A 57,671-nucleotide genomic window follows, 5' to 3' on the forward strand; every position below is an offset into this window, starting at 1 on the left:
CCTTATCCCAGTATACTCCATTAATTAGCTACCATCAGGACGGTTTCTAAGACTCGCAGCTAAAGCTGCTATGCTGGACGCTTCGCTCGGTTTCATCCCTCGGTTAAAACACGAGGGCTTTCACCATCGCTATCATGTAAGTCTTAAAGATGTTGGAACTGCACAGGGAAAGCAGGGGTCAGTACTGGCAAGACCCAAGGAGCATATTACCTTTGTCGGCTGGGTAACGCTTACGCCCCACCCAACCTCCAAGAACATTTTGTGTTATGACATACTCCCAAGACCTAGCGAGGTGCGCTAGGCAAGTTTATTTGATACTGTTTTAGTGTGGTGTGTGAATTGAACAGCGACGCAATTAGCGTCAGCTAATGTCCTCTAGAGGTGACTACAACCGTACTGGTGTGATGAGTGAGATCGCGATTTCATTGACAAATATCTCCAAGTGCTATAGGCGCTATAACCGTCCCATCGATAGACTCAAAGAAATAGTACTGCCAGGAAAGAGCCGCGCCCAAGCGTTTTGGGCATTGCGCGATATTAACCTGGAAGTTATCCGAGGGGAGACTCTGGGCATTGTGGGACAGAATGGTTCAGGGAAAAGTACCCTGCTACAGATCATCGCCGGAACGCTGACACCAACGACAGGTGAGGTGTGGGTCAATGGTCGAGTTTCTGCCTTATTGGAGTTAGGGAGTGGGTTCAATCCCGAGTTTACCGGGCGACAGAATGTCTTTTTTAATGGTCAAATTCTGGGATTAAGTCGGGAAGAGATAGAAGCAAAGTTTGATAGCATTGCAGCGTTTGCTGATATCGGTGACTTCCTTGACCAACCGGTCAAAACCTATTCCAGTGGAATGGTGGTTCGCCTCGCCTTTGCCGTGGTAGCGAATATCGATCCCACAATATTAATCGTAGACGAAGCCTTGGCTGTTGGTGATGCCCGATTCCAAGCACGTTGTATGAAACGAATTCGCCAGCTTAAAGAGCAAGGAGTGACCATTCTTTTTGTCTCCCACGATTCAGCCAGCGTTAAAATGCTCTGTAATCGGGTGGCGCTGATGAATTATGGTTCAATCATTGAGGTGGGTACTCCTAAAACAGTCATTGACCATTATATTGCTCTATTGAGTTCAGAGAATACACGAAATAATCAAGAGATTCTTTCACCCAGAAAAAGACTTGAGTTGAATCAGGAAAACCAATCCTATAGAAAGACAGATTGTTTCCAGAAACATAGACATGGCAACCAACTCGCTGTCATCAATGATGTCAATATTTTAAATGCCAATAACCGCCAGGTTAAAACGATTGAAACAGGGTCGTCATTTCAGGTTTTGCTTCGCTTACAGGTCAAAGCTAAGTTATCTGATCTGGTCATAGGTATTTCCATTAGAAATCTGATGGGGTTAGTGATGTATGGAACAAATACCAAATTAATGAACTGCCAATTACCTAAATCAGACATTGGACAGACAGTGAGTGTTCGATTTCAACTCCCTTGTTATCTGCATAAAGGCGTTTACACAGTAACCGTAGGCATCCACTCTGAGGAAGGATTGAGTTATGATTGGATTGATGATTTAGCTGTTTTTGAGGTGGTTAATGGCAATCACTGTGAAGGGGTTGTTGATCTAAACCCGATCATAAAAGTTGATGTAGAGACTAATGACGTTCTTTGTCTAATGTCTTAAAAATTTAGGGTGGTAAGTACCTGGACATGAATTCCGTCTGCTGTACTAAGCAATGTAAAAAAGCTGATCGTTGCCTGTTGCCTGTTGCCTAATCTCAACCTTTAACTTTAATCAAAGTCTGACTACTTATCCAGTTATGATGGAATCCAATAATTCAGCAATTAATGTAGATCAATTGATCAAAAAAATTAGAGAAGAGGTTGCTCATCGTCAGCCTATTTCAGAGAGAAACTTGGAGACAATTAAAGTTGTCTCAGTCAATCAGACTCTAACTCTAAGTCACATAGAGAATTTACTGCATAACGCTCAGTTAAAGTCTCAGATTCGCACCGAATTTCCTAAAAAACTGAACCGTTTCCCCTTTTCCCTAAGCCAACCGTTACAGAAATTGGCGCTAAAGCTGTACTCGTTTCTATTTAAAGAGCAACGGGCGATTAATTTTTCTTTAATTGAAGCCATCAGAGAGTCCCTGACCCTAAACCGAAAACTCATTGATCAAGTCATGGATTTCCAAGGGCAAGTCATGGATCTCCAAGGGCAAGTCATGAATCTCCAAGGGCAAGTGAAGGAAATAAGCGCTTATCTTACTGCAACAGAAAAGCATCTCAATGAACAGTTGCAAGCGATGGATGAACATTATATCAAAAATGATAGCTATCTCAAGAATGACTTAACGCAACAGAAGCGGCTAATTACCTTATTTTTAGAAGCAGCGCGACAGCGTTTACCAGAATCTTTCACTGTAGATCAACTGCAAACGTTGAGCAATGAAGAGCCGCACCAACTCGATGCCTTTTATGTGGCTTTTGAAGACCAATTTCGGGGAAGTCGCGAGGAGATTCGGAATACGTTAAATGTCTACCTACCCGTGATTGAAGATGCCAAACTTGGTACACCAGAATCCCCCATTTTAGATGTGGGGTGCGGCAGGGGTGAGTGGCTAGAATTGCTGCGGGAATCGGGATATTCAGCGCGGGGGATAGATATAAATAGAGTGATGCTAGAACAATGCAATACAATAGGTCTTGAGGTGATAGAAGCAGACGCGATCGCGTATTTACAGAATTTGCCTGATCATAGTTTAGGGGCAGTCACTGGCTTTCATTTGATTGAACACTTACAGTTTGCTGTTCTCATGAAACTATTCGATGAGACGATGCGGGTTTTGCAGCCCGGTGGGTTGATCATTTTTGAAACACCTAACCCCCGCAATCTTTTCGTCGGATCAGGAGATTTTTACCGCGATCCGACTCATGTTAATCCCATCCATCCTGATACAATTGCTTACATCGCCATCTTAAAAGGTTTTATGAATGCCGAGTCCTATTTTTTTGCCGAACAAGACAATGGGTTGCAACTTTTAGCCTCATCAAACGTGAAATTTGATACCTTAGAGAGTTATCTGAGTATTTCTCGTGACTTTGCTTTAATTGGGTACAAGCCATGAGAATTGCGATCGCGACGGTTCAAGTCCCGTTTATTCGTGGCGGTGCCGAGATGTTGGCGGCGGGTTTAGTTGAGGCTATCCGCCAAGCCGGTCACGAAGCGGACGTTATATCCATGCCCTTTCATTTTTATCCGGTGAGGGAAGTCAAACGGAGTATGGAGATATGGAATAGTGAGAATTTTGCCGCGATCAATGGCTATAATATTGATTTAGCGATTTGCTTAAAGTTTCCTACCTTTTATCTGAAACATTCGGATAAAGTGGCTTGGATTATTCACCAACATCGTGCCGTTTATGACTTGTGGGATACTTTTTTTACCCAAGAGTTATCCCATAGTGATGAAGGCAAGGAGTTAAGAGACGAGATTATCCAACGGGATACCCATGCCTTCCAAGGGTTCAAAAAGGTATTTACGATTGCGAAAACGGTTTCTAATCGTCTGCAATATTTTAATAAAATTGACTCAACTGCCCTCTATAATCCGCCCAAACTCGCGAATTATTTTTACACGGCTGCTGCTGAACCCTATATTTTTTTCCCCAGTCGCCTCGAAAATCTCAAGCGACAGGATCTATTGATTAAAGCGATGACCTATGTTAAATCACCAACAGTGGCTTTACTGGCAGGAGAGGGTGGACAAAAACCTAATTTACTGCAAATGATTGAAGCGTTTGACCTACAGCAACGAGTGAAACTCATGGGACGAATTAGCGATGAAGATATGTTAGCATTTTATGCTCACTGCTTAGGTGTATTTTTTGGGGTTCACAATGAAGATTATGGCTATGTTACATTGGAAGCGATGTTGGCGGCAAAGCCAGTCATTACTTGTACCGATTCTGGCGGTTCACTGGAGTTCGTGATCAATCACCAAACTGGGTTAGTCGTTGAACCGGAACCTGAGGCGATCGCGCAGGCGATTGATCAGTTATACTTCAATCAAAAAGCAGCGGCTGAAATGGGAAAAGCTGGATTAGAACGATATCAGTTCCTGAATATATCCTGGGAGAATGTAGTGCAGAATCTTTTATATTAAAAGTTGAGGTTCATTTAATGAATGCTTTATTCAAAATCCTCTCCAAACTCAATCCAATTAAACCAGATAACTCGAACTATATCTATCGCCCCGACGTGATTGCTCTGAGTTTTGCCGCAGGTATGGCATCCCTACAAAAATCTGGATGGAACGTTGTCCCCACAGCAATTGACAATACTTCCCCTGCAAAAGTCCGTAACATTCTCAGACTGGCTCACAAGGCGGGGATGAAGTTTTGTGACTATGAGATTAATTGGGGTAATTATCAAAAATACTTTAATAATGCCGAATACAAAACCCGGTATCCTGACTACTATCGGGGTAATCAAGTTGAAAAATCTCTTGAGCATTATCTTACCCTTACTCTATTAAACGTGAGCGCGGAAGACATATTTATAGATATCGCCAGTGAACAATCTCCCATCCCAGAAATTTATCGCCGACTAACGGGTGCGACGACCTATAGCCAAGACATTATGTACCCACCGGGGATTAAGAGCAATCAAATTGGCGGAGATGCCTGTTCCATGCCTGTACCCAATAATTTTGCCTCCAAGGCGGCTTTAACTTGCTCTCTCGAACATTTTGAAGCTGATGCAGATACTCGCTTATTTGATGAATTATCTCGCGTTCTCAAGCCCGGTGGGAAAGTGTGCGTGGTTCCTTTTTACCTGTATGAACAAGCGGCGACTCAAACAGATCCCACAGTCAGCGCGACGGCAGGTGTCATCTTTGATCCAGACACAACCCTATACTGCGCTCAAGGATGGGGAAACCGACATGGGAGATTTTATAGTCCCGATTCTTTTTACCAACGAATTATCAAGCCAGTCCAAGATCGGTTCAAATTTGAGTTTTACTATCTGCAAAATGCTGCCGATGTCGATCCGTCAGTATATGCCCGCTTTGCCTTCACGGCAACCCGTCTATAGCCGATGAAAATTGCGATTATTGCTCCGAGTCCAGTTCCGTTTACAATTGGGGGTGCGGAAAATCTCTGGTGGGGACTCTTAAATTCGATTAACCAGGACACTCCCTATCAGGCTGAGTTGGTGAAAATACCGAGTCCAGAACGAAATTTCTGGGAGTTGATTGATAGCTACAGGCATTTCTCAAACCTTGACCTGACTCATTTCGATTTGATCATTTCAGGAAAGTACCCGGCTTGGATGGTGCAACATGGCAACCACGTTTGCTATATGTTACATCGGTTGCGCGGATTATATGATACTTATCACTTGACTGGTTGCCCAGAAAACTATGTGACCCCGCATAAAGAGATTAGGGGTCTACAGGAATTCATGGGGCATAATCAAGGGGTAAGAACGGCACTGAACGAATTCTTTGATCGGTTAGACCAGCTACGGCGCTGCCCAGATTTACCCCTAGATACCTTTAAGTTTCCCGGTTCACTCGCACGAGAGATTGTGCATTTTTTGGATGGTATTGCCTTGAAACCCGACGCGATCGCCAAGTATGCTGCCATCTCTCATACTGTAGCCAATCGCGCCAATTACTTTCCCGTTGATAGTTCTGTTCATGTCATCTATCCGCCCTCAAATCTGAAGTTTTTTCACCGAGGCAATAGCGATTACCTCTTCACCGTCAGCCGACTCGATAGACCGAAACGAGTTCGCTTATTAGTGGAGGCAATGCAGTATGTTAAATCTAATATCAACCTGAAAATTGCTGGAACTGGTCCTGATGCGGATAGTCTCAAGCAACTCGCAGGCGATGATCAACGAATTATTTTTCTGGGGTTTGTTAATGACCAACAACTCACAGAGCTGTATGCTGATGCTTTAGCTGTACTGTATGTTCCTTACAACGAAGATTATGGGCTAGTGACGATAGAAGCCATGATGAGTGCTAAACCTGTAATCACCACCACTGATTCCGGGGGTCCGAATGAGTTTGTTCGCAATGAAGAAACTGGCTATTCTGTTCCACCTGATCCTGAGGCGATCGCCCAACGGATTGATTATCTGTGTGAACATTTACAGGAAGCTCAACAGATGGGGCTTATCGGTCGTAAGTTAGTGCAAGATATTACCTGGGAAAATACAGTTGCCAAACTCCTAGGTGACGCGCAGCAATACATCACAACTATAGCCCGAAACGAGCGCAAAAAAATTACAGTTGCTCTTACGTTTCCTGTGTTTCCGCCTCGGGGAGGTGGTCAAATCCGGGTGTTTCATCTGTACCGTTATCTCGCCCGTTGGTTCGATATCGAATTTGTCACGTTTACTCACGCTCATGAAGTCCCGTTTAGAGGTGAAATTGCCCCAGGTGTGTGGGAAATCCGCATTCCCAAGTCAGCTCAACATCAACGGGAAGAGTTAGGGATTGAGCAACAGGTTGGGGTGCCGATTACCGATATCGTGATGCCACAACTCTATCAGTTGACGCCGGCTTATGTTGAGGCGTTAAGAGCGTCTACGGCAACGTCCGATTTTATTGTGGCTTGTCACCCTTATCTGTTGCCAGCGATTCAAGCCGTCAGTAATCAGCCGATTTGGTATGAAGCACAGGATGTGGAAGTGGCGCTAAAACAAAGTGTTCTGCCTGATAATCCTACGGGGCAGAAATTACTTGACGCGACTCGCCAGGTTGAGCAGGAATGCTGTCAGGCAAGTAATTTAATTTGGGTGTGTTGTCAAGAGGATGCTCAATGTTTAAACCGAATTTATGGTGTAGATTCCAGCAAAATTTTGGACGTGCCGAATGGGGTGGATATAGAAATGGTTAATTACGTTTCTATAGAAGAACGCCATTCCTGGAAATCTCAGTTAGGCTTAAAGGCTAATAGTTTTACGGCATTGTTTATGGGGAGCTGGCACAGCCCGAATTTGGCAGCAGTGGGTCATATTTTTCTTATGGCTGAGCAACTCCCTCAGGTGAACTTTCTAATTATTGGTAGCGTGGGTTTGGCGTTTAAGCATCAAAAAAGACCTGCAAATGTTGGCTTTATGGATGTCGTTGATGACGAAACTAAAGCGGTTACCCTAGGTTTGGCTGATGTGGCACTCAACCCCGTCACCTTTGGCTCTGGCACTAATCTGAAAATGCTGGAATACTTTGCCTCTGGTGTTCCGGTGATCTCGACACCCATTGGTGTCAGAGGTTTAGGGGTAGAAGCGGGAAAACACTGTATCGTGGTGGATATTGAGGACTTTGCTGAGGCGATCGCGGATCTAAACGCCGAAAAATTGACAAATAAAGAACTTTGTGTTAAAAATGCCCGACAGTATGTTCAAGAGAATTTTGATTGGCAGGTGATATCCCAGCGATTGTTTAACCGTTTAACTCAGTTGAATTTGGTGTGAGGTGAGGGGTGAAATTGATCAGCTTCAGCACAAAAAAATTATTTCAGTCTGGCATCCTTCATTCGCTCTCAGTCGTTCTCTTTTTTGCGCTCCTTTACACCCTTTTCTTTGCGCCAGTCATCTTCTCAGGGCGATTGCTTGCCCCAGGAGATGGAATTGTTTTTTATGTTCCCGCGTTTTACTCGATCCGCACCTTATGGACGGATCTGATTCTGTCGGGTTTTCCGGTAGCCGCCGATCCCCAGATTCAGACATGGTATCCGATTTCTCTAGTCTTTTCGCTTATTCCTAACTCTTGGAATGCCTTTGTTCTCTCCGCTTATATATTAGCGAGCTGCTTTACTTATGGCTATGTTTACAGCCTCACCCAGTTGCGATTGGCAGCCTTAGTCAGTGGCATTATCTACGGGATGAGTGGCTTTATGATGGCTCATTTGGGTCATACGGTGATCATTCATGGGGCGGCGTGGATGCCCCTGCTGATTTGGACGGCAGACAGGTTGCGCGATCGCATCCGTCCCCTGTGGTTTGTCGTCGGTGCTTTGGCTGTGAGTTGTAGTGTTTTGGCAGGACATCCCCAAATTTCTTTTTATAGCTTGGGTCTGAGTACAATCTATGCCCTTTGCCGCCTAGGCAAAGCACCCGTGGGTCGCTGGAGGTATTATGGAACTTATTTGGCGGTTATTGCCCTAGGCATAAGTCTGACGGCTATTCAACTGATTCCCACAGCCGAGTTGTCAGGACTGGGATTGCGATCGCGGATGACGTTCAATCAGTTTATTAGCTTTTCGTTGCCGATCGAACAAATTCCGCAGTTTCTGTTTCCCTATCTGTTCGGTGGCGGTGGACCCTTCAATTCCTTTTACGATCCCCCTTATTTTGGCGGCTGGAATCTCGCCGAAATGACGGGTTATATGGGATTACTGCCTCTACTCTTGGCGATAGTTGGATTTATCGTACATCGGGATCGACCCATTGCCTGGTTTTGGTTAGGTGCGGGTGCGATCGCCTTCTTACTCGTCTTGGGGAAACCGTTGGCTTATTTGACCTACCATCTGCCTGTCTACAACAAGTTTCGCGCCCCAGCGCGACACCTGATTGAAGTGGCTTTGGCGGTGAGTGTGCTGGCAGGTTTGGGTGTTGCGGCTATTCAAAGAAAAGCTGTTTCCCAACGTTTGAGCTTCAAGATCGTTAAGATCAGCGCTGGCGTTTTCCTAATTACCTTAACCAGTATTGTCATTTTTTCTGGTGCGCTAGAGTCAGAAGCCGTAGCAGCGGGTTCTCAACCCCTGAGTTTTCTGCCCTGGACAAATCCTGCCGTTGGAGTCCCCCTAGTCATTTTTTTGCTGGCAATAACCGTTATTTTCTACTCAATTCACGCCAAACCCTCTCAATGGGGTGTTCTTGCCCTGTTATTGCTAGTGATTGATCTGGGTAGTTTCGGTTGGTTTTATGAGTGGCGGTATGCTGCACCAAGTCAGGATGCCTTAACCCCGACGACTGCTATTGCCCAATACCGAGACATACTAACTCAAAGTCAGCAGCGGATCTTAACGCCCAGAGGAGCAACCGGAAATTTCCATGAAATGCCGCCCAATCTCTCCCGGATTTGGGGAGTTCCCAGCGCTAGCGGTTACGGACCATTGATGTTATCCCGATATAGCGAGTTATTTCCCATGGGAACAACCGGAAATGATTGGGGGCAATGGGCAGGAGCCTCTAACCGTACCTTGGATTTGATGGCTGTGCGCTATATTCTCATCCCTCCTTGGGGATTGACCCCTGTAACCAACAGCCAAGGCATCGGTTGGCATAGCGAGGATATGAGCCTCAGCCTGGGGAAAGATTGTCTGACTAATCCGTCGAACTCGGTTAAATTTTATGTACCCTCTCAGCCTCAAGCAACAGCGATTGGAATTGTCAGTGCAATGGCTTGCTCCCAAGGGTTGCCTAATGATGCACAAGTCTTGCGAATCTCAGTACAGGATGTCACCGGAGAGACTGTAACTCAGACCCTGCGTGCTGGCAGAGATACGGCGGAATGGGCTGATGACTGTAGCGATGTACGACCTCAAGTGCAGCATAAACGAGCGCCCATCTTTAGCAGTGTTCCCCATAAACGACCCTCTTTTCCCGATTGTGAGCGGCACAATTACCTCAGCGTGCTACCCCTAAACCTGATGCATCCGGTTCAGGACATCCAGTTGGAATGGATTGGCGCATCGGGTGCAATTACCCTTCATAAGATGAGTTTGATTAATCAGTCAACCGGGCAATCCTACCCGATTACAGAAGTCTCCAGCGCTTTAGCCAACCCAACTCGGTGGCGGCGGATGCCGGATATTCCAGCTTCTGGAGAAAAACCCTCAAATGCTGGAGGCTACTGGGGCGCTCAGGTTTATGAGAATCGGCGAGCTATGCCTAGAGCCTGGTTAGTTCCAGAGGTTGTCAGCGCCAAGCCTAACCAGATCCTTGAGGCGATTCAATCCTCTCGATTACCGGATGGGCGTCCTTACGAACCAACTCAGGTGGCTTTGGTTGAAGTACCCCTCAACTTTAAAGCCAAAAATCCCGACTTGGCAGCTACTGCCCAAGTTTTGAGTCTATCGAATACCCAAATTGAGGTGCAAACGGATTCCACTTCTCCGGCTTTCCTGGTGTTAAGTGATGTGTATTACCCCGGTTGGAGAGCCACAATTGATGGTAAACCGACGCCTATCTTTCAAACAAACTATGTCCTGCGAGGTGTTCAAGTTCCCGCCGGAAACCATCGGGTTACCTTTGAGTTCAATCCGGTCAGTTTTCATATTGGCTTGGGCGTGAGTAGTGCATCTCTGGTTTTGTTGGGCTATTCAGCATGGAAACTTTCGCGAAGCCAGGAACGACATAACTGATTTAGACTCAATGGCACTGAAAAGCGTGCATTTGGAGATCACCAAAACCCTTACTATACCGTAGGCACTGCCCACCAGCTTTAATCTGCGTTCCCTTCGATTTAGACTTCCTTGATCCAGTTATCAGGGTATATTCAGCAGACTACTATATACTCTGTATTGCAGCCCATGGAGGGATGGCGCGATCGCAAGTCTTCTCCATCAATTAAGTAAGGAGAGAGGAATGAAGTGGACGGGCAAAAACGTTGTCGTGACTGGTGCAGGTGGCTTCATTGGTAGTCATCTATGTGAAGCGTTGCTCGAAGCAGGCGCTCAAGTTACAGCAATCATCCGCTACAACTCGCAAAACAATTGGGGTAATCTGGAACTATTGTCGCCCCAACATCGAGCCGCCCTGAATGTCGTCGCTGGCAATATTGAGGATGGTGATTTTGTCAATCGCCAGGTCAAAAACCAGCACGTTATTTTTCATCTGGCGGCGCTAATCGGGATACCTTATTCCTATATTGCTCCCCGCAGCTATATTCGCACCAATATCGAAGGGACGATGAATGTCCTAGAAGCAGGACGCAACTTCGACCTCGAACGGATTGTTCATACATCAACCTCAGAAACTTACGGTACTGCTAAATATACCCCCATTGACGAAAACCATCCCTTGCAGGGTCAATCTCCCTACTCGGCGTCTAAAATTGGCGCTGATAAAATGGCTGAAAGCTATTACCTATCCTTTGGTCTACCCGTTTCCACGATTCGACCCTTTAATACCTATGGTCCGCGTCAGTCAGCCCGCGCCGTGATTCCCACTATCATCAGTCAAGCCTTAACCCAAAATCAAATCCGTTTAGGATCACTAGACCCAGTACGCGATTTGACTTATGTTAAGGACACAGTGAGGGGATTTATTAACGTGGCGGAATCGCAACAGACGATTGGCAAGGTGACGAATGTTGGTTTTGGTAAAGGGATTACGATTGGAGAATTAGCCAAAACAATTCTTTCCTTGATGGAGAGTGACAAACCCATTGTTCTCGATAACCGTCGAGTGCGTCCCAGTAAAAGCGAAGTATTCAAGCTCATCTGTGACAATACCCAAGCCCGGGAAAGAACGGGTTGGCAACCCCACTATTCACTGGAGGCTGGGTTAAAAGAAGTAATTACCTTTGTCTCAAATAACCAAACTCTTTTTAAATCAGAGCAGTATACGGTGTGAGGTTTAAATCAATGCAGGCTTTAATTCTCGCCGGCGGTCGAGGAACTCGGTTACATCCTTATACTACTGTGCTTCCTAAGCCGCTGATGCCCGTGGGTGACTATCCGATTTTGGAGATTATCTTACGACAACTTAAAGGTGCAGGAATCACGGATGTCATCCTGGCTGTGGGATATTTAAGCCAATTGCTTGAGGCTTTTTTTCAAAAGGGTGAACGTCTGGGCTTGAATATTAGCTATTCATTCGAGGAACGGGCTTTGGGAACTGCCGGTCCAATTGCTTTGGCGATGGATCAGTTAGAGGATGATTTTCTGGTTATGAATGGTGATTTAATGACAACATTAAAGTACCAGAATATCATGGCTTTTCATCAAGATCAGGGTGCAGCAGCCACCATTGGTATCTATCAACGGGATGTGAAGGTCGATTTTGGCGTCCTGGAAACCGATGCTCAAGGAAAGCTAGTGCGTTACGTGGAAAAACCCACCTATCATTTTGATGTCAGTATGGGCGTTAATGTTCTTAAGAAAAATGCCATCCAGCCTTATTTAAAAGTTGGTGAGTATTTAGATATTCCTGACCTAATGCGGAAATTATGTCAAGATGGTCATCCGGTTCATTGCTATCGTGAATCCTGTTACTGGCTGGATATTGGCAGAATGGACGACTATCGAACAGCCACTGAAATCTTTGAATCAAGACAAGCCGAATTTCTGCCTAATTTATGACAAAAGCCCTAATTACAGGTGGGGGTGGGTTTTGCGGACGGCATCTAATTTCTTATCTAGAACGTCAGGGTATAGAAATTTATACCCTTGGCACTCAACCCGCCTCTAAACATCATTACAATTTAACGGATACGGCTGACGTTTGTGCTCTAGCCAAAACCATTCAAGCTGTCCAGCCGAACTATGTGTTTCACTTAGCTGGTGTCGCCCGTTCTAGCAACCCCACGTTATTCTACCAGGTGAATACCGTCTATGGGGCGACACTCTTGCATGCCTTAGAGATTACAGGCTATCAGGATTGTCCTGTCCTGTTAGTGGGGACATCGGCTGAATATGGTTTAGTGAGTCCTGAACAAGTTCCCATTCATGAACAGACGCCAACCTGTCCTTATAGTCACTACGGGATTAGTAAACTTTCCCAAACGTTAATGGGACTTGCCTTATCCAGACAAGGGAGACCCTTAGTTATGGTCAGACCGTTTAATATAATTGGTGCTGGTATGCCTGAGTATCTGTCTATCCAAAGCTTTGTCCAGCAAATTACGGCAATCGCCCAAGGTCAACACCCTTCAATAATCAACGTCGGTAATTTAAGTAGTTCCAGAGATTTTATTGATATCCAAGAGGTGATTAAAATTTACTGGCAATTAATCCGGACACCAACAGCCTATGGACAGGTGATTAATGTTTGCTCGGGACAAGGTATACTCATGAGTGATCTACTGCACAAGCTGATCGAGATAGCTAATATCGATGTAGACATTCAAACCGATCCCGCCCGATTCAAACCTGTTGATGTTCCCGTTCATTATGGTAGCATTGAAAAATTGCAAATGCTGCTGGGTTATGCGCCCCAAACCAAGCTTGAGTCAGTGATACATTCAATCGTTTCGGAGATCAATACCCACCCATGAAAACCTTAACGATTATTAGCCCAGTTTACAACGAAGAAGAGGTGATCAACGATTTCTACACGGAACTTAGGGGGGTGCTAGCTGGATTATCACCGCGTTATGATTCCAAAATTTTATTTGTGGTTGACCGCAGCAGCGATGCGAGTTTTGAAATCTTAAAATCAATCGCTGAACAGGATAAAGCTGTACAGATTCTATTGATGTCGTCTCGGTTTGGTCATCAAATGTCACTCCTAGCCGGAATTGATCATAGTGATTCTGATGTTTTAATTATGCTAGATAGCGACTTACAGCATCCCCCGTCCTTGATTCCCAAAATGTTGATGAAGTATGAACAAGGCTATGATATTGTTTATACAATTCGCCAAGATTCTAAGGATATTAGTATTTTTAAACGCTTGACCTCTAAACTATTCTACAAAATCATCAACAAACTCTCAGACGTCCCCATCAATGAAAGTGCTGCAGATTTTAGATTAATATCTAACCGTGTAGCCAAAACATTTAAACATAAAATTCGAGAAAGAAACCAATTTCTGCGGGGTCTTTTTAGTTGGGTGGGGTTTAGAAGCACAAGTATTTATTTTCAAGTCAGGAAGCGGAGAGCAGGTCGGAGCAAATACTCACTAAACCGGATGATTCAGTTTGGATTAGAGGGAGTTGTTTCCTTTAGCAAAAAACCGCTCAAAGCCGCCATTATTACTGGCTTTATTTTTGCCCTATTTGGCTTTATCTATGCCCTTATATCCGTCGTTCAATATTTTATTTATGCCTCCCTGCCTTCGGGGTGGACAACTCTCGTCTTTTTAGTGTCAATATTTAGTGGAGTACAACTCATTTTTTTAGGTATAATCGGAGAATATATTGGCGCAATCTTTGATGAAGTTAAAGGGAGACCCCACTACATTATTGAAGACAAGGTAAATTTTAATCACGATGAATGAATGTATTGTTTGTGGAACGACGCAGCATGAATCGGTCTATAAAGGTCTGCTAAAATGCCAGCGGTGTGGTCATACGGTTGCTGATTTAAACCTGACTGATGCCGAACTATTTAAACTTTATAGCCGAAATTATTTCTTCGGAGAAGAGTATAGCGATTATGTCGCAGATAAAAAAGTCATGCAGAAGAATTTCAAGTTACGATTGAAAACACTGCAGACATTTCTCAACCCCACGTTTCACCGTAATTTACTGGAAATTGGCTGCGCTTACGGATTTTTCCTGGAGTTTGCCCAGCATGACTTTGATCACGTTCAGGGAATTGATATTACTGAAGAAGGTGTTCGATATGCCCGTGAAACCTTGCACCTTGATGCAATTCAGTCAGATTTGCTCAAGCATGACTTTGGTGAGCAAAAGTTTGATGTTGTCTGTATGTGGGATACAATCGAACATTTAGGTCAACCTCACTTCTATATTGAAAAGATCAGCAAACAGATGAATCCCGGTGGGCTTATCGCCATCACAACCGGTGACATTAGCAGTCTGAATGCCCGAATCAGAAGAAGCAATTGGCGATTAATTCATCCTCCGACTCATCTGCATTACTTTTCGGGCAAAACACTGGAAAAAATGCTCAACAATTATGGGTTTGATGTTGTTTACAATCGATATTGTGGTTTTTATCGGAGTGTGGACAATATTGCCTATAATATTTTTGTGCTGCGGCAAAATAATCCCAAACTGTATCATTGGCTGAAGCGACTCCGATTGACGGATTGGTATTTCTATCTGAACTTGTATGACATTATGTATGTCATTGCTAGGAAACGCTGAACTCAATATGATAAGTAGGTGGACACAATAAAGGCTAACGGTGGAGATCGTCATTCGTCATTTGTCATTTGTCCTTCGTAAGGGTTTGAGGCTTGTTTACAAAACTTAGTACAGTACTGTTTTCTTTTGTCCGACTACTTACATGTACTAGGATCAGACCATTTTTGCACAAAACGTTCAAGTAGGTTAAACCCATGAGATTAAAAAAATATAGAAAAGCAAAGCTTACCAAGAAATTTATTAGATATGCAATTGTTGGCGCAATAGGTACGGCTATCTATTTATTTATTCTAACGTTATTAATCGAATTTTTACGCTATGACCCAGTAATTAGTTCGACTTTGGCCTTTATCATTATTGTGATTATTTCTTATATCTTGAACTATAAGTGGACATTTAGAGCTAAAAGTAGACATCGGATTTCTTTCCCTCGTTACCTGACAGTCTCTTTTATCGGCTTATTATTAAATACGATAATTATGTTTCTAGCGGTGAATGTTTTTTCGATCTGGTATGGACTTGCCCAAGTAATTGCCATAGTTTTAATTCCTATCAGCAATTTTATATTAAACTTTTATTGGTCATTTAAAAGTAAAAATTAGCGGATTTTTGAATTCATGCTAAAAATTGTCATTGATGCCACTCCTGTTCAACCCAATCCTAGTGGAGTTGGTCTTTACGTCTTAAATTTAATTGAATCCCTACTCAAGCTACAAGTCCAGGAAAATTTTCAACTGGGCATTGCTTACCAACCAGGCTTCAAAAATTGGCTGCGTGGCTGTTTCTCCCTTCCCGACTCTCTACAACAAGTTTCTCCTATTTACTTAGTTCCTATACCCGTTCGAGTCTCAAACCTTATCTTATCTCTTCCAGCTAACATTGTTTCCCAGTATTTTGAGAATTGCCTGGGTTCACCCGATATTGTTCAGGGAACCAATTATTCCGTGTATCCCTGTAAAAATAGCCAAAGAATTATTAATATTTATGATTTAAGCTTTATCAAATATCCTGACTATATTGATTCTACAGTTGCCACCTATAAAAAACGAATTAAGAGATACTTACAGTGGACTGACTTAATTCTCACGATTTCCGAAAGCTCTAAACGCGATATTGTGAACTATTTAGGAGTCAATCATCAACAGATTTATGTCACCCCCCTAGCTAGCCGCTATTCATCAGGTTACTTGAAAAACTATCTTAGAAATCAGGTCATGGAATCCATTGACTATGACTTTTCACAACCTTACCTTCTGTTTGTGAGTACCATAGAACCCCGAAAGAATATTCAAACCTTAATTAATGCCTTTAACTTACTAAAACAAACCGTTAAGCTAGAGCATCACTTAGTCTTAATTGGTAGAAAAGGGTGGCATTATCAACCGATATTTTACGCTATTGAAAACTCTCCCTGGAGTCACCATATTCATCATTTGAACTACCTATCAGATGAACAGGTTGCCTTTTTCTACTCTAAAGCCGATGTCTTTGTTTATCCCTCCCACTACGAAGGGTTTGGTCTTCCGGTTCTCGAAGCCATGACCCTTGGTGCTCCTGTGGTTACTTCCAATACCTCCTCTTTACCTGAAGTCGCTGGTGATGCAGCCCTTCTCATTGATCCGAACGACTCCATACAGTTAGCTGAGGCTATTTTAAAAATCATCAGTGACACTCAATTCCGCCAAGAATTAATTCACAAAGGCAAAGCAAGAGCTAAACTATTCTCTTGGGAAAGAACGGCACAAGAAACCCTAAACGCCTATAAATCTATACTCAGTTAATAAATTCTTTAATCCATCATTTAACCTTGTCTTCCCCCCTATTAGTCAACCTTTCCATCCTCTTTGCTCAACCCACTGGCATCGCCACCTATGCTGCCAACCTATTCTCCTACTTAAAACCCCTAGATCCCACCCTACTCATTTCACCTCTCACGTCAAACCACTTCCCCCTCGCCTCTGACTTTCACAGCTACCCTGTTCCCGCCAACCTCAGCCCTGCCCATGGAACAAAAGGACACTTCCGTCGCCTGTTATGGACTCAATTCAAACACCCATTCCCCAGCATCCCGATATCCTCGCGTTGGGGTTCACTAACAGTCCGTAAATATCTAGACAATTAGTGACATAACTGGACATTTTCTATGATATAATCAGGAAATGTCTAGTTTAACTGCCCAAGAAGCGGCTACTCGACTAGGTGTGACGGTCTTGCACGTTGCACCGATGGCAACTCAACGGCTCTCATTCGATCTTCTCGGACGGCTGGCGGTCCGGAGTCGATATGATATTGTTGACTTAATTGGCAATAAATCGGGTAACGAATTAACCGTTGGCGTAGCCGCGAGTATCTAGTCAGAACTGAGGGAGGTAGCCAAAAAGCTATGACGACGATAACTTATTGCAAAGGCTTGCCAACTCCCGCCGATGAACTTAACCCCATCGGTTTCACCGAATTGGAAATGTTTTTAACGTCATTGTCCGATATATTTTATCAAGCAACAGTTGAAACAGTTAACCAGTTATTAAATCAAGAAATCAAGTTTAATCAATCCAGTTGGAATAGTCATATTCAAGAGAAATACGGACTCAGTAAGCGTTATGCTAACGGAGTAATTGCATTAGCTAGAGGAAAAACTTCCTCAGCCAAAGAATGTAGAAAGCGCCAGATAAAGCAATTAGAATCACGAGTTCAGTCAGCGGAATCTTGGGTAGCCAAAGCCACAAAGAAAATTAAGTTGGCTCGGAAGTTCTATGGAAAAAAGAACTGGCAAGCCTCCCAAAAAGGTTGTAATTTCCCCTTGTCGTCAAACCTCAAGACAAGAAAAACTAACTGGCATCATCTGCGTCAAGGTCGGCATCATAAAAAGCGATATATCCACCGACTTCAAAATCAAATTAAACATCTGAAATCGGCGACAATTAGAGTGAAGGTATCCAGAGGGTCAGTATTTATTGTTGGTTCCAAGGATGAAAGTTATGGGAATCAAACTTGTCAATGGTCTGGGGATACGCTCAAATTGAGAGTTCCCGATTGTCTTTTAGCCAAATTTGGGAAATATGTCACATCAAAAATTGGCAGCTTCTCCAGAAAGATTAATAGATTACCCAATAGTGGTGCGAAAACATGGCACTTCTATAGAAAGGATAATCGCTGGGTTATTGCTGTTCAATTCACGCCCGCAGCGGTGGAGAAAGTTAGTCGAGAAATTAAGTATGGTGCCTTGGGTATCGATTTAAATCCTAGTTCTATCGGTTGGGCTTATGTTGATGGTCAAGGAAATTTAAAAGCGCAGGGAACTCTTCCTTTTCAGACGGGTTTACCTAAAGGTAAACAAGATGCTCAACTTGTCGATGTTTGTTTGAAATTGGCAGCTTTAGCCAGGGATTTTAAGATCCCTGTTCTGTGCGAAAACTTAGATTTTTCGAGAAAAAAAGCTCAACTTAGAGAGCGAACGAAAAAATATGCTCGAATGCTTTCTGCCTGGGCATACAGTCGTTTTTATCAGATTTTGTCATCGATTTTATCCAACCGAGGAATAACTCTTGTGTTTGTCAATCCAGCTTACACGAGTTTGATCGGCTGTGTTAAATATAGTCGGATGTATGGACTATCATCTGATGTGGCAGCGGCCCTAGCAATTGCCAGAAGAGGCATGAACTTAAGAGAGAGATTGCCGCGCTCTTTGTCCGCCTATCTCGGAGTGAATCCGAGAAAGCACGTATGGAGCGCTCTATATCAACTTAATAATTTTATTGGTCGATGCCCTGTAGTCAATCGTAGACACGATTACTACGGCGTCTCTAACTGGGAACCGTTGGTTAAGGCTGATATCGAGCAACAATGCCGGGTATCAGCCAAGCGCAAGCGTTAACGGTTATCGACCAAAAGTTACACCGTGGACTTATACCAAGGCAGAATTACTGATGGGTAGGTTTGTCTAGGTTTTTAGAAGCGGTTTGTGGATGAGCCAACCAAGTGGAATGTGATCGCGGCGTGTGATATTTTAGTTATGCCATCGCCTTATGAAAGTCTTTCTATGGTATTGTTAGAAGCCTGGGCAGTCGGTAAGCCAGTTCTCGTTAATGGGGGATGCGATGTTTTAGTGGGACAGTGTAGGAGGCCGCAAGGAGGATTTTGGTATAAGAATAAGGATGAATTTATTGTGGCTGTAGACATGATCCAAAATTCCGTCAGCTCTCAGTTGGGATGACAAGGGCAACGGTTTGTTAAAATGCATTATGTTATGTCAAAGATCGAGCTTGATTATTTAATCATATTTCCCCAAAAGTATCCCTATGTCAGAAATCACGGATAACTCTAGAAATAGTAATTTTTTTGTGATTCTAATTCCGGTGTTTAATGACTGGAATTCTTTAGAGGTATTGCTTATCCATTTAGAGAAAGTTTTTGAAAATGAAACTATTAAAGCTGAAATAATAGCTGTAGATGATGCGTCTAATATAGCTATTCATGAAAATTTTATCAGTTTTAAATTGACAGCAATAAAAAAAATTAGTATTTTAGAGTTAAGGAGAAATGTGGGACATCAGCGAGCAATTGCTATAGGACTAGCATACATAGAAGAGAATATAGCCTGTAAAGCGATTATAATTATGGATGGGGATGGAGAAGATTCCCCACTAGATGTCATTCGGTTAATTAAAAAATGTGAAACAGAACAATATAGAAAAGTAGTTTTTGCTAGACGAAGTAAACGTTCTGAGGGTTTTATATTTAAGTTGTTTTATGTGATTTATAAAAACTTGTATAAATTTTTAACAGGTCAAGAAATTAGGGTAGGAAACTTTAGTATTATACCTCGCAAAATCTTGTGTAGACTTGTCGCTGTATCAGAGATATGGAATCACTACGCTGCAGGCGTTTTAAAAGCAAAAGTTCCTTGCACAGATATTTATAGCCAACGAGGGAAGCGTCTTTCTGGAAAGTCTCAAATGAATTTTGTACAACTTGTAATTCATGGACTCAGTGCTATTTCTGTGTACGCGGATATTGTAGGAATAAGATTATTGTTTATCTCTTGTTTGCTTATAGTCATGAGTTTAATTTTTATTTTGGTAGTTGTGGGCATTAAGTTGCTCACTGAGTTGGCAATTCCGGGTTGGACTTCTTATATTGTAGCCTTGTTGTTTATAGTATTCATGCAAGGGTTTATGCTATCTATGATTTTTGTTTTTGTCGTTTTAACAGGAAGGAATAATCTGGGTTGTATACCAAAAAGAGATTACCGATATTTTGTTTTGGAAGCTAAAGAATTATGAATAATTTTCATTACGTAGGCTCAGAACTTAGATTATTTAGTGAAGCTCAGAATTGGAAGGCTTATTACGCCAGTATTATTAGACAGTATTTAGGTAGTGAGGTATTGGAGGTAGGCGCTGGTATTGGCACTACGACTGAAAGGCTGTGTCAAAGAAATGAAAAACGTTGGATTTGCCTTGAACCTGATCCTGTTCTAGTCAAGATATTGGAGTCCTCACTTCAAAAAAACTCGCTGTTAAGTTGCTGTGAAATTAGAAATGGTATTATATCAGATTTAAGCGCAGATGAACGATTTGATTCAATCCTCTATATTGATGTACTTGAGCATATAAAAGATGACATAAATGAGACTAGACTAGCAGTCAATCACCTGAATAAAGGAGGATTATTAATAATCCTGGTTCCTGCTTATCAATGGCTTTATACTCCTTTTGATTCATCTATAGGTCATTATCGCCGTTACAATAAAAACACGTTATCGAAGACTATTCCATCTTCTCTCAAGGTAGTATATTTAAATTATCTAGACTGTGCTGGCTTACTGGCTTCTATAAGCAATCGTTTAATTCTAAAGAGTAAAATGCCAAATCGAAGGCAAATTTTAGTTTGGGATAGATATATGATTCCAATTTCACGTACACTAGATTCTCTCATTTTACATTCTTTTGGTAAATCAATATTGGGTATTTGGCGTAAACAATGAAGAAAAGTGCATACGTATTAAAAACATCAGCTTTTATTGCCATAACAACTATCATTGGCTTTCTTTTTTCAGTTTTAGTCATTAAAAATTTTTCTGACCCATTGGCAGGAGGTGGAGACTTAGATTATTGGGAATATACGGGTTTTTATCTAAGTGAAAATTTTAGTATATTCCCATTTCCTCATTTAGACTTACTCAATAATCAATCATTCTATCCCTATGGAGTTGAGCAAGTTTTTCAACCTTGGTCACTTGAAAGAGATTTTATATATGCAATATGCTATAAACTTTTTGGCTTAGGTGCATGGCTACAGTTTTACTATCTCGCATCAGTTCTTTTGACAGCAATAGGATCATTTCTTCTTTTAGCAAAAGATTATGGTTTCGTTCGTGCTAGCTGGTTTGGAATTGTCGTTTCTTTTTGTAATTTTTATGCCATTCATAAATATCCAGTTCATCTCAGCTATTCTGTAATTCACTGGATGGTTCTTGGTTTTGTGACTGACTTTATCTTAGTCAAGAAAATTGTATATAAAGAAAATGTTTCCTTAAAATTCGTTTTACTAAAAATCTGTTTTTGTCTTTTAGCATTAGGTCAAGAATTAGGCTATATAACCGGATATACTTTAATGTCTCTAAGTATATGCATGGTGTTTGTTATCTTTATTTTAGGGCATAGACATTACAATAATCCGTCAAGGCTCTTAAAAAAAATTTATTCTCAATTTATGACCTACAAACATGAGCTAATAGAATCTCCTCGTATTCATTTAGCGTTACTCGGATTAATCTTTCTATTATCTTATATATACTTACCTTTAATTATTCAAATTTACAATCAAGCTAAAAGCTTTGATTTTACCGGAATCAATAATGGGGCTTGGTGGACTCATCCGGTGAGATTACTGATTCCTTATTTACCTTGGATAAACCCAGGACAACCTATTTTTACTCAAATCTTAAAGGATTCACCAACAGATTTAGGGTCTGGTAGTACCGGTTGGTTTTTGTTAATATTGGGCATTACAGGTTTATGGCAAGCTCGTAAACAACGGATAATATTTATTCCTTTAGTTATAATTTTTATTTCCTGTATTTTATATCACCCAGTTAACTTCCCCATCTTAAAATTATTTCCTTGGTTTACATTTAACAGAGTGCAAGGTCGCTGTACTGTTCTTTATCCGGTCATTTTAGGTCTTTTAAGTTTGCATATTGACTTTTCTGGATTGAAAAAATGGACAAAAAGCTTGATTTCAATCCTGTTAATATGTCTATCTTGTATGGAAATATATATAGCTTATTCATTTAAATTTAACTATCAACCTTACTCTTTTGACAAAAATTTCTTTAGTTATATGAACCGGGTTAAACAGCAACCTGGAGAAGCTGTACTTGATTGGCCATTTTGTGTAGTGGGAGGTAACGGTGTAGGAGCGGGAGAACTTTGCCCATATTATAAAAATGCCTCTGTTTTTTCCCTAAGAAGATTTCATCAAAAAAAGGTCATGGGTCAGTATTTTGGGCGGTTACATCCTGACCAAATTAAACCCTATCTTGACGCGGGTTGGAATAAATTATTCTTTCCGGATAGTCCCGACATTTTTAAAGCAACTCGTCAAACTCGCTGTTTCAGTTCAAATGAATGGTCTTTTTTTACAGAATTTTATGCAGCCAATGACTTTTCTGGAATTAATTTATATGTAGATTTGTTACCTGAAAACTGTGTGCAAGATTTTTATGAACGTTTTGGTCAACCAATAATAGAAACTCAGATACCTTCGGCTGGTACAGTTAAATTTATTCCCAAAGATATAGCTTTAAAAAATCAAGTCAACTTAGCATTAGGGTCTAAGCTTAAATTTGAACCTTTGTTAGACTTAGTTGAATTTAATTTACTTGAGAGTAGAAACCCATCTGGATTAACTATTACGGGGTTGAGCGAGATTGAGCAAGATCAAAAAAATAATAGATGGCGTTGGGGTCTTGGCCCAGAGACTCGACTAAGCTTTCAACTTTCTACTTCTCAAAAAATTGTATTGACTTTTAGTTTTCATAACCCCATTGATAATCAAGAAGTTTTGCTTGAAATTAATGGACAAGTGATTCGTAATTTTTTAGATATTTCAAAAGATACAGTCAAAAAAGAATTTATAGAGTTTTCTGGCAAAAAAGGAGTTAATAGTATTGTTTTTAAGTACAATGATTGGAACCATAATAATATTTCTTTTGCCCCAAAAGACCAACGCAACATGGCTATTTATTTTACAGAAATTAAATCATTTTCTAATGTGCAGTATAATAAATAATTTAGAGTCTGTTATTGTTTACAACTTTTTGTCTGATTTGTTTTATTTTATATCTAAAATTTTTATTCTCATGAAATTTCAAAATTATAGACATACAGTTTTCCATATTTAGGGTCTGCTGAATAAATCTTATGGTGGGGATCGGGAATAGGGAATAGGGAATGGGCAATAGTTTCAAGCCTCTGTTAAGGTAAGATTTTGTCATCGCGGAGGCTTGCAATCCCAAGATTTTTAAACTAATGGTGTAAAAACCTTGCACTTGTTGGGTGTAAAAATAGCTTGAAACCCTTATTTTGTATGCCTTCCACACTCATGCAGCAAGCCCTATTTAATGTGATTTCAGTTAATAAATTCTTCAATCCGTCATTTAACCTTGTCTTCCCTCCTATTAGTCAACCTTTCCATCCTCTTTGCTCAACCCACTGGTATCGCGACTTATGCTGCCAATTTATTCCCCTACTTAAAACCCCTAAATCCCACCCTACTCATTTCCCCTCTCACGTCAAACCACTTTCCCCTCGCCTCTGACTTTTACAGCTACCCTGTTCCCGCCAACCTCAGCCCCGCCCACGGAACAAAAGGACATTTCCGTCGCCTTTTATGGACTCAATTTCAACTTCCCCGCCTATACCACAGATCAAAATCTCAGTTACTTTTTTCTCCCATTCCCGAAGCGCCCCTCTATACCAATTGTCGCTACGTGGTAATGGTTCATGACCTAATACCACTGCGCTTTCCCAAACGCAACTCTCCCCTCACCCCCTACTTCCGTTACTATATCCCCCAAATCCTCACCCAAGCCCAACATATCCTCTGTAACTCCACCGCCACCGCCACAGACATTACCAACTTTTACCCCATCCCCGCCACCAAAATCACACCCATTCCCCTAGCTTACGACGCCAACCACTTTCGCCCCCTCTGCGCCCCTCTGCGCCAACCTCTGCGCCCCTCTGCATTTCCCAAACATCCCGATGAAGCAACTTCAACTTCAGCTAACGATAACCCCTATTTCCTCTACATCGGACGCCATGACCCTTATAAAAACCTATACCGATTGATCAACGCCTTTGCCACTCTACCCAATAGGGGTGATTATGAACTGTGGATTGCGGGGTCTAGTGATAAACGGTACACCCCTAAACTTCAATCCCAAGCCAACCACCTCGGCTTAAGCCATCACGTCAAATTTCTAGATTATGTTCCCTACAACCAACTCCCCATACTTCTAAATAACGCGATCGCACTCATCTTTCCCAGTCTCTGGGAAGGCTTTGGACTCCCAGTTCTAGAAGCCATGGCGTGTGGGACTCCGGTAATCACCTCCAACCTCTCCGCCCTCCCAGAAGTATCTGGTGATGCAGCTATCCTAGTGAACCCTTACAACACCTCAGAACTCGCTGCCGCGATGCATTCTATCGCTACCGACACCCAACTGCGATCGCGCCTTAGCACCCTCGGACTTCAACGCGCCCATCAATTTAGCTGGGCAAAAACTGGACAGCAAACGGTTGAAGTCCTGCAAAACTATCTTTAAAAAAAAAGAGGGATTTACCCTCTGTTCAAACCCAAAAAATTCTTGGATATATAAACCTGTCCTGACACCGGAATTACTCTTCTGTCGCTGACACAAACTCTTCTTCTTCAATCCCCTCTTCTTGAGATTCAGGATTAACGCCTTCCTGTTGTGCCAGCATTTTCTCCCGATACTTCTGAGCCATTTCTTCTGCCTGATCGTAGACTCGATCCCGATTGTTGATCATATCTCCCGGTTCAGGTTCCAACTGCTTCGTTGACAGCGAAATCCGACCGCGTTCGGCATCCAAGTCAATGATCATCACTTTCAATTCATCATTGACATTAAACACACTATGAGGCGTGTCAATATGATCATGAGAAATTTCCGAAATGTGTAGCAATCCGCTCACACCACCAATATCAATGAACGCACCGTAAGGCTTAATACCCCGTACCGAACCAACGACCACTTCACCGACTTCTAAGCGGTTCATCTTGCGCTCAACCAAAGCGCGACGGTGAGAGAGAACCAGGCGGTTTCGGTCTTCGTCTACCTCTAAGAATTTCAGTGGCAGTTCTTCGCCGACTAAATCTTCTTTCGGTTTGCGAGTGCTAATGTGGGAACCGGGAATAAAACCCCGTAGCCCTTCAATGCGAACTAGCGCCCCACCTCGGTTTGTGGCAAAAACCAAAGAACGAACGGTCGCGTCTTCAGTTTGAAGCTGGCGCACCCGCTCCCAAGCCCGCATATACTCAATGCGGCGAATGGAAAGGGTAAGTTGTCCATCTTCATTCTCGTCAGTCAAAATGAAAAATTCTCGCGTTTCATTTGACTGCAATACTTCTTCGGGAGCGTCAACCCGATTAATTGACATCTCCTGTATGGGAATATAAGCGGCGGTTTTAGCACCAATGTCAATCAGAGCGCCTCTTGGCTCCAGACTGAATACTGTACCTGCGACAATATCACCAGGGCTAAAGTGATAATCATATTTGTCCAGGAGGGCGGCAAAATCGTCGTGAGTGAAGCCAATATCTATTGTATTTGTGTTCTGACTGAGCATGTGCGTTGTGTTTCCTTGTTTAATCTCCGTAATGACTATGCCTCCTGTCGATGTACTCGCACGTCGGTATTGTGCCACCTACACCTACATTGCTTTGTCTCAACCTTATTTTAAAATATTTAATAAAGTCCAGACAGGTAATTATAACTCAATCTGGATCGCCCTGTTGAGATCGAGAAGTATACAAAATTTCATAAAAATCGGCTATACTGAATCATGGTAATGATAAAACCGTTACCTGATCAGGGTTTAGCCCCTTTTATCGTAAAACCTGTTGTTCCTCTGACGCAGGAGTGACTAAGTTAGCTGATGTCTCTGAATCATCCGACTCACTTGGAATAGCGGGTGGTACAGGCGATATTTCTGGGTTATCTAGTTCAGTATTATTTCTGAGATGCTCTAGGGTTTCGATAAAATCGCGAATGCCCTGAAACTTTCGATAAACTGAGGCAAACCGGACATACGCTACTTCACTCTCGTGTCGCAGGTAGCGCAAGACTAACTCACCCACTTCATCACTGGTGACATCCCGCCCATAGTGCTGCTGAACTTCAGCTTCAATCTCATCGACTATCGCTTCTAGGCGTCGTTGGGAAACTCCTGTTTTCTCACAAGCCCGCACCATTCCCCGTAATAACTTAGAACGGTCGAAGGATTCTCGCTTACCATCCCGCTTCAGGACAGTAATCGGCACAAATTCAATCCGCTCATAAGTCGTGAAGCGATGTTTACAAAGCAAACACTCCCGACGACGCCGAACACTTTGTCCTGCTTCTGTTGAACGAGACTCCAAAACGCGGCTGTCGGTGTGCTGACAATAGGGGCATCGCATAATAGCAAGTCTTTTCCGACTGGTTAAATACAGAAAATTGAGCCGATACGAGTCTATCTAATGTCCTCCTGCTCGAATCCCTGTCAGCAAAAGTAATCAGATAGACGTTGACGGCTCAGGGTATCCTAGAGAGCTGATCAAATTCACGATCAATCATAATCATCAGGGAGACGATGGCGCTCTCCAGGATAGAAGACAGCGCCACAGGGATCTACTTTTCAATCCGAGGCGGTTCCCGGAACGCGATCGCAAAAAACAGAACGCCTAGAGCGCCAATCAAAACAAAGATATAAATGAGGCTTTCCATTTCACAACTTACCCAATTATCTGCTGTACTACCAGTTTACCTTGCTCAGTCAACCACAATAGCGAAAGAGGCAAAAGAAAAATTAATTTTTCTTTTGCCCTCCATGATTAGGGTAGAGACGCGCCATGGCGCGTCTCTACGAGTAGGGGTCTGCAATGTTTAGACCGCTTCTTTTTTCCGAGTGGTCTTATCACCCACTTTCTGGAACAGACCGAATTCGACTTGTTCGTCTAGGTCAGGATCAACCCCAGCAAATACATCTCGGAACAGAGTCCGGGAACCATGCCAGATATGACCAAAGAAGAACAACAGAGCAAATACCGCATGACCGAAGGTGAACCAACCCCGTGGGCTTGTACGGAATACCCCGTCGGAGTTTAAGGTTTCACGATCAAATTCAAACGGTTCACCCAATTGAGCTTTACGGGCATACTGCTTAACAGTAGCGGGATCTTCAATGGTTTGACCATCCAAAAGACCGCCGTAGAATGTCGCGGTAACACCAGTTTGCTCAAAGCTATATTTTGATTCAGCCCGTCGGAAGGGGATGTCCGCCCGCACAACACCATTGGCATCAGTTAAGACAACGGGGAAGGTTTCAAAGAAGTTGGGCATACGGCGCACTGTCAATTCCCGACCTTCGCCATCAGTAAATACTGGATGACCTAACCAAGCTTCGGCAATACCATCACCCTTATCCATCGGACCAGTGCGGAACAAACCGCCCTTAGCCGGAGAGTTGCCAATATAGTCGTAGAACGCCAGCTTCTCCGGAATCTGATTCCACGCCTCTGAGGGGCTGGCTCCGTCTGCCATCGCCATTTCCACACGGCGATCAATTTCTTCCTGGAAATAGCCTTGATCCCATTGGTATCGGGTTGGACCAAACAGTTCAATCGGCGTAGCCGCAGAACCGTACCACATTGTACCCGCCACCACGAACGCCGCAAAGAATACAGCGGCAATACTGCTAGAGAGTACTGTTTCGATATTCCCCATCCGCAACGCTTTAAACAGTCGCTCTGGGGGTCGAACCGTTAAGTGAAATAACCCAGCAATAATTCCGACAATACCCGCAGCGATATGATGAGCAACGATACCGCCTGGGTTAAAGGGGTTAAATCCTTCTGGACCCCAGGCTGGGGCTACAGGTTGAACGCTACCCGTTAGACCATAGGGATCAGACACCCACATTCCTGGACCAAACAGTCCAGTCTGGTGAAACGCACCAAAGCCAAAGCAGAGAAGACCAGACAAGAACAGGTGAATGCCAAACATTTTTGGCAAATCCAGCGCCGGTTCACCCGTGCGAGGATCTCTAAACAGTTCTAAGTCCCAGTAAACCCAATGCCAGCAGGCGGCTAAGAACAACAGACCTGCCAGAACAATGTGAGCAGCGGCGACGCCTTCAAATGACCAAAAGCCGACATCTGTCGCTGTTTCGCCACTAATACTCCAACCCCGCCAGGATTCAGTGACCCCTAAACGCGCCATGAACGGCATCACGAACATTCCTTGACGCCACATGGGATTGAGGACTGGATCACTCGGATCAAATGTGGCTAGTTCGTATAGAGCCATCGAACCAGCCCAGCCTGCCACAAGGGCAGTGTGCATCAAATGCACGGCAATCAGACGCCCTGGATCATTCAGGACGACTGTATGTACTCGATACCACGGTAGTCCCATCGACTACGCTCCTCCTAGAGATAGAGTTTCTACTTTGACGCTTCTTTTGCTAAAGATGTTAGAAATTGATCTTACCCGCCTAAAAGCGTGAACTGATGACCTTTTCCGGTTATCCTTCATGTTCTAAACAGCTAGGCGGGTTAGTCTTGACTTTAAAGAAGTGTAACTTTTGTTAGAAACGATTGCAAGCAGGGGGAAAGTTTTGAGTGTTGACCCTTCACGACCTTCGAGGGCATGGCGCGTGATGTTAACTCCCCCATCTCCCTCATCTCCCCCATCTCCCTCATCTCCTTCATCTCCCCCATTCCGAGAGCTACGCGATCGTTTAAATTACCCATCGCTAGTTTCTGAGGAGAGATTCAAAACACTCGGCGCTGTGGTCAATCGCTCAACCACTTGTTCTGCACTCATTAAGCGTTTGAGGACAACTTGACCAATAGTTTTTGCGGATTGGGGTGAAGCATCCGGTGTCGGTTTAACTTCTACCATCAACACCGCATCCTCAACCCGATATAGCCATAACTTTTCCCCCTGTTCCAAGATGCAAAGGTTGAGGCGGATGATTTCGGGTTCCCGTCGCCAAGCATTGATATTCCAAAGTCCTCCAAACTCCCACACTCGTCCCACAGTCCAGCCATCGGATAGAAAAAAGTACTTTACAGACATTTGTATTACATTACACTGTAGAATTTGTGTTCTAGTGCATCATGGCAAAAGTTGTTTTTTTGTTTCAGTCTGTATTGATGATAAGGGAGATGGGGCAGATCAGGCAGGTTAGTTCGATCAGGGGAAATGGGGGAGATAGGCACAGATGGGGGAGATCAGGACGGGTTTGACCAAATTAATAGCCAATCGGGAGTTAGACACAATTAAAGTTAAGCGTGAGGACAAGGGAACAGGTAAAGGAGAACAGGTAACCGGAACAAGAGACTTGTGAAGTTTTACAATTCTTAACTCAGGTAACAAAATTTAAAATTTGTGTCCAGGTACTTGGCTTTCCCATTTTCAAGCATGATTAAATCAGAATAGCTTGGAGGTTGGGCAATGAGTCTGGGTAAATGGATTGGCATACTTGTCTTTATTATTTCACTATTTATTTTGTGGCAGATTCGGCAAATACTGATGCTAATTTTTGCCGCAATTGTCATATCCAATGCCTTGAATATTCTGGTAGAACGATTTCAGCGATCTGGAATGCAGCGATTTTTTGCAGTTCTGCTGTCGCTTTTTCTCCTCCTGTGCATTTTGGTCGGATTTTACTTCCTAATTGTCCCTCCTTTTGCCGAACAATTTTTACAACTGAGTGAGTTAGTTCCTCAGGGTATTGAACAATTAAACGAGTGGATAGAAGCTTTAGAAGCAGATATTTCCTCGGGATTAGTCGATCAGTATATCCCAGACATTAACCAATTGCTGCAACAGCTTCCTCCCTTGATAAATCGGGTATTAGGGGGCGGATTCACGTTTTTCAATAATGCTTTGGGTGTCCTCCTGAATAGTTTGCTTGTTCTGGTATTAACACTGATGCTTCTTGCCGACCCTGACCCTTACCGGAAAAGCTTTGTTCGCCTTTTCCCGTCATTCTATCGGCGTCGAGTTGATCAGATTTTGCAGCGGTGTAATGAATCGTTACGGGGATGGCTAGCCGGTATTCTGTTTAACATGGCAGTCATTGCGTTATTAAGTTTTTTCGGCTTACTGCTGTTGGGAATTCCCCTGGCACTGGCACAAGCTACGTTGGCAGGGATTTTAACATTTATTCCTAATCTTGGACCCGTCGTGAGTGTGATCCCACCTATTGCGATCGCGCTGCTAGATTCGCCCTGGAAAGCCATTGCTGTATTGATTCTATATATTGTGATTCAGCAGGTTGAAAGTAATTTACTCACGCCTTTAGTCATGGCGCAACAGGTATCCCTGCTACCCGCTATAACATTGCTTGCCCAGTTGTTTTTTGTCACCTTCTTTGGATTTTTAGGGTTATTGTTAGCCCTTCCCCTAACAGTAGTGGCTCAGGTTTGGCTCAAGGAGGTTCTCGTCCACGATATTCTTGACGAATGGCGTCATCCGAGTCATAAGGATGCTCAACCTGTGGCAACAACGTTTGCTGTCTCTCCCACTGCTGATATGGTAAGGGATGAGGGAGATGAGGGAGATGAGGGAGATGAGGGAGCTGGGGAAGCTGGGGGAGCTGGGGGAGCTGGGGGAGCTAGGGAAGAGGATGACCAATGAACCATGAACAATCAACAATAAACCATGACCAATGACGAATAACAACTTTTTATCGTGCGAACCCTAGCTGAAATCAATGATAAAATTCACCATCGTCGTGCAGTCGTCTGGACGGTCGAGGAATTAAAAGCGCAAGTCGCCGATATCGGTGTCACCCAGGCGGCTAAGAATGTCGATGTGATTACCACAGGTACATTTGAGCCAATGGAGTCATCGGGCGCGATTATTAATTTAGGTCACACAGACCCCCCGATTAAGATTCGTAAATGCTGGTTAGATGGTGTACCTGCTTATGCTGGCTTTGGTGCGGTGGATTTGTATTTAGGCGCGACTCAAGTTGTGGACTCTACCGATATGGGAGATCTGCCAGAGATCGAGGAATCTAGAGAACGGGGTGGTTCTCATGTCATTGAAGACTTGATTGCCGGTAAACCCGTGCAATTGCGGGCGATTGGACAGATGACTGACTGTTATCCTAGAGCCTCTTGTGATACGACGATTACTCGTGAAACGATTAACCAGTTCTATCTCTACAATCCACGCAATCTCTATCAAAATTTTATCGTCGGCGTCAATGGGGGCGATCGCCTCTTGTACACGTATCTTGGTCCACTCCAGCCCAGATTAGGCAATGCAGTCTACTCCAATCCGGGAGCAATTTCCCCACTCCTGAATGATCCCGAACTGAAAGTGATTGGGATTGGTACGCAAATTTTCTTGGGTGGGGGTATTGGGTACATCGCTTGGGAAGGAACTCAGCATTTTCCCCTCCAGAAACGCTTACCCAATCATACCCCCATTGGTCCAGCCGCTACATTGGCGTTAATTGGAGATGCCAAGCAGATGAATCCCAAGTGGGTACGGGGGTGCTACTTTAAAAATTATGGTCCGTCTCTGATGTTGGGCGTGGGTGTACCCTTACCTGTCTTGAGTGAAGAGGTGGTTCAGCATTGTGCTGTATCGGATCAAGATATTGTCGCCCCAGTGGTTGATTTCTCGATTCCCCGTCGCGTTCGTCCTACCTTCGGATTAGTCAGCTATGCCCAGTTGAAGCAGGGGCGCATTACTATTGACGGCAACTCTGTGCGGACAGCACCTTTGGCAAGTGTATTTCGGTCACGGCAAGTTGCTTTGGAATTAAAGCAATGGATTGAACGGGGCGAGTTTACGCTCACCGAACCCGTGGCATCCATTCCCATGGATCGTTCCTTTCTGCCTCAAGACCGCTGGGGTTCTCAACTGAGTATAGAGTAAGCTAATCCCACAACTTGAGGTCGTGGGATTAGCAGTCATCTGTCATCTGTCATTTGTCCTTTGTTATATTAACACTTTATTGTGAATTCCTCATAGCCGCCCCTAACTACTGCTTCTACTTCATCAGTGAAGCGCAGGATGGGCGGCGGAATCAGGCTCACGTCCTAATCAGGAATCCCGCTTAGGAATTATCTTTACCTGGCTTGTCCTTACGTTGAACGGGTTTGGATAAGGGTTCTGAACGCTTGGGTGAGGTTCTTTTTCCTGTTGTCGAACGATCTTCGCCCGAACCACGACGGGGAAAACTCTTTTTAGGTCTTGACCCTTTGCGTGAACGAAACTTATTTGATCGCCTTTTGGGTGCATGAACAATACCAATATCATTTCCTGCCTCAATCATCAGGGTATTGGTATGCAGTTTGACGTGCAAATCCCAAAAGTGATTAATTACCTTTTCCCCTAGCAATCCCTTGAGCTGAAGCTTGAAAAATTTGGTTTTCTCTGATTCTCTGCGGGGAGACTGCTTGATTTTGACAATAACGTCTTCATTCTCCCGCGACTGGTAGATGACTTGACCCCGAATTGAAAAATAACCTTCTGGTAATTGCTCAGTTGGTTCAGGTTGAGGATGATCTGGAGACGTTTGTGCCTCAGGGGTTGACTCTTCCGGTGGCGAGTCGGTTGATTCTGAAGCCGTTGTTTGATCTTGATTGAGTGTTTCCGGTTCCCAAACACCGACAATTTGGACGTGCAAATTTCCGTCTTGTTGTCTCGTGCGAGGGTAAACTACCCAAAGATGGGATAGAGCTAAATCGAGATGGTTTTTCACCAAACTCATGACCCGACCCAGTAAGACGGCATCAATTAAGGTACCGTCATCTGCTAATAGAGTACCCCTTGTCAATTGCTCTTGAGAGGGCATATATTTTCCCCGAATCAGCCCGATTGCTCGGTACTGCATGGGTTCACTGGGCGGAGGAATGGGTTGTTGTCGTTGGACATCTGATGGCATTGTCCCGGTTGAATCCGTTGTAGTAGATGAGTTAGTCACGTTTTGAGAATTGCCATTGGGTGGGGCTGAGTGTGGCGGTTGCACACTGGATGCTTCTGGCAGATTTTCACCAGAAGACTGGGGTGAGTCGGTAGACCGATTCACAGAAGGACTCATATAACCTCCTAGCGGCGGAGACACATTCCCTTGTGGGAGATTTGGACTGACTGCTTGAATTTTAGTTTGTTCAACATCCTTACTGGAGTGGTGCAATAGCTAGAATGACTCTCCTAGCTATGTTTTCACCGAAAATTAACAAAGTAAGGAAACTCAGTATCAGTCTGCCCATTTTACAAAATGCAGTCATAAGACTGGTACATCCGCAAAGTTTATGGAATCTTTACTCGCAGCAATCTGCACTCTATTCAAATTTTGGCGAGAAAATAGGGGAGTGGTGATAAATCTGAGTAATCCATTACACAATAGTTAAGAGGACAAGAGATGAGTGAATCCTCCATCAATTCCTTACTGGAGAATCTAAAAAACCCTGATGAAAACGTCCGCAAGCAGGCAACCGAAGAACTCTGGCGTATCTGGTTCTATCAAAAGGGCATCTCTGGCATGGAACGGCTAGGGCGGACACAGATTTTATTAGAACGTGGGGAAACAGCCCAAGCTGAAGCACTGCTGACCCAGATTATTAGAGAGCAACCTGATTTTGCTGAAGCTTGGAATCGACGAGCCGTTCTTTACTACCTACTTAAACAGTATCAAAAGTCAAGGGACGATTGTCAGCAGGTTGTCCGACTCAATCCCATTCATTTTGGAGCGCTGCATGGTTTGGGATTGTGTTATATGGCGTTGGGAGATTATCAAGCGGCAATTACAGCCTTTCGCAGGGCGTTGGACATTCAACCCTATTCTTTAATTAATCAAAAGTTTATTCTTGAATGCACGGCGCAGTTGAGTTAGGGGGTATGAGCAGATGGGGAAGATGGGGGAGATGGGGGAGATGGGGATGTGTAGAGACGTAGCATGCTACGTCTCTACAGTGAGTTGAGGTAAATTTGGTGAACATCAATCAACCTAGTCCCTTACAACCAGGTAATTTGCTCCGGGTGATTGCTCCGAGTGGGGCGTTACGAGAGATTGACGCCTTCTATCAGGGAGTAGAAATTTGGCGTCGCCGAGGTTATCGGGTTGAATTACCAACCAATTGGGATGCTAGAGAGGGTTACCTGGCGGGTACAGATGACCAACGACGCCAGCAGTTAGCCACCGCTTGGTATGACCCAGACTGTCGGGGGATTCTTTGTATCCGAGGTGGCTATGGTAGCGCCCGTCTTCTGGAAGATTGGACATGGAGATTGAGCAGGGGAGTAGGGGGAGCTGGGGGAGCTGGGGGAGCTGGGGGAGCTGGGGAAGCTGGGGGAGCTGGGGGAGCTGGGGGAGCTGGGGGAGATAAAATTAGAGCTGATGAGAGTCTTGAGGCAAAATCCCATAGTCCCAAATGGCTGATTGGGTTTTCTGATATTACCTGTCTCCTCTGGAGTCTAGCTGGAGGGGAAATTGGCAGTGTTCATGGTCCAGTCTTAACCACATTAGCCAATGAACCGGAATGGTCGCTGAATCGCTTATTTGACTGTGTAGAAGGACGCCCTCTGTCTCCTTTATCTGGGAAAGGTTGGGGCGGGGGTAAGGTTAAGGGGTGGCTTTTGCCAGGAAATCTGACTGTGGCAACTCATTTACTAGGTACGCCGATTCTACCACCGCTAGATGGGGCAATTCTGGCGTTAGAGGATGTGACAGAAGCGCCTTATCGAATTGACCGCCTGTTGACCCAGTGGCGGATGAGTGGCATTTTACAGAAGGTTAAGGGTATTGCCTTGGGACGGTTTAGCCGCTGTCATCCTCCCCAGAATGTGCCAAGTTGGACGGTTGAAGAGGTGTTACGCGATCGCTTAATGGATCTCGATATTCCCATTGTCTCCGAGTTACCCTTTGGTCACGATGGGGTCAACGCCGCTTTGCCTGTGGGATGCAAGGTGGAACTAGATGGGGATCAGGGAACATTATGTTGGAAAACTTCATAAATAATTCTCAACCAGGAATGGTAAGCTAACAGAGCGCTGAAAACTTTGTATAGGGTAGGTCTAGTATGGCTGGGTTAACCCAGGTTCCTTATTTATTACGAGCCGCTCGTGGTGAAAAATTAGAACGTCCGCCTGTGTGGATGATGCGACAGGCGGGTCGATATATGAAAGCCTATCGGGATTTACGCGATAAGTATCCCAGTTTCCGGGAACGCTCCGAAATTCCCGAAATTGCTATTGAAATTTCTCTCCAACCCTGGAAGGCGTTTCGTCCCGATGGGGTGATTCTGTTTTCTGATATCCTCACGCCTCTACCCGGAGTCGGTATTCCCTTTGATATTGTTGAAAGCAAAGGTCCGATTATAGATCCGCCAATTCGCTCCCAAGCACAAATTGACGGGCTTCATCCCTTAGAGTTAGAAAAATTAACATTTGTCGGGGAGATATTACAAGCGCTGCGCCGGGAAGTCGGGAACGAAGCCGCTGTCTTAGGTTTTGTCGGTGCGCCTTGGACATTAGCTGCTTATGCGATTGAGGGCAAAAGTTCCAAGAATTACTCGATTATTAAAGGGATGGCATTTTCCCAACCCGCCATGCTGCACGAGTTTCTGGGGAAAATAGCTGATGCGATCGCGGTTTATGTGCGCTATCAAATTGATAATGGTGCCCAAGTTGTGCAACTGTTCGATTCCTGGGCGGGTCAACTAAGTCCCCAAGACTACGATACCTTTGCCTTGCCCTATCAGCAGCGTGTGGTTGAGCAAGTAAAAGCCACCCATCCTGATACGCCTCTGATTTTATATATCAGTGGGAGTGCGGGTATCTTAGAGCGCATGGGTAAATCCGGTGTGGATATTATCAGCGTAGACTGGACAGTGGATATGGCAGAAGCGCGACAGCGGTTAGGCTATAAAATGAACGTTCAGGGAAACATGGACCCAGGGGTGCTATTTGGGTCACAGGATTTTATCCGCGATCGCATTTTGGATACAATTCGTAAAGCTGGGAACCGAGGTCATATCTTTAATTTGGGTCATGGTGTTTTACCGGGAACTCCAGAAGATAATGTCAGGTTCTTCTTTGAAACAGCGAAACAGGTTGATCAATTGTTGACTGTTCATGCGTAAGAGATTGGGGAACAGGGGATTGGGCGAAGCATTCGTGTTGGTATGTTGACCGAAAACCGAGACATCGGGACACGAATGCGATAACCCCTACATCTGTTGGACATTGCGCGTCTGTAGGGGCGGGTTTATGGGTTTTCGTGTCGCTATTGATGATAACGTTTATTCAAAACCCGCCCTTTCCAAAGGTAGAGGTAGGATTTCACTATTGTCGTTTTGTCCATCACCCAGATGTGACTCAACGGAATCTAGGGACCAATGTCCCTACTACAAGCCTAATATTTACATAATGTAATATCGGTTGAGTTAGGATCGGATTATCAAGAAATCTCAAATCAAATGACTCCCAAGCGAATCTTTATGACCGGTGCTAGTGGTTGCATCGGTCAATATGTCGCCGAAACCTTAATTCAACAAACAGATCACGAGTTGTATTTGTTGGTTAGAAATCCCGATAAATTAGGATTTGACTACCATGCTCGTCCGGGTATTACGATTTGTCAAGCTGATTTACGGCAGATTGATCAATTTAGCGATTTGCTTAAAACTGTAGATGTAGCAATTTTGGCTGCAACGGCTTGGGGAGGAGTCCAGGAAGTTTTTGATATTAATGTGGTCAAAACCCTGCGATTGCTGGACTTGCTGGACACTCAACGTTGTCAACAAGTTATTTATTTTTCCACTGCTAGCATTCTCAATCAGCAGAACCAATTACTCAAACAAGCCGGTCAACTGGGAACCGACTATATCCGTTCCAAATACGACTGTTTACAGCAACTCTCAAAACTCGCGATCGCGCCTAAAATTACTACAGTGTTTCCCACGTTGGTATTAGGGGGAGATGAGCGCAAACCTTACTCCCATATTTCATCAGGGATTAAGGATGTGGTGAAATGGATGGACTTGATTCGTTGGTTCAAAGCCGATGGGAGTTTCCACTTTATGCACGCCCAGGATATCGCCCAGGTAGTGCTATATCTGGTTGATCATCCTCCTAGTCAGGAATTGACCACTAAAACGGGTGAAGTATTATCAACCAATCGCTTAGTCTTAGGAAATCCACGCCTCACTGTTAACCAGGCGGTAGAAGAAGTCTGTGCGTATTTAGGTAAAAAAATTTATGTTCGCGTCCCCTTATCGATTGGACTAGCGAATCTATTAATTATCTTATTTCGGATTCAGATGGCGGCGTGGGATCGATTTTGCCTCAATTATCGCCATTTTAGTTATCAAAACCCAGTGAATCCCGATACATTCGGTTTACCCACGTACTGTGCCACCCTGAGTGACGTGTTGAAAATCAGTGGTCTTCCGTAGGAGCGCACCGACGTGCATCCGTGTCAACTTAATCAACTTAAGCTCAACCCCTCACCCCCAGCCCCTCTCCCACGCCAGCCCTCACCCCCAGCCCCTCTCCCAAGCTTGGGAGAGGGGAGCAAGAGGGGAGCAAGAGAGTCCGGTTCCCCTTCTCCCATGCAACAAAAGCGAAGCATCCTCTGTCATCCCTCCTCGCAGGGGGGAACGAGGGGGGTTGGGAGAAGGGGTTAGGGGATGAGGGGGAATTTTTGAGCCGTAGATAGACATAGCTGAAAACCTTGCCAGCATTGGTTTTCTACCTTAAGTTGACACTAATGACCGACGTGCGCCCTTTACCAACGTGCGCCCTGCACTGACCTTAAGCCCAAAAAAAGCGATACCTTGATCTAACCCCTCCCTAACCCTCCCCTTGCCAAGGGGAGGGAATTTCAAGGACTTTGGTTTCTCCCCACACCCAACACCCGACACCCGACAAACTGTTCAAAATGTAAATTGTTACCTACTACCTATTCATTGTTCTATACAATGGAATAGAAAGAGATGGAATTAGCAGTATGAACCCCTGCTCTCCATCCAGGTTTCGCAGGCGATACCCCGGTCAACAAACGGTTTCCTAAGCAAATCTCAATAATCTTTCAGGAATCTGTCCGATGGGTGATGTAGATTAATACAGACTTTGACTAAGGTCACTCATCCCCCAAAAGGGTATCGCGTATACTATCTGCTAGAGGAGAAGCCCAGTTATCTAACCTGAGACAGAATTTAAGCCCAAAATGCGGAGAATTCTGTAAAAACGGAAACTGGGGCGATGCGTTAGCAGTAAATCTCAGTAAGGGTTTCCTGGAAAAACAGGTAACCCTTCGCGGTGAGAAAAACGAAAACGCTGTTATCCGGTCATCAAGGGTGGGAATTCTAGTAATAAGTGATGACACACTTCGATCAAGTGTCGTTATCGGTCGTAATCTAAGAGATCACTATGCCAGCCACTCCTTTTGCCGACACTGAATTCGACCACGACCAGCCTACCTACAGCCTGGATTTGCAGGATACCCACAGCGATATGGACAATTCTGTGGATGATTTCGTTGATCCAGATGAAGAGGATATCGACACGACTAGCTTTGCTAAAAGTGCCAACCGCCGTACCACTGATTTGGTGCGGCTATATCTTCAGGAAATCGGTCGGGTTCGTTTATTGAGACGAGATGAAGAAGTTTCCGAAGCGCAAAAAGTTCAGCGCTATATGCGACTATTGGACTTGCGAGCGAAGTTCGCCACACCAGAGGAGCAAGTTATTGAGCATTTCGTTCATTTAATCGAAACCCATGACCGTTTAGCCTCGCAGTTAGGACATCGTCCCTCCTTAGAACGCTGGGCGACCACTGCTGGGGTGGATGTGGCTACCCTGAAGCCAAGTCTAGTAAAGGGGAAACAGCGCTGGGCGGAGTTAGCGGAACTGACGGTTAAGGAACTAGAACAGGTTCAAGCCCAAGGATTGCAGGCGAAAGAACACATGATTAAAGCCAACCTGCGCCTAGTGGTGTCGGTGGCGAAAAAGTATCAAAATCGCGGGTTAGAACTGCTGGATTTGATTCAAGAAGGGACTCTGGGATTAGAACGGGCGGTTGAAAAGTTTGATCCGACGAAGGGGTATCGGTTTAGTACCTATGCCTATTGGTGGATTCGTCAGGGAATTACTCGCGCGATCGCCACTCAAAGCCGGACAATCCGCTTACCCGTCCACATTACCGAAAAGCTGAACAAGATTAAGAAAGCCCAGCGGAAGATTTCTCAGGAACAAGGGCGCACCGCCACCATTGAGGATATCGCCAAAGAGTTGGAAATGGATGCGCCGCAGGTACGGGAAGTGCTGATGCGAGTTCCGCGATCGGTTTCTTTGGAGATTAAAGTTGGTAAGGAGAAGGATACAGAACTAGGAGATTTACTGGAAACTGAGGAAACATCTCCAGAAGACGTATTGATGCGTGAGGCTTTACAGCGGGATTTACAGCAACTCCTGGCTGATTTAACCAGTCGCGAACGGGATGTGATTTGTATGCGGTTTGGTTTAGGCGATGGACATCCCTACTCCTTAGCTGAGATTGGGCGGGCGCTGGAACTGTCTCGCGAACGGGTACGGCAAATTGAGGCGAAGGCGTTGCAGAAATTGCGCCAACCCAAGCGACGGAATCGGGTGCGGGATTATCTGGAAGCGTTGAGTTAGGGGGTTTCCCACACATTGTAGAGACGCGCCATGGCGCGTCTCTAAGATTATTTTCACTCCCTAAAAAATCGTACCCATATACCCCTTGCAATCGCTTCGCGATACCTTCCTTCGGAACAGACTTAGCCAACGCGCTATTTTGGCAATAGACAAGAGATCGACGGAAACCCTCGCCACATCAAAGTTGAGCGCGATTGTACCTAAGTAGGGCGCGTCAAAAATAACGGAAAAGCTTACAGTGAGACAGTTTCAACTTTTGGCGTGGGGGGAACTTCAGCTTAATTTTTTTATGGTATCCTTGGTTAAGGTACGACAATTGTTCTAAAAAGTAAATGGATCACAGAATCGGACGACTGAGACAATTAACTCTCTAGCCGGGATGAAAACCCTAACTTTTCTGCCACGTCGGCTGTCTACGGTGGAGAACTGTTATTGGTATCGCTTTTCATAACCCATAAGAATGTTTTTTGCCAAACTGACATCCTCCAAAGAAAAATCACCCCCCAAAGAAAAATCACCCCCAGGAGATGCACTATGAATTCAACTTCACTATTTTGTCTTGAGAAAGATTACTTAATTGATTTGGTGAACAAGTATCAAGAATCCTACTCTCAAGCGCAGCCATTTCCTCATGTCGTTATTGATGACTTTTTGCCAGAATTTGTTTTAGATGAGATTCTCCAGGAATTTCCTAAACCCGGTTCAATCGATTGGCAAAAATTTGATGTATCGTCTCAAAAAAAACTGGGTTCAAAATCAGAGTTACAGATGGGAGAAGCAACACGCATGCTCTTATATCAACTGAACTCTTCCACGTTTATTAACTTTTTAGAAAAATTAACCAGTATTGAGGGAATTATTCCTGATCCTCACTTTGTGGGTGGGGGTCTGCATCAAATTGAACCCGGAGGGTATCTGAAAATGCATGTCGATTTTAATCGGCATACCCGACTGAACCTAGACCGTCGTTTAAATCTGCTCCTATACTTAAATAAAGATTGGCAGGAAGACTATGGTGGTCATCTCGAACTTTGGGATCGGGAGATGAAGCAGTGCAAAAAGAAAATTCTGCCTATCTTTAATCGGTGTGTTATATTTAACACTACAGACTTCTCCTATCATGGGCATCCTGAGCCATTAACTTGTCCAGAGGGGCAGACGCGCAAGTCATTAGCGCTATACTACTACAGCAACGGGCGACCAGCCGCAGAAATTACTGGTTCAGATCATTCAACCTTGTTTAAAACTCGACCAGGAGAGGATTTTAGGGTAAATACATCATCTGGTATAAATACTGGTATAAATACCTTGATAAAGAAGTTAGTTCCTCCTATTTTGATTGATGCGCGAAATTATCTAAAAAAGAAATCTTAAATGTTGAGACTTTGGATCAAATAAAGTAACGAGGACAGACTAAGTTTTTCACCCGAAACGATAAGGCGGCAATGGTATCATCGGGTTTGGGGTGCGGTGGTTGCTCTAACAGGTAAATGGCTTGAGTGGGTCTTGGGGACGTGTTGGCACGTTGAGCGAGTTCGCGATTAGTTTCCCACAGGATTTCGATAGAGCAAAAGCAAAGATAGAGCAAAAGCCTTGGCTGAGCGTTTATATCAGCTAGCTCAGGATATTGATTTACGCAAAAGGGCGAGTCATATCATGTCATGTCCGGTCAAACACCCCTGAATAAAAACGCCTGTAATCCTTGTTTTTATGGCTTTGCAATTATGGGCAATCGTTAGGACATGATATCAATCAGCCCGTGAGTGTACTGTTGAGGCATTTGATGTACGCGTTAGCGCTCAGCGGATTTTTGATGGGATTAAAACTTATGCTGATGTTTGGCTATAGAACGGTTTCTGATGACTCACCTGCATCCCGTTCTGTTCTAATCCACTTATTCTCAGGCTTCACCAGAAAAGCAAAATACAGGGGAATCTTCCACAAAATATAAAACGGTACAGTCAACAGTGTATGTGCAGGTATATTCTCACGGCAAAACTTAACCCATGCTGCAATAATGGAAACTAAAATCAACAGTCCTTCTAGCCCTACAAAAACTGCTGGTATCCAGGATACTCCCACAACTGCTGCTAGTAACGTTCCCCCCATCACTGCTACCCAAATCATGACTAATAGGGAAAGCGGAGGTACAACTAAATCAAGAGCGATCGCAAACAAGTCAACCCGCCGCTGAATCACAGACTGGGTAAGGAGTCGCGGGACTTGGGTAAGTAAGGTTTGTAAATGACCATGTTCCCATCGGGTGCGCTGGGTTTTGGCGGCTTCCTGCTGCTGGGGGAGACATCCGGTAACTCTAGCGTCTAAACAAAATAGGGGAGAATGTCCGGCTATGGCTAAATCAATGCCAAGCTGCATATCCTCGACTATATTATTACTCGCCAGGGGCGCTTGACTAATAACTGACCAAGGAAACGCCATCCCCGTACCCATCAATAAACAGGGAAATCCTAGGCGATTTAATCCACGGGGACGAACTAAGTTTTTCACCCGCACCGATAGGGCGGAAATGGTATCTTTGGGTGTAGGGTTGGGGGGTTGTTCTAACAGGTAAATGGCTTGGGTGGGTCTTTGGGAAATGTTGGCACGTTGAGCGAGTTTCGCGATCGCGCTTTCATGTACGATACAGTCAGCATCTACGAGTACCACGATATCCGGTGGGTCGGTAGAAAGGTACTTTATACCGTAGTCTAGGGCATATCCCTTACCTTGGTGTTCTGTGTCGTGACGTTCGATTACCTTTGCGCCTAGTTGACGTGCGATCGCGGCGGTGTCATCGGTACAATTATCGGCAATAACTACCAGTCTATCTTGGTCGGTTAGCTGGGGTACTATGGTTTTTAGGGTGGTGCTAATTCCAGAGGCTTCGTTGTGGGCGGGAATTAACACAGTTATGCGGGGAGGGGAGGCTGAGGCGGTTTCTGGTGGTTGACTCGGTGGGAAGAGGGCGGCGAAACACTCGATAAATAGCATCCCGATGGGGACAAGAAGAGAGAGTGCGATCGCGAATAGGACTATTTCCACGATAATAAGCCATGGCGGATTGGTGAACATGACCTGGAAACCTCGCTGTGTCTGGAACTTTGGGGAATAGGGATAGTGCGATCACTAGGACGCTGTTTGGGAAGTTTATTGTTACCTACGTTTTTGTCCTATGTTCTGGGAGAGTTATTCGTGAGCGACGAAATATTTTTACTTAAGATATCGCTTTTCAATAGCATTGAGTTTCAATTTTACACGTTTGTGCCATGGCTTGATCTCTAGCTTTCTCGAAAAATATTCTGCTAAAAACAGAGGCAATCCCTGACGTTTAACTCGGAATTTTACCCGTGCATACCAGTCCTGAAATCTTAGGCTTCTTGCCCTTGCTGGAGTAACCTCTAGAGGTGGCAATCCACTAAGTTCATAACCCCGCTCAACTAGCCTATCTGCAATTCGTGATTCAACCAACTGAATCTCATCCTCAGACAGTTTTCGTCGCCACTGTTGAATTAATTTCGGATCGGGTAAATCAAAAGTAGTGTTCTGAGCGTAACTAAGCATTGCTTCATCGTAAGGAACACCAATAAATTCACTCAGGCGCGTCAGAGTTTTAGTCGGTTCTGAAATAAGGGTTTCATAATTTACCTCAGTTCGCCGTTCACCGGGGATCATATCTTGTAGCTGTGTCCATAATTGTTCAACTTCTATCCAACGCTCTACCCCTGTCCAGACATTACCTGCCCAGCCCATACCGATACAGGAACGAGCAACATCTCTACCATCTCTAACTATATGTATAAAGCGAGCATCTGACCAAATCCGCAGCAATTTATCGAAGTGGCGATGAGCGGTAGCACCGATTAGGGATTTGCGCTCCTGATTCTGTTTCTGGAGTAAAAAGCTATTAACTAGTTGCGGATAGCTTAAACTGCGGTCAATTCTAAAACCAGTGGCTTGAAAGATACGGTGAGTTTCCAACCATTGATAATATTCTTCAAGCTGGGGCCAGCCATCACCATCAGGTATGCGATCGACGGTATACTCAAATTCATTACACCAAGCAATCTGGGGATGATGACTCAGCATGAGTCTCAGAACTGTTGTACCCGAACGCTCCGCACCAACCAGAAAAATGGGTTCAGATACTAAATCTTTTTCTTTCACTATCATTTTATTTTAATCTCGAGTAACAATTAACCCCAACTAATCACCAATTTTTTTCTTAAGCAAATGGGAAAGCCAATGGAACGTTTTTGTTTGGCAGCTTTGAATGACTTGCCACCGATGGATACCCAGCGTTTATCCGATCCCTCCCTACTCCTTTCCAACGGTTCCCTCACTGGCAAGGGGCAAGACTGGATTGAACATAGAATTTATAATACTATCAATTCTATATAAAGTCATGTCTGGGTTGGTTAGCTGGGGTATTATTGTTTTTAGGGTCGTGCTAATTCCAGAAGCTTCGTTGTGGGCGGGAATTAACACGGTTATGCGGGGATGGGAGTCTAGGAGAGCTTCTGGTTGTTGACGCGGTGGGAAGAGGGCGGCGAAACACTCGATAAACAGCATCCCGATGGGGATAAGCAGGGAGAGTGCGATCGCGAATAGGATTATTTCCACGATGATAAGCCATGGTGGATTGGTGAACATGACCCGGAAACCTCGCTGTGTCTGGAACTTTGGGGATTAGGGAGAGTGCGATCGCGACAAACCTATATCTTCTGGTTATTATAGTGCTGGCAGCTTACTCCAGTCGAGTAAAATATACAGTATACTCATCAAACGCTAACGATTATGACGTGTCGGATTTGTTCAGCCGATGTATCGGTACTCCTGGATTTAGGAACCTCACCCCCCGCCAACTCCCTGAAAAAATCGCCAGAACAGGTTCAGGATTCTTATCCCCTGGTTCTAGAGATTTGTGATAACTGTGGCAATGTCCAGTTGCGAGACTGCTTGGATGAAGAAGCCCTCTATAAGGATTATTTTTATGTGACCCCTTCGTCTACATTGCTATCCCGCCATTATGATTTTCTTCAGTCATTCTTATTCAAAAATAATTATTTAACCAGTCATTCCTTTGCGTTAGAGATTGGTAGTAATGTTGGTTTATTTTTAGACCATATTAAACCCAATGTGGCTAAAGTAGTGGGCATTGATCCAGCCCAGGAAATTAGTGAACTGGCTAATCAGAAAGGGATTGAGACGGTTTGTGACTTTTTCAACGAAGCATCATCCGTCAAACTGAAAGACCAATTTGGCAACCCTAATATTATTCTCGCCCGTCACTGCTTTGCCCATAATTGTGACCCCCATCGGATGCTTAAGGGGGTGACGCATTTGCTGGATGATTCTGGCTTGTTTGTAATTGAGAATGCCTACTTGTTGAACACGATAGAGAACAATGAGTTCGACCAGATTTATCATGAACACATGTTCTACTATTCTATCCGCTCGATGAAAGCGCTGTTGGCGATTCATAATATGCATTTGGTGGATATTATCATGTCGCCTATCCATGGGGGGTCGATTGTTTTTGTCGCCAAGAAAGTCAGCGCTGAGGATAAGATTAGTTCAGCGGTAGGGAAGTATACGCTTCAGGAGGATCTCTTACTCACCCCCTCAGCGTTTAAGCATTTTGTCGAGAATACCTGGAGAATTAAGGATACGTTAGGTCGATTGATTAAGGGGTTAAGAGATGGTGGGTGGACGATTTATACTTATGGGGCGACGGCGAAGGGAAATACGTTGTTGAATTTCATCGGATTAACAGATAAAGAGATTAAATATTGTGTGGATAGTACACCAATGAAACAGGGGAAATATTTACCTAAGTCCAATATTAAAGTGATTTCTGAGGAAGAATCTCAGGAGAATCCCCCGGATTATTTCCTGTTAACCGCCTGGAATTATCGCGATGAGATTGTAAATAAGGTGCGTCAGTCTGGGAATTATACGTCTCAGTTTATTGTGCCGATACCTTTTGTGCATATTTTATAAGATTATTGACTCCCGGTACTCATTCTGTATCATGTAACTGTCACTGTTGTCTTCCCTTTGGTAGGTTGGTGGGATGCTCCCTATCAATTAGGTGTTTATGGCACAGGTTGGCTATCTGGGCTAATGGCAGTTACATCTTTATACTCAACCAATTTAGTATGCCGTCCTTTTAGTCGGTTAAGGTGAAACAGAATTTGACCCTGTACTAAGGGGAATTTACCAATCACACAGAATAGTGCAAAAATTCGGGCATCTCTCGAACTTAAACCTTGTTTTTGCATCCAGTAGTCTATGCGATAGATCAGAATTGGATAACCGAGGAATAGCAGTAAACTCAATCCCTGGGTAAACCATGCCATGCTCAAAGCTAGCAGGGGCAGAACTAATCCCCAAAACCAAATACTTCTGCTTTCTTTGAGCCAATGCCGTTCCGGACTGCGACCGTGTAACCAAGATCCCTCAGCATAGGCATGACCACATCGGCGAAAACGGTTCCACCACTGGCTAAACCGTTTAATGTCAGCATCGTGTCGGGTCATTTCAGCATCAATGCGGAGGATTTTCCAGTCCTTCCGCCGCAGTCGCACGCACAGTTCGGGTTCGCCACCGCCGATGAGAGTGGGATTGAATCCTCCCACCTGTTGTAAGGCGTCTGGACGCATCATGGCGTCACCGCCACAGGCTTTGGCTTCACCGATTGGGGTATCCCATTCAATATCGCATAAGCGGTTATAAACCGAGGCGTCGGGGTACAGTTCGCGTCGCCGACCACAGACGACGGCAACATCTGGTCTGGCGTCGAGTTGGGCTTCGGCTTTTTCCAACCATCCCTCGACTAACTCGCAGTCACCATCGATAAATTGGACATATTTAATGTCGGGATAGGTGTTGATTAAATAGAAGAAGCCTTCATTCCGGGAGCGAGGAGACGCCATCGGTTTGGCTGGGTCGAGTTCAAGGACATCGACGCCGAGAGAACGGGCGAATTCTACGCTACCATCAGTTGAAGCCGAATCGACGTAGACGATATGAGCGACTTTGCCAATGACAGAATCTAAGCAGCGACGCAGGCGTTCTCCTTCGTTGCGTCCAATAGCTACTAATCCGATGTTACTCATATTCCGACTCCGATAGTCTCCAATCTACTTACTTATAGCGATAGTTTTGACAGATTAATCAAATTGGATTCGGACAAGCTTGGGAGTTAATAATTTTAGCGGGAATACCGACAGCGGTTTTTCCGGCTGGGATATCGGTGAGAACCACGGCGTTAGCTCCAATATTGACATCATCTCCAATAGAGAGCTTGCCCAGGATTTTTACACCTGCTCCCACGTTAACGCGATTTCCTAGTTGTGGCGCATCCAAGGGGTGTTCCCGATAACGATTTCCCAGGGTTACTCCTTGACGGATCACACAATCGTCACCAATTGTGCAATATCCGTGGATAATGATGGCACCTTGATGTTCTATGATTACGCGACGACCGAGTTTGACGGTGTAGGGTAAATCAATCCCATACACATTCCGGACATGGCGGTATAAGGCTCGGTAAAGGATGCTAAACGGCGCTCGCAGCAGTTTGGGTTCGATGGTCATGCGCCAGACGCCAAAGCGATAAATGGCGACAGCCCGAAATCCCGGTTTTGTCCAATCTTGTTTGTGGGCAATCCAATCTTCTTTGATTTGTTGCCAAAGTCCTAGAGGTTTGGTTTCGACTTCCTGGCTACTGGATAGGGCGTCGGGCTGCGTCTCCATTGTAGTTCTGTTTAGGTCTGCGAGTTTTTCCACGTTTAAAGTTAAGTAAGGACTATCACACCAGTGGAGTCATCGAATCAGGATGCTGAAAAGGTTCAAAATGTCAAATTTTCTACATGTAAATGCTAATATAAGCGATTAAATTCTCCGTTTTCTATACAAACCGATGTTCTGCTAAAACGTCTCTACTGACCTTATTCTTTTTTGTTTTGTCACCGTTAACCTGGGTTATGCTGACCAACACTTTAGGGTTGATTTGTGGGCAGGTTTCGTTGCCTATATACACTATTGCGGATGAAATCATTAAGCATATAGGGTGGATCTTTGTCCGGTTTCCGTTGAATGATGCGGCGCATACGCCATAAGGAAAAACCAACGATCCAGAGAGTATCGGCTAATAGGGTGTAAGGTAATCCATAGTTTTTGATAAAGAATCGTCGCCTAGAATTGAACCAGTACTGAGGGCGGCGCTTGGCTGGGCGTTTGGTGTCAGTCACTCCCGTGCTTTGTCCAACGATATGAACAATTCGACTATCCGGGACATACCAACAACTCCAGCCTGCTCGTTTTGCCTGTAGGCAAAAGTCGCCATCTTCATAATACAAGAAATATCCTTCATCTAGTAAGCCAACCTGCTCAAATACCTCCCGGCGCACAATCATGCTGGCTCCTGCTACCCAGTCGGTTGGGCAAGGTTCTTCGGGGATGGGGGGCCAAACCACCCATTTTTCCAGAATTTTCGAGGCGATGCCCAATCGTAAGCCTCTGTCTAATTCGCTCAGTGCTGTATGAAAGCGGAAAGCAGAACATTGGGGAGTGCCATCGGGTTCTTCGAGGCGACTACCGGCAATCCCCACGTCCGGATGTTCGTTCATAAAGTCTACTAGGATTTTTAGGGCATTGGGGCGAACAATGGTGTCTGGATTGAGTAAGAGAACGTAGGTCGGGGGATTGGTCGATTCTAGTGCTGGACGGATTGCCGCATTGTTGCCGAAGGCACAGCCGCCGTTGTGGTTTAAGGGGAGTAATGATGCCCATTTTCCCCAGCCTTCGGTTTCTATGGCAGCGGCAATTTGTTCGACGGAGCCATCGCCAGAGGCATTGTCGGAAACGACGACGCGAGTGCCAGGTAGGGATTGGACTTCTATTTCTAAGGAGCGCAGGCAGTCGATTGTTAGGCTGGGGGTGCGGTAGTTAAGGATGACTACGAGTAGAGGATAGGAAGGATTGGGTTGAGCTGCATTTGACATTTTGGGTATAAATTAAGTAAGAGTGCCAAGCATAAGCAGAAGTTTTGGGTGGTTTCGACTGTAGTGTGTTTCAATCATTCACATAGTTACGAAGTCTTGCTGGCTGGCTAAAGGTTTAAGCAACTCATTTAGGCTAGCTACATTTCTCTTAGCAATCATAACTGAAATCGGTAAGCTTTATTCTAATTAACTGGCTCGTGCGTGCGTTGATTGCTCAACCGGAAATAATCCCCAATGTATTCATCTTAGCGCCACTAATCTTCCCACCAATTTGACATGAAGCTGCCAGCTAAAATGCGCTTGGTCAACTCAATTTTCTCTGGCTCTAACTTCTTAGACCACGCCGTGGCGATCACCTGGGAACTTGATGCACTTTTAGCGATCTCCGCTTCGATGTCCTTTGTCCAGGGTAGATGGCATTTATCATAAACATGCTTCGCCACATCAATAGGATTGGCAACCAAGTCCTCATATACAAGCTGCACATAATTGGCACGTCCCTCACCCGCCGTGTGAATCGTTTCGCTAGCATAGCGCCAATACCACAACTCCGATTCTTCTTCAGACATCGCCTCTATCTCGCCAAACCGTTCAGCCCACTCCGGTTCATATTTAACAATCTGCCTGAGACGTTCCTGGTTATCCTGCTTAATCACAGTTATATCCTGATCTGCCCAATAGCGACGACTCATCGAATTCAAAAACCCTCCTGGGTGTCGCACAATATGAATCACCAGCACATTGGGACGGTTGAGGAGTACCCACTCTGCCCATGCTGGAGCCATATTCAGCTTTAAAACCGTAGACGCTTGCTTAAGGGCATCGGGGTGAACAAACCACCTCGGCACGGGCCAGTCAGGTTGCCTGAGGCTAGGCATGATTGGGGAAAAGAGTTGGCGAAGTCGGCGCTTGCCCAATACTATAGTTCCTAACTGACGGACTGGCTGATTAATATAAAATTTAGGATAAGTTCCTATGCGATCGCGATCACCCATTCTCAATGCAACTGATGCAACAGCTTTGTCCCATTGTCCTCCAAAATCATCACCTAGAGGTTGTCGAACAATGGGTGATGGGAGTTGAGCCAGAGGAGAGGTTTTTAACTTATTGGCTTCATTGCGACAATAAGTCTGAGGGCTAAGGTCGAGGAGATCAAGCAACCAGTTGGTTCCAGAGCGTCCCTGCCCGAAAATTAAGATATAGTCTGGTTTATCTGCGCCCATATTTGTTGTTATCACTCAAGTGTTGCTTAAGTAAATTAATCATTCAGATATTGTCTCTATCGTACCAGATACGCCTTAGATACTGAGGGACGACTGCCTCTTAGTTTTTGTGTTTCTGGCTGATTTAATAAAAACCCGGCTAACCCTCCACATAAAAGCATATAAATTGGGTTTTCTATGGCATTAAGCAGACAATCAAACATATATAACGTTAGGATCAAGGCTGCTATAGCCGCAGGAGCGACTTTAGGATTAAACCAGGTTTGGGGAGGATATCGACCCAAGCAAAACCTGACCACCGGAAGTAGCATCGCCACGTATACACTCAGTAAGCCCACAATACCCCGGATGCCAAAAGCTTGCATCCACAGACTGTCGGTCAATGATGTATTTATTTCTTCTCCATACCTGTTATATTCATAAATGCGATTTCGTCCCCATCCTCCCCATCCAAAAATTATCCGCTGCCGTGCTTTGTCCCCTAATTCTTCTTCATTATCAAATCTTATTTGTAAGGAAGCAGCTCGTTCTTCATTCGTTACCTGAGCCATAAATGAAACCATCTGATCAGCCCTTTCACCCGTAAATGTCCCACTCACCCCCATACCTAAATAGAAGAACATCGCTCCAATCACCAGCAATAGAGGTAAAGAGGTCTGAAACCAGCGAATAGTAAATAGAATAACAATTCCAATTCCCAGTAACAGCCATGCACCTGTAGATTTGATCAGTATAAATGTAATCAGCAAGACTGGCATCAGCAAACCCATGGGAATCCCCCACACTTGCTTAAGTCCCCTAGCTTGCCACAGCCAAATGCCAGCCAGTGTCGCTGCCATCATCCACATACCCACTTCAAGACCATGTTGCATGAAAACTTGTGGTCTAAATCCCCCATAACGCATCGTTTGAAGAAACATGTGAGGAAAGAAACCGTAAACCATGCGGTGTAGCTGCGGACTCATGCGGATTTCATACAGACAAAAAGGAACATAGACTAAACCGCCAATAAAAATACCAATCACTAATAAGCGCAACCCCCGCCAATTATTGAAGTAGATGCGACCGAGAAAATAAGGGACACCCCAAAGCAGCGTTTGACTAAGAACTGATGACATGCCATCGTAGACTCCTAGGTTGTTACTGATTGATGAAGCCAAGGGACACAGACACCAGATTAGCATGGGCAAATCTAGCCAACTTAATTTAAATGAACTGAAACGTCCGACATCAAAAATAAACGTAGCGAGTAAAACGCAGTAAACAGTTGCTGATACTCGCGTATAGTCAGGAAGACCTGGAAACGAAAAAGCCGTTTTTTGGGGAAGGAATAGCCAGGCGACAATGAAGCTAATTACCACTGCCTTTGGGGGCGGAAACCGAGTAAATATGTATAATACTAGGGGGATCAAGGCAAGCATCGCCAGTTGAGCTTGAGGGGTCATGGGCTTTGTTTTACAGAGTCACTGTTTAATTAGGGCTTGCTGCATAAGCGTGTAAGGTAGACCAGATAAGGGTTTCCAGCCATTTTTCGATCCAACAAGTGCAAGGTTTTTACACTATAACAGTCTTGCATCCTGGAATTTTCGCCGACAACAGCACTAAATTTTACCTCGACAGAGGGTTAAAACCATTGCCCATTGCCTATTCCCTATTGCCTCTCCCCACCACAAAACTTATTCAGCAGCCCCTAATTAGACCATCTATCTATATAGTTATATAGTGGGCTGCCCATTCGGTTTTTCAGCAATAACGCGAACACAATCATACTTCTGTTCATTGGCAGCGAAAGCACTTTGAAGTAGTAGAAGCCAACTCTTTAAGTTGAAGTTTTTGACTTGGGGGGATTCGTTATTTTCCTCCAGAGAACACAATATTTCAGCTATCTTTTGTTCTATACAGATATGATGTTTTGTAAATTGTCGGCAGTAACCATAGAACTCAGTAGCGCATAGTTTAAGCTCTAACTGTTCACAGAGCTTATGTAAACTATATTTTGTAAAAAAGTTTAAATGTCTTGGTACATCCAGATGAAACCACGCGATTCCCCAAAATTTGAATTCCAAGGCTGAATTATTGGGAACTTCAATTACTAACTTACCACCTGGAGCCAATAGCTTAATGGCATTAGAGACTGCCTTAACCGGATCTACAGTGTGTTCGAGGGCATGTTTAATAATCACTAGCTCATAGTGTCTCAAACTAATTTCCGGTGGTAGAGACTCCGCTGTACCAGCAAACACTTGAAGACCCCGTTCTTCGACCGCTATAAATCGGGCTTGCGGATCAGGTTCAACTCCATAGACGGTATGCCCCCACTCTCGCAATTTTTCCAGCAGCTTGCCATTACCGCAACCGATTTCGCAAATAAACCGAGAAGTCGAACCAAAGTGAGAGTGAAACCAGTCATGAGGCCATCCGTTAATCCCATCATCAAAACGCCAAGCCAGTTGAGTTCGTAATCTTTCTAGGAAAGAAACCGATGACACAGAGTCCGACGATCGGGGATTGACTCCATGAGTATAATATTCATCAACGTTATAAAAACTGGTAATTTCACTCGGATCTGGAACCGGGTATACTCGTCCAAACTGTGACGCTTGACACCAATACAATTGGAATGGCTTGCTTACGGTAGGGCGTCTCCAATCACCCGGAACAAAAAGCCACGGTTTCATCTCAGCTCCAGAGATTGGGCAAACGGGGCTAGCTGTTAAGCCACTCTGATCAATCATTCCATTCCTCTTGCTCATCATATCGACTATATTTTCCTAAGAAGTTAACTGTCCAAAACTACTTCCTGATAACTCCCCGACTTCACTACTCGTCCCTTCTCCAACATATAAACCCGATCGCAGTTCTCAACCGTAGATAGGCGATGAGCGATCACAATCAGGGTTTTCGTCCCCGCCAGAGCGTTAATCGCCGCTGTCACCCGACTCTCTGTCTCATTATCCAATGCCGCCGTCGCTTCGTCCAGTACCAAAATTTCCCGTTCATGATAAATCGCCCTCGCAATCCCTATCCGTTGGCGTTGTCCCCCGGATAAACGTACCCCCCGTTCACCTACCCCTGTCTTTATCCCATCGGGCAATTGCTCAATCAATTCCTCAAGCTGCGCGGCTGCGATCGCTTTGTGCAATCGTTCCTCATCAATCTGCTCATCAGGAACACCAAAGGCAATATTCCGTTCGATTGTATCATCGGTCAAAAAAATCGATTGGGGAATATACCCGACAAGGTTTTGCCAAGAGCGCAGATTATCATAGATGGATACACCATCGACTTTAATATCTCCACTCTCTAGCTCCAACAGCCCTAGTATCACATCCACTAAAGTCGTCTTTCCCGCTCCCGATTTGCCAATTAAGGCAATCGATTCCCCTTTCTTAATCTTAAACGAAATCTGGTCAAGAGACAGTTCGGAAGCCTCCGGATAACGATAGGTTACATTAATCAGCTCAATTTGATTGGCAAAGCTAAGCGCTTGATTTGCTTTATTTTTCCCATGAGCTGAGCCATTTACCCTTGCATCTGGCAGTATTTCTAGACGATTGTGAATTTTTTGTTTCTCTATTTCCTTGAGATCTAAGTAGAGCATATTCAGCGCATAGTTAGAGGTTCGCATTTTTGCCATGGACTGAACAAATTGACTTGATGCTGGGATTAAGCGTACTGACGCCACAGCAAAAACACCCATCACAGCGGTCAAATCTTGTCCATTTTCCGTGAAGAAAACATGAAACAGAGAGACAAATAGAACCACAAATACAATTAAACTTGTCTTAATAAAAATGTTCGGTAATAGATTTGATGCTTGTGATAAAGTAGCAGCTCTAGCATATTTTTGAGCTTGTTGGTCTATTTGATTTTCAAAATAGGATTCACAGCCAATCAACCGTGTCTCTTTTAATCCACCTAGGCCGTGGTTAATCGTACTAATCATTTCTTTTTGAGTTTGCGATTGGATTCTACCCCATCGCTTAAATCTATGCCCAAATTTACTAAATAACAAAAATGTGGGTACCAAAACAACCAAAACCATGACCAAGAGCAGGGAATTGCTATATGCCATTAATCCTGTTAAAACCCCGATCACAATTCCATTGGTCACAAATATGAGTAACGCGAGCAAACATTGATTGGTAAACATATTTGTCTCGGTAATAATATTTCTAATAATACTGGCTGTATTTTGATTTAAGTGAAATGTATAAGGTGCTTTTAAATATGCCTTGAGTAACCGAGATATCAAGATTGATTTTTGCTTATGGGTGTATCGATATATATATGTTTGAGACAGAAAATAAAGCAACGCTTGAATACAGAAAATGGCAATAATTATAAATCCGACGATGGGGATAAATTGCTGAGGGGATTCCAATCCTGACTTTCGATAAGCCCAGTCGAGTACAGTAATACTTTGAATCGATTCTGGGTTGGACGCTAGGCTGATGAATGGTCCGACTAAGCCAATGCCAAAGGCTTCTAGAATTGAGGTAAAGATAAATATTAGTAAGAGGAAGATAAGACTTTTGCGACTTCCCGTTAAAACGTATAAAACTTTGGAAAGATAGTCAATCATCTGGATAAGTAGTTTGTTTGAGTTTTAGAGTTTATTGCCCTGAACCGCCAGCTAAGGGGAAGGGCACACGTCTGTCATGCGTGTCAACTTAAGCGCCAAAAGCTCGACTGGCAATCTTTTAACCCTTATCCCCTAACCCCAACTCCCACCCCCCTCGTTCCCCCCTACGAGGAGGGGGGATGACAGCGGATATTTCGCTTTTGTTTCAAGGGAGAAGGGGAAACCTCCAATAAAGACGCTTCCAAAACACACTTGGAAGATGATTTCCATAGCGCTTCCTTCTTGCTCCCCTCTCCCCTGGTGGGAGAGGGGCTGGGGGTGAGGGGGTTGAGTTTAAGTTGACACCAATGACCTCTATGCGCCCCTACGGACGACCTTTTTTGATAAACGGGATTTTCTTTGATCGGCAATACACATAGAATGCTGAAAGTGGGTTTGGTTATGACCACAGTGTTGGTTTTATAATAAAAGGCTATAGCTAAATTCACTTACACTCGGGTACGGTAGCCAATTTATCCTGTACTCTCCTAATTTTAGAGGATAAATAGCTCAACTGTTAACCTTGCCTGGGAAACACTTTTTGTCACAGAGGGTTGAGCAGAGGGCGACCCGAACCCATTAAGTAGCTAGAGTTGTTAATTGGTGCAAGCGGGTCGCCCCTACCTGTCACGGTCACGGGATGTGGTGCAACGAAGGAAGGTAAGTTTTGACCCTTAGCTTCCCTCGATGACATGGCGTCTCTGGTGTGTAGGGGCGGGTTTCACGACTATCTTTTCGGTTCCACCCAGATGTGATTAAACCCGCCCCGACTCAGGGTTCTAGACTTGGTGAAACCCGCGCAGGCGGGTTTAGTTTGTGTAGCTGCGGTTTCAACCGCCCAGCCAACGTTATCAAACTAATTCAATTTGTGAATCATCTCCAATCATAAACCGCAACGCCTTGGGACGCCGTGGGGCTACACTCAACTTTGCCCGTTGTCCAATCACACTATCTACAATCCGCTGCTGTACCCCAATCACCTTCGCCCCCTGTAAAATCACACTATGCTCTAAATCAGTATCAACCAGGGTAACCTGGTCAGCTACACTACTGTAAGGACCAATAAAACAATTTTCCAGATGGCAATTGCTGCCAATCGTCACTGGTCCACGAATGGTACAGTTAACTACCTGGGAACCTTGACCAATCTTAACCCGCCCAATCACCTGGCTAGTTTCATCAACCTCACCCTGAACAGAGGTTTCTAACAGGGTATCCAAAATCACCCGATTGGCTTCCAATAGGTCATCCTTTTTCCCTGTATCCAGCCACCAGCCTTTTAACTGGAAGGATTCCACCTGCTTGGGTTGGTCAATCAGATATTGAATCGCATCGGTAATTTCCAATTCCCCTCTCGCCGAAGGTTGAATATTCGCGATCGCCTGGTGAACTGTGTTAGAAAATAGATAAATCCCCACCAGTGCCAGATTTGAGGGCGGAACTTTGGGCTTTTCCACCAACTGCAAGACTCGCCCTTCCTCATCCACCTTTGCCACACCAAAGGCGGTGGGATTGGGAACGGAACACAGCAGGGTGAGGGCATCTAGATTTCGCTGTTGAAACCGTTCGATAAATAGGCTCAAGTCACTTTGTACCAGGTTATCACCCAGATACATTAAAAAGGGTGCATCCCCTAGAAACGGTTGAGCAATCTTGACCGCATGGGCTAATCCGGCTGGCTGATCTTGCAGGATATAAGTAATCTTAGCCCCAAAGCGATCGCCTGTTCCCGTTTTGGTCTTCACTTCTTCTCCGGTTTCTGGGCTGATAATAATCCCAATATCGGTAATCCCAGCGGCGACGATCGCTTCAATTCCATACCACAAAATGGGTTTATTGGCAACAGGCACGAGTTGTTTTGCCCCAGTATAGGTGAGGGGGCGTAGTCGCGTTCCTTTTCCGCCGGAAAGAATGAGTGCTTTCATTAGAACTTGTTGAGATTGGCTGGATTATCGCCGGGACATAAATGATACTTTTGGTTAATTATCGGTGGAATCTGACCCCTCCCAAAACCCCTCCCCGAACCTCTCCCTAGCCCTCTCCTACAAGGAGAGGGAAGCGGAATATATTCTTTATTTGGAGGGGCTTTCATGCTCCCCCTTCCGTGCCACAAGAGCGAAGCATCCTTTGTCCTCCCCCCTCGCAGGGGGGAATGAGGGGGGTTGGGAAGGGGGCTGGGGGGTTAGGTTGGTTTTTCGACGAGAGCAAAGAGCATCATCAATCTCCACAACTTAAAGCCCAAGTGAGCGCAGTTTGTAGTCAGCGCTTGAGCGCGAAAGGCACTAAAGTGCCTACTACAAACGTACCATTTCCTCTAAGTTACTATATCCTCATAGTCTCAGTTCAAAGGGGTAGGTCAGACCAAAGATCTTTCAACGGTGAATCGCGAATTACAGAAGCGATATCGGCTTGTTGTTCATCGGTAAGCTGGGTTTTCCACTTGGACATACTGGTGCGGGGATCGCGGTAGACACTAAAATATGCCTTAGATTGATCAGATAACTGGCGTTCACCAGTGGTTGATTCATTGATGAAGTCGCGAGTGGTTTGACCGAGTTCCCAGCCCACGAAGTTAAAGATTTCCGTAATTTTGCTCTGGGGATCATTACATAAATCTTCATAAACAACGACTAATCCCTGGTCATAGGAGCGAGTATACTCAACCAAGGGTTCAACTTGGATACGCCAGATTACAGCATCTAACTGCATATCTGACATTTCCTCCAAGCGATCGCGATACTCAGCCAGGAAATTCCCCCCAACGGCGTCAATTGATCGCCGCATTCCTTCTATTTTATCCGATTGGGAGCGCTGGCTAAACTGATTGAGTTGTTTACCTTTGAGCGT

General features: G+C 44.5%; 48 protein-coding genes and 1 pseudogene (1 of these 49 running past the window's edge). 30 read left to right on the forward strand and 19 right to left on the reverse strand.

Features of this window, described 5'->3' with window-relative positions; translation table 11 throughout:
- Positions 1-401: 401 nt before the first annotated feature.
- From RID53_RS30695 to RID53_RS30795, 21 genes and pseudogenes are all read left to right on the forward strand, one after another.
- Positions 402-1,691: an ABC transporter ATP-binding protein gene (locus tag RID53_RS30695; protein ID WP_446391758.1), complete on the forward strand. Its 1,290-nt coding sequence runs from the start codon at positions 402-404 to the stop codon at positions 1,689-1,691.
- A 136-nt stretch (positions 1,692-1,827) separates the two neighbouring features.
- Positions 1,828-3,138: a class I SAM-dependent methyltransferase gene (locus tag RID53_RS30700; protein ID WP_446391701.1), complete on the forward strand. Its 1,311-nt coding sequence runs from the start codon at positions 1,828-1,830 to the stop codon at positions 3,136-3,138.
- Positions 3,135-4,175 (forward strand): glycosyltransferase family 4 protein, encoded by a 1,041-nt coding sequence (locus RID53_RS30705; RefSeq protein WP_446391702.1) that lies wholly within the window; start codon positions 3,135-3,137, stop codon positions 4,173-4,175. Before RID53_RS30700 ends, RID53_RS30705 begins: the two co-directional genes overlap by 4 nt.
- Before the next feature lie 17 nt (positions 4,176-4,192).
- Positions 4,193-5,107, forward strand: coding sequence for a class I SAM-dependent methyltransferase (locus tag RID53_RS30710; RefSeq protein ID WP_446391703.1), 915 nt, complete (start codon positions 4,193-4,195; stop codon positions 5,105-5,107).
- Positions 5,108-5,110: 3 nt separating this feature from the next.
- Positions 5,111-7,501: a glycosyltransferase family 4 protein gene (locus RID53_RS30715; RefSeq protein WP_446391704.1), complete on the forward strand. Its 2,391-nt coding sequence runs from the start codon at positions 5,111-5,113 to the stop codon at positions 7,499-7,501.
- A gap of 134 nt (positions 7,502-7,635) precedes the next feature.
- Positions 7,636-10,395: a YfhO family protein gene (locus RID53_RS30720; RefSeq protein WP_446391705.1), complete on the forward strand. Its 2,760-nt coding sequence runs from the start codon at positions 7,636-7,638 to the stop codon at positions 10,393-10,395.
- A 223-nt stretch (positions 10,396-10,618) separates the two neighbouring features.
- The gene (locus tag RID53_RS30725) at positions 10,619-11,608 is read left to right on the forward strand and encodes a GDP-mannose 4,6-dehydratase (protein WP_446391706.1); all 990 of its coding nucleotides are present in this window, start codon (positions 10,619-10,621) and stop codon (positions 11,606-11,608) included.
- A gap of 11 nt (positions 11,609-11,619) precedes the next feature.
- On the forward strand, positions 11,620-12,336 hold the full coding sequence (locus RID53_RS30730; protein WP_446391707.1) for a sugar phosphate nucleotidyltransferase: 717 nt from the start codon (positions 11,620-11,622) through the stop codon (positions 12,334-12,336).
- Complete coding sequence (locus RID53_RS30735; protein ID WP_446391708.1) at positions 12,333-13,250, forward strand: NAD-dependent epimerase/dehydratase family protein; 918 nt, start codon at positions 12,333-12,335, stop codon at positions 13,248-13,250. The genes RID53_RS30730 and RID53_RS30735 overlap by 4 nt, the downstream gene beginning before the upstream one ends.
- On the forward strand, positions 13,247-14,194 hold the full coding sequence (locus RID53_RS30740) for a glycosyltransferase family 2 protein (RefSeq protein WP_446391709.1): 948 nt from the start codon (positions 13,247-13,249) through the stop codon (positions 14,192-14,194). The genes RID53_RS30735 and RID53_RS30740 overlap by 4 nt, the downstream gene beginning before the upstream one ends.
- Positions 14,187-15,029 carry a class I SAM-dependent methyltransferase gene (locus tag RID53_RS30745; protein ID WP_446391710.1) on the forward strand — a complete coding sequence of 281 codons (843 nt, stop codon included), beginning with the start codon at positions 14,187-14,189 and terminating at the stop codon, positions 15,027-15,029. The genes RID53_RS30740 and RID53_RS30745 overlap by 8 nt, the downstream gene beginning before the upstream one ends.
- 194 nt (positions 15,030-15,223) lie before the next feature.
- Positions 15,224-15,631 carry a GtrA family protein gene (locus RID53_RS30750; protein WP_446391711.1) on the forward strand — a complete coding sequence of 136 codons (408 nt, stop codon included), beginning with the start codon at positions 15,224-15,226 and terminating at the stop codon, positions 15,629-15,631.
- A 15-nt stretch (positions 15,632-15,646) separates the two neighbouring features.
- The gene (locus RID53_RS30755) at positions 15,647-16,810 is read left to right on the forward strand and encodes a glycosyltransferase family 4 protein (protein ID WP_446391712.1); all 1,164 of its coding nucleotides are present in this window, start codon (positions 15,647-15,649) and stop codon (positions 16,808-16,810) included.
- Between the two features lie 26 nt (positions 16,811-16,836).
- Positions 16,837-17,151, forward strand: a complete 315-nt coding sequence (locus RID53_RS30760; RefSeq protein ID WP_446391713.1) for a hypothetical protein — start codon at positions 16,837-16,839, stop codon at positions 17,149-17,151.
- Positions 17,152-17,188: 37 nt separating this feature from the next.
- Positions 17,189-17,371 (forward strand): annotated as a pseudogene (locus RID53_RS30765) (MerR family transcriptional regulator); the annotation flags it as partial.
- Positions 17,372-17,412: 41 nt separating this feature from the next.
- A complete protein-coding gene (locus RID53_RS30770; RefSeq protein WP_446391714.1) occupies positions 17,413-18,903 on the forward strand; it encodes a hypothetical protein in 1,491 nt (496 codons plus the stop codon).
- Between the two features lie 87 nt (positions 18,904-18,990).
- Complete coding sequence (locus RID53_RS30775) at positions 18,991-19,242, forward strand: glycosyltransferase (RefSeq protein WP_446391715.1); 252 nt, start codon at positions 18,991-18,993, stop codon at positions 19,240-19,242.
- A gap of 85 nt (positions 19,243-19,327) precedes the next feature.
- Positions 19,328-20,311 (forward strand): glycosyltransferase, encoded by a 984-nt coding sequence (locus RID53_RS30780; RefSeq protein ID WP_446391716.1) that lies wholly within the window; start codon positions 19,328-19,330, stop codon positions 20,309-20,311.
- A complete protein-coding gene (locus RID53_RS30785; protein ID WP_446391717.1) occupies positions 20,308-21,015 on the forward strand; it encodes a class I SAM-dependent methyltransferase in 708 nt (235 codons plus the stop codon). Before RID53_RS30780 ends, RID53_RS30785 begins: the two co-directional genes overlap by 4 nt.
- A complete protein-coding gene (locus tag RID53_RS30790; RefSeq protein ID WP_446391718.1) occupies positions 21,012-23,324 on the forward strand; it encodes a hypothetical protein in 2,313 nt (770 codons plus the stop codon). The genes RID53_RS30785 and RID53_RS30790 overlap by 4 nt, the downstream gene beginning before the upstream one ends.
- A 373-nt stretch (positions 23,325-23,697) precedes the next feature.
- A complete protein-coding gene (locus tag RID53_RS30795; protein WP_446391719.1) occupies positions 23,698-24,861 on the forward strand; it encodes a glycosyltransferase family 4 protein in 1,164 nt (387 codons plus the stop codon).
- 73 nt (positions 24,862-24,934) lie between these two features.
- On the opposite strand, the gene RID53_RS30800 is transcribed toward RID53_RS30795, so the two are convergent.
- The 5 genes from RID53_RS30800 to RID53_RS30820 all read right to left on the reverse strand — a co-directional run bounded on the left by RID53_RS30800 (position 24,935) and on the right by RID53_RS30820 (position 29,400).
- Positions 24,935-25,906, reverse strand: coding sequence for a 30S ribosomal protein S1 (locus RID53_RS30800; RefSeq protein WP_446391720.1), 972 nt, complete (start codon positions 25,904-25,906; stop codon positions 24,935-24,937).
- A gap of 259 nt (positions 25,907-26,165) precedes the next feature.
- A complete protein-coding gene (nrdR, locus tag RID53_RS30805; RefSeq protein WP_446391721.1) occupies positions 26,166-26,738 on the reverse strand; it encodes a transcriptional regulator NrdR in 573 nt (190 codons plus the stop codon).
- A 211-nt stretch (positions 26,739-26,949) separates the two neighbouring features.
- Complete coding sequence (locus RID53_RS30810; protein ID WP_063712032.1) at positions 26,950-27,045, reverse strand: photosystem II reaction center protein T; 96 nt, start codon at positions 27,043-27,045, stop codon at positions 26,950-26,952.
- A gap of 159 nt (positions 27,046-27,204) precedes the next feature.
- Positions 27,205-28,734, reverse strand: coding sequence for a photosystem II chlorophyll-binding protein CP47 (gene psbB / locus RID53_RS30815; RefSeq protein ID WP_446391722.1), 1,530 nt, complete (start codon positions 28,732-28,734; stop codon positions 27,205-27,207).
- 330 nt (positions 28,735-29,064) lie between these two features.
- Positions 29,065-29,400 carry a hypothetical protein gene (locus RID53_RS30820; protein ID WP_446391723.1) on the reverse strand — a complete coding sequence of 112 codons (336 nt, stop codon included), beginning with the start codon at positions 29,398-29,400 and terminating at the stop codon, positions 29,065-29,067.
- Between the two features lie 378 nt (positions 29,401-29,778).
- Between RID53_RS30820 and RID53_RS30825 the strand changes: the two genes are divergently transcribed.
- Positions 29,779-30,966 (forward strand): AI-2E family transporter, encoded by a 1,188-nt coding sequence (locus RID53_RS30825; protein WP_446391724.1) that lies wholly within the window; start codon positions 29,779-29,781, stop codon positions 30,964-30,966.
- A 54-nt stretch (positions 30,967-31,020) separates the two neighbouring features.
- On the forward strand, positions 31,021-32,220 hold the full coding sequence (locus tag RID53_RS30830; RefSeq protein ID WP_446391725.1) for a homocysteine biosynthesis protein: 1,200 nt from the start codon (positions 31,021-31,023) through the stop codon (positions 32,218-32,220).
- 181 nt (positions 32,221-32,401) lie between these two features.
- Here the strand turns inward: RID53_RS30830 and RID53_RS30835 are convergent, their stop codons facing one another.
- Entirely contained in the window at positions 32,402-33,388 is a 987-nt protein-coding gene (locus tag RID53_RS30835; RefSeq protein WP_446391726.1) for a hypothetical protein, read from the reverse strand.
- A gap of 324 nt (positions 33,389-33,712) precedes the next feature.
- On the opposite strand from RID53_RS30835, the gene RID53_RS30840 reads away from it, so the two are divergent.
- From RID53_RS30840 to RID53_RS30865, 6 genes are all read left to right on the forward strand, one after another.
- Positions 33,713-34,183, forward strand: coding sequence for a tetratricopeptide repeat protein (locus RID53_RS30840; RefSeq protein WP_446391727.1), 471 nt, complete (start codon positions 33,713-33,715; stop codon positions 34,181-34,183).
- A 98-nt stretch (positions 34,184-34,281) separates the two neighbouring features.
- On the forward strand, positions 34,282-35,304 hold the full coding sequence (locus RID53_RS30845; protein WP_446391728.1) for a S66 peptidase family protein: 1,023 nt from the start codon (positions 34,282-34,284) through the stop codon (positions 35,302-35,304).
- Between the two features lie 65 nt (positions 35,305-35,369).
- The gene (gene hemE, locus RID53_RS30850; RefSeq protein WP_446381745.1) at positions 35,370-36,431 is read left to right on the forward strand and encodes a uroporphyrinogen decarboxylase; all 1,062 of its coding nucleotides are present in this window, start codon (positions 35,370-35,372) and stop codon (positions 36,429-36,431) included.
- A gap of 336 nt (positions 36,432-36,767) precedes the next feature.
- Positions 36,768-37,745, forward strand: coding sequence for an NAD-dependent epimerase/dehydratase family protein (locus RID53_RS30855; protein ID WP_446391729.1), 978 nt, complete (start codon positions 36,768-36,770; stop codon positions 37,743-37,745).
- A 976-nt stretch (positions 37,746-38,721) separates the two neighbouring features.
- Positions 38,722-39,969: an RNA polymerase sigma factor SigC gene (gene sigC, locus RID53_RS30860; protein WP_446391730.1), complete on the forward strand. Its 1,248-nt coding sequence runs from the start codon at positions 38,722-38,724 to the stop codon at positions 39,967-39,969.
- Between the two features lie 534 nt (positions 39,970-40,503).
- The gene (locus RID53_RS30865) at positions 40,504-41,343 is read left to right on the forward strand and encodes a 2OG-Fe(II) oxygenase (protein ID WP_446391731.1); all 840 of its coding nucleotides are present in this window, start codon (positions 40,504-40,506) and stop codon (positions 41,341-41,343) included.
- A gap of 16 nt (positions 41,344-41,359) precedes the next feature.
- On the opposite strand, the gene RID53_RS30870 is transcribed toward RID53_RS30865, so the two are convergent.
- From RID53_RS30870 to RID53_RS30885, 4 genes are all read right to left on the reverse strand, one after another.
- Positions 41,360-41,557, reverse strand: a complete 198-nt coding sequence (locus RID53_RS30870) for a hypothetical protein (protein WP_446391732.1) — start codon at positions 41,555-41,557, stop codon at positions 41,360-41,362.
- 254 nt (positions 41,558-41,811) lie between these two features.
- Positions 41,812-43,041: a glycosyltransferase family 2 protein gene (locus RID53_RS30875; RefSeq protein WP_446391733.1), complete on the reverse strand. Its 1,230-nt coding sequence runs from the start codon at positions 43,039-43,041 to the stop codon at positions 41,812-41,814.
- Positions 43,042-43,179: 138 nt separating this feature from the next.
- Positions 43,180-44,139 (reverse strand): sulfotransferase family protein, encoded by a 960-nt coding sequence (locus tag RID53_RS30880; protein WP_446391734.1) that lies wholly within the window; start codon positions 44,137-44,139, stop codon positions 43,180-43,182.
- Between the two features lie 144 nt (positions 44,140-44,283).
- The gene (locus RID53_RS30885) at positions 44,284-44,619 is read right to left on the reverse strand and encodes a hypothetical protein (protein WP_446391735.1); all 336 of its coding nucleotides are present in this window, start codon (positions 44,617-44,619) and stop codon (positions 44,284-44,286) included.
- Between the two features lie 144 nt (positions 44,620-44,763).
- Between RID53_RS30885 and RID53_RS30890 the strand changes: the two genes are divergently transcribed.
- The gene (locus RID53_RS30890; protein WP_446391736.1) at positions 44,764-45,969 is read left to right on the forward strand and encodes a class I SAM-dependent methyltransferase; all 1,206 of its coding nucleotides are present in this window, start codon (positions 44,764-44,766) and stop codon (positions 45,967-45,969) included.
- Positions 45,970-46,064: 95 nt separating this feature from the next.
- Here the strand turns inward: RID53_RS30890 and RID53_RS30895 are convergent, their stop codons facing one another.
- The 9 genes from RID53_RS30895 to RID53_RS30935 form a co-directional block, all read right to left on the reverse strand.
- Positions 46,065-47,087, reverse strand: a complete 1,023-nt coding sequence (locus RID53_RS30895) for a glycosyltransferase (protein WP_446391737.1) — start codon at positions 47,085-47,087, stop codon at positions 46,065-46,067.
- Positions 47,088-47,145: 58 nt separating this feature from the next.
- The gene (locus RID53_RS30900; RefSeq protein WP_446391738.1) at positions 47,146-47,727 is read right to left on the reverse strand and encodes a serine O-acetyltransferase; all 582 of its coding nucleotides are present in this window, start codon (positions 47,725-47,727) and stop codon (positions 47,146-47,148) included.
- A 245-nt stretch (positions 47,728-47,972) separates the two neighbouring features.
- Positions 47,973-48,977 carry a glycosyltransferase family 2 protein gene (locus RID53_RS30905; protein ID WP_446391739.1) on the reverse strand — a complete coding sequence of 335 codons (1,005 nt, stop codon included), beginning with the start codon at positions 48,975-48,977 and terminating at the stop codon, positions 47,973-47,975.
- A gap of 254 nt (positions 48,978-49,231) precedes the next feature.
- On the reverse strand, positions 49,232-50,200 hold the full coding sequence (locus RID53_RS30910) for a sulfotransferase (RefSeq protein WP_446391740.1): 969 nt from the start codon (positions 50,198-50,200) through the stop codon (positions 49,232-49,234).
- 56 nt (positions 50,201-50,256) lie between these two features.
- Positions 50,257-51,645 (reverse strand): O-antigen ligase family protein, encoded by a 1,389-nt coding sequence (locus RID53_RS30915; RefSeq protein WP_446391741.1) that lies wholly within the window; start codon positions 51,643-51,645, stop codon positions 50,257-50,259.
- Between the two features lie 270 nt (positions 51,646-51,915).
- Positions 51,916-52,935 carry a class I SAM-dependent methyltransferase gene (locus tag RID53_RS30920; protein WP_446391742.1) on the reverse strand — a complete coding sequence of 340 codons (1,020 nt, stop codon included), beginning with the start codon at positions 52,933-52,935 and terminating at the stop codon, positions 51,916-51,918.
- Positions 52,936-52,979: 44 nt separating this feature from the next.
- Positions 52,980-54,785 carry an ABC transporter ATP-binding protein gene (locus RID53_RS30925; protein ID WP_446391743.1) on the reverse strand — a complete coding sequence of 602 codons (1,806 nt, stop codon included), beginning with the start codon at positions 54,783-54,785 and terminating at the stop codon, positions 52,980-52,982.
- Positions 54,786-55,675: 890 nt separating this feature from the next.
- Positions 55,676-56,749 (reverse strand): glucose-1-phosphate thymidylyltransferase, encoded by a 1,074-nt coding sequence (locus RID53_RS30930; protein WP_446391744.1) that lies wholly within the window; start codon positions 56,747-56,749, stop codon positions 55,676-55,678.
- 418 nt (positions 56,750-57,167) lie between these two features.
- Positions 57,168-57,671, reverse strand: the 3' portion of a protein-coding gene (locus RID53_RS30935) for a sulfotransferase domain-containing protein (protein ID WP_446391745.1). Its footprint extends 531 nt past the window's final position; only the last 504 of its 1,035 coding nucleotides appear in the window; its start codon lies off the right edge, out of view — the gene reads right to left on this strand; its stop codon occupies positions 57,168-57,170.

Source organism: Coleofasciculus sp. B1-GNL1-01 (genome assembly GCF_040220235.1).
Classification (GTDB): Bacteria; Cyanobacteriota; Cyanobacteriia; order Cyanobacteriales; family Coleofasciculaceae; genus Coleofasciculus.

Excerpts from the sequence above, each read along its gene's own strand:
- RID53_RS30700 (WP_446391701.1), top strand. The coding sequence starts at position 1,828 with ATGATGGAATCCAATAATTCAGCAATTAATGTAGATCAATTGATCAAA.
- RID53_RS30705 (WP_446391702.1), top strand. The coding sequence starts at position 3,135 with ATGAGAATTGCGATCGCGACGGTTCAAGTCCCGTTTATTCGTGGCGGT.
- RID53_RS30710 (WP_446391703.1), top strand. The coding sequence starts at position 4,193 with ATGAATGCTTTATTCAAAATCCTCTCCAAACTCAATCCAATTAAACCA.
- RID53_RS30715 (WP_446391704.1), top strand. The coding sequence starts at position 5,111 with ATGAAAATTGCGATTATTGCTCCGAGTCCAGTTCCGTTTACAATTGGG.
- RID53_RS30725 (WP_446391706.1), top strand. The coding sequence starts at position 10,619 with ATGAAGTGGACGGGCAAAAACGTTGTCGTGACTGGTGCAGGTGGCTTC.
- RID53_RS30730 (WP_446391707.1), top strand. The coding sequence starts at position 11,620 with ATGCAGGCTTTAATTCTCGCCGGCGGTCGAGGAACTCGGTTACATCCT.
- RID53_RS30735 (WP_446391708.1), top strand. The coding sequence starts at position 12,333 with ATGACAAAAGCCCTAATTACAGGTGGGGGTGGGTTTTGCGGACGGCAT.
- RID53_RS30740 (WP_446391709.1), top strand. The coding sequence starts at position 13,247 with ATGAAAACCTTAACGATTATTAGCCCAGTTTACAACGAAGAAGAGGTG.
- RID53_RS30745 (WP_446391710.1), top strand. The coding sequence starts at position 14,187 with ATGAATGAATGTATTGTTTGTGGAACGACGCAGCATGAATCGGTCTAT.
- RID53_RS30750 (WP_446391711.1), top strand. The coding sequence starts at position 15,224 with ATGAGATTAAAAAAATATAGAAAAGCAAAGCTTACCAAGAAATTTATT.
- RID53_RS30755 (WP_446391712.1), top strand. The coding sequence starts at position 15,647 with ATGCTAAAAATTGTCATTGATGCCACTCCTGTTCAACCCAATCCTAGT.
- RID53_RS30770 (WP_446391714.1), top strand. The coding sequence starts at position 17,413 with ATGACGACGATAACTTATTGCAAAGGCTTGCCAACTCCCGCCGATGAA.
- RID53_RS30780 (WP_446391716.1), top strand. The coding sequence starts at position 19,328 with ATGTCAGAAATCACGGATAACTCTAGAAATAGTAATTTTTTTGTGATT.
- RID53_RS30785 (WP_446391717.1), top strand. The coding sequence starts at position 20,308 with ATGAATAATTTTCATTACGTAGGCTCAGAACTTAGATTATTTAGTGAA.
- RID53_RS30790 (WP_446391718.1), top strand. The coding sequence starts at position 21,012 with ATGAAGAAAAGTGCATACGTATTAAAAACATCAGCTTTTATTGCCATA.
- RID53_RS30800 (WP_446391720.1), bottom strand. The coding sequence starts at position 25,906 with ATGCTCAGTCAGAACACAAATACAATAGATATTGGCTTCACTCACGAC.
- nrdR (WP_446391721.1), bottom strand. The coding sequence starts at position 26,738 with ATGCGATGCCCCTATTGTCAGCACACCGACAGCCGCGTTTTGGAGTCT.
- RID53_RS30810 (WP_063712032.1), bottom strand. The coding sequence starts at position 27,045 with ATGGAAAGCCTCATTTATATCTTTGTTTTGATTGGCGCTCTAGGCGTT.
- psbB (WP_446391722.1), bottom strand. The coding sequence starts at position 28,734 with ATGGGACTACCGTGGTATCGAGTACATACAGTCGTCCTGAATGATCCA.
- RID53_RS30820 (WP_446391723.1), bottom strand. The coding sequence starts at position 29,400 with ATGTCTGTAAAGTACTTTTTTCTATCCGATGGCTGGACTGTGGGACGA.
- RID53_RS30825 (WP_446391724.1), top strand. The coding sequence starts at position 29,779 with ATGAGTCTGGGTAAATGGATTGGCATACTTGTCTTTATTATTTCACTA.
- RID53_RS30835 (WP_446391726.1), bottom strand. The coding sequence starts at position 33,388 with ATGAGTCCTTCTGTGAATCGGTCTACCGACTCACCCCAGTCTTCTGGT.
- RID53_RS30840 (WP_446391727.1), top strand. The coding sequence starts at position 33,713 with ATGAGTGAATCCTCCATCAATTCCTTACTGGAGAATCTAAAAAACCCT.
- hemE (WP_446381745.1), top strand. The coding sequence starts at position 35,370 with ATGGCTGGGTTAACCCAGGTTCCTTATTTATTACGAGCCGCTCGTGGT.
- RID53_RS30855 (WP_446391729.1), top strand. The coding sequence starts at position 36,768 with ATGACTCCCAAGCGAATCTTTATGACCGGTGCTAGTGGTTGCATCGGT.
- sigC (WP_446391730.1), top strand. The coding sequence starts at position 38,722 with ATGCCAGCCACTCCTTTTGCCGACACTGAATTCGACCACGACCAGCCT.
- RID53_RS30865 (WP_446391731.1), top strand. The coding sequence starts at position 40,504 with ATGAATTCAACTTCACTATTTTGTCTTGAGAAAGATTACTTAATTGAT.
- RID53_RS30875 (WP_446391733.1), bottom strand. The coding sequence starts at position 43,041 with ATGTTCACCAATCCGCCATGGCTTATTATCGTGGAAATAGTCCTATTC.
- RID53_RS30880 (WP_446391734.1), bottom strand. The coding sequence starts at position 44,139 with ATGATAGTGAAAGAAAAAGATTTAGTATCTGAACCCATTTTTCTGGTT.
- RID53_RS30885 (WP_446391735.1), bottom strand. The coding sequence starts at position 44,619 with ATGTTCACCAATCCACCATGGCTTATCATCGTGGAAATAATCCTATTC.
- RID53_RS30890 (WP_446391736.1), top strand. The coding sequence starts at position 44,764 with ATGACGTGTCGGATTTGTTCAGCCGATGTATCGGTACTCCTGGATTTA.
- RID53_RS30895 (WP_446391737.1), bottom strand. The coding sequence starts at position 47,087 with ATGAGTAACATCGGATTAGTAGCTATTGGACGCAACGAAGGAGAACGC.
- RID53_RS30900 (WP_446391738.1), bottom strand. The coding sequence starts at position 47,727 with ATGGAGACGCAGCCCGACGCCCTATCCAGTAGCCAGGAAGTCGAAACC.
- RID53_RS30905 (WP_446391739.1), bottom strand. The coding sequence starts at position 48,977 with ATGTCAAATGCAGCTCAACCCAATCCTTCCTATCCTCTACTCGTAGTC.
- RID53_RS30910 (WP_446391740.1), bottom strand. The coding sequence starts at position 50,200 with ATGGGCGCAGATAAACCAGACTATATCTTAATTTTCGGGCAGGGACGC.
- RID53_RS30915 (WP_446391741.1), bottom strand. The coding sequence starts at position 51,645 with ATGACCCCTCAAGCTCAACTGGCGATGCTTGCCTTGATCCCCCTAGTA.
- RID53_RS30920 (WP_446391742.1), bottom strand. The coding sequence starts at position 52,935 with ATGATTGATCAGAGTGGCTTAACAGCTAGCCCCGTTTGCCCAATCTCT.
- RID53_RS30925 (WP_446391743.1), bottom strand. The coding sequence starts at position 54,785 with ATGATTGACTATCTTTCCAAAGTTTTATACGTTTTAACGGGAAGTCGC.
- RID53_RS30930 (WP_446391744.1), bottom strand. The coding sequence starts at position 56,749 with ATGAAAGCACTCATTCTTTCCGGCGGAAAAGGAACGCGACTACGCCCC.